The sequence below is a fragment of the Deltaproteobacteria bacterium genome, assembly GCA_016218975.1.
Lineage (GTDB): Bacteria > Desulfobacterota > Deferrimicrobia > Deferrimicrobiales > Deferrimicrobiaceae > JAENIX01.
In genome coordinates, this window is the sequence record JACRCO010000053.1 from 169,941 (window position 1) to 227,611 (window position 57,671).

Below are 57,671 nucleotides of genomic sequence, written 5' to 3' on the forward strand. Positions count from 1 at the left end.
CGGTCCTGGCGATGGCAAAAAAAGACGGCCCTGGAAGCGGCTCCGGCCCGGGGAACGCGGTGGGAACCAGGGGAAAGGCCGGCGACAAGGGAGGGATCGTCGAGGAAGGCGGCGGGGGCGCGAGACTCACCGCCCTGAACGCCCCCGAAATCCAGTACATATCGTACTTCGCCGGCATCAAGCGGAAGATCGAGTTGGTATGGGGCTACCCCGCGGGCGCCAACGGCATCGAAGGAGACGTCATCATCGATTTCGTCATCGCAAGGAACGGCAAGCTGATGTCGGCCACAATGATCCGGAGTTCGGGGAATCGGGCGCTGGACGAAGAGGCCATAGGGGCGATCCGGAAAGGAGCCCCGTATTCACCGATCCCGTCGGATTACAACATATCGAACCTTCAGATCCGCGCCCACTTCGAATACACCGTGACGCACACCCGCATCCTGCGGTGACGGCTCACTCGCCCGCGATATTGTCGTAAGCCTCCGGGGAGAGAAGGGAGTCCGTCCCGGCGGAGTCCGCCGGCCGGACGACAAGCAGCCAACCTCCGCCGTAAGGGTCCGCGGTGATCGTTTCGGGGGATTGCTCCGCAACGGGATTGATTTCGACCACGGAGCCGGAAACGGGGCTCACGACTTCGCACACTGCCGAAGACGATTCGACAAGCCCGATAGGCTCGCCGGAGGCAATCTCCGTTCCGGGCGGGGGAAGCTCGACGTACACCGCATCGCCGAGATAACTACCCGGCACATGCGTCAGGCCCACGCGCACCAGGTCCGCCCCTTCCCGGCGAGCCCAGACGTGGGTCCGCGCATACAGCCGATCCGTCGGAACGCCCTGGTTCAGGTGCGGCTCCGCGCCGCCTGGAGCCGGGCGGCCTCCAGCGTGTTGCAAAGGAGCATGGCGATGGTCATCGGGCCGACACCGCCGGGAACGGGAGTGATCTTCCCCGCTATCTCCCTTGCCTCATCGAACGCCACATCACCGGTCAGCTTTCCGTCGGGAAGCCGGTTGATCCCCACGTCGATCACGACCGCCCCCGGCTTGATCCAGGAGCCGCGGACCATACCGGCCTTCCCCACCGCGGCAACGACGACATCGGCCGAACGCACCACGGACGGCAGATCCTGCGTGCGCGAATGGCACATCGTCACCGTGGCGTGGCGGGCGAGCAGCAGGAACGCTACGGGCTTGCCGACGAGTATGCTGCGACCGACGACGACTGCATGCTTGCCCTTAAGGTCGACCTTCTCGTGATCGAGCATCCTGAGGACTCCGTACGGAGTGCAGGGGATCAACCCCGGTCGCCCGGAGAGAAGGCGCCCCGCGTTCACGGGGTGCAGCCCGTCCACATCCTTGTCGGGGGAGATGGCTTCGATCACCCTGCTCTCCTCGATCCCGTCCGGAAGCGGGAGCTGGACGAGGATCCCGTGGACGGAGCCGTCCGCGTTGAGCCGCGCCACGAGATCCAGCAGCTCCTTCTCCGGCGTGGTCGCGGGCAGGTCGATCTGCCGTGAGAGCATCCCCGCTTCGATGCACGCTTTCCCCTTGTTCCGGACGTAGACGCGCGAGGCCGGATCCTCCCCGACGAGCACCGTTGCCAGGCAGGGGAGGATGCCGGTGCGGGCGGAGAACTCCGCCGCCTTCTCCTTGACCTCGGCGCGGACCGCCGCCGCGATGGCTTTTCCGTCTATCAGTTGAGCGGACATCGATGCCCTCCTCCGCGAAAATACACGGAGGGGTCGGAATCCTCCGCTCAGATTTTTTCAAAGGATTCTAACAGATATTACGCAAAATACGGCCCCGCCGTAGAAGCGGGTCCTCCTCCACTGAAGCTACAGAGGGTACTCCGTAGCTGTAAATCGGGAACGACGCGGAAGATTGCAGCGAAGGAGTATTATTCGGCTTTCGGGCAGCCGGCGCAGGCAGGTGAAGCATCCCCGCCGGAGGCGGGACAGGATGCCGGTTTCTTCGGCGCCTTCCCGTTACCCCCGTCGTGCGACTTGCTGCCGGGGTAGTCGTTGGCGTAAAAACCCGCTCCCTTCAGCACGAACGCGCCCGCGGAAATTTTCTTTTCCAGTTTCCCGCCGCATGACGGGCATCGCTTCAGGGGAGCGTCGTGTATTCCCTGAAGCTTCTCGGTGGTTCCGTTGCACTTGCGGCACTGATACTCGTAGATCGGCACGGTCTTCATCCTCGCATTGCAGGAGCGCGGTTCATGACCCGCTCCCAAAGTTGCGGGACGCCGCTGCCGTCGGCCGGCAGCGGCGTCCCGTGTTCGCCATTATACTTTAAATCAAGGGACGTTCCTTCGGCCAAAATAAGTTCAGGAACGTCCCCGGCTTCAAGTATTTAATACATCCCGCCGCCGCCCGGAGGCATCGGGGGCATCTTCTCCTTATCTTCCGGCTTCTCGGCGATCGCGCACTCGGTGGTGATCATAAGTCCCGCCACCGATGCGGCGTTCTGGAGGGCGACGCGCGTCACCTTCGTGGGATCGAGGATCCCGGCCTTGATCAGGTCTTCGAACTCCTCGGTGGCGGCGTTGTAGCCGAAAGCGCCCTTACCGTTCTTGATCTTGTCCACCACGACGCCGCCGTCCTGCCCGGCGTTGATGGCGATCTGCTTTGCCGGCTCGAACAGCGCCTTGCGGACGATGTCGAGGCCCGCCGCCTGGTCGTGGTCGAGCTTGACGCCGTCGAGGGACGAAGCCGCGCGGATGTAGGCCACGCCTCCGCCCGCCACGATCCCTTCCTCCACCGCCGCGCGGGTCGCGTGCAGGGCGTCCTCCACCCGCGCCTTCTTCTCCTTCATCTCGGTCTCGGTCGCCGCGCCGACGTTGATGACGGCAACGCCGCCGACCAGCTTCGCCAGACGCTCCTGGAGCTTTTCCTTATCGTAGTCGGAGGTGGTCTCCTCGACCTGCGCGCGGATCTGCTTCACCCGGCCCTCGATATCGGCCTTCTTGCCGGCGCCGTCGATGACCGTTGTGTTGTCCTTGTCTATCACGACGCGCTTGGCACGCCCGAGGTCGGAAAGCTGGACCGCCTCGAGCTTGATCCCCATCTCTTCCGCGATGGCCTTGCCGCCGGTGAGGATGGCGATGTCTTCCAGCATGGCCTTGCGCCGGTCGCCGAAGCCGGGGGCCTTCACGGCGCAGGCGTGCAGCGTGCCGCGGAGCTTGTTGACCACCAGGGTTGCAAGCGCCTCGCCCTCGACTTCTTCCGCCACGATGAGGAGCGGCTTGCTGGAGCGAGCGATCTGCTCGAGCAGCGGGAGCAGGTCCTTCATGTTGGAGATCTTCTTCTCGTGGATGAGGATGTACGGATCCTCGAGGATGACTTCCATCCTTTCGGGATCGGTGACGAAGTACGGGGAAAGATAGCCGCGGTCGAACTGCATCCCCTCGACGATCTCGAGGGTGGTCTCCATGCCCTTGGCTTCCTCGACGGTTATGACGCCTTCCTTGCCGACCTTCGACATCGCCTCGGAGATTATGTTGCCGATCGTCTCGTCGTTGTTCGCGGAAATCGTGCCGACCTGGGCGATTTCCTTCGGATCCTTGGTGGGCTTGGACATCCTCTTCAATTCGCCTGCCACCGCCTCGACCGCCTTGTCTACACCGCGCTTGAGGTCCATGGGGTTGTATCCCGCCGCCACCAGCTTGGAGCCTTCCTGGTAGATCTTCTGCGCCAGCACCGTGGCCGTCGTGGTCCCGTCGCCCGCCACGTCGCTCGTCTTGGAGGCGACCTCCTTCACCATCTGCGCGCCCATGTTTTCGAACTTATCGGGGAGCTCGATCTCCTTGGCCACCGTCACGCCGTCCTTGGTGACAAGCGGGGAGCCGAACGACTTCTCGATGATCACGTTGCGGCCGCGGGGCCCCAGCGTCGCCTTCACGGCGTCGGCCAGGATGTCGACGCCGATCTTGATGCCGGCGCGGGCCTCCTCACTGAACTTGAGCTGTTTCGCCATCGTAACGTTCCTCCTTTTTTCGTCCCGTCAATGGGTGATTGTTATTTTTCGAGTACGGCGAGGATGTCGTCCTCGCGAAGGATCAGGTGCTCCTCGCCATCGACCTTGATTTCCGTTCCGGAATACTTTCCGAAAAGGATGCGGTCGCCCTTCTTCACTTCGGGGGTCACCCGGGTTCCGTTGTCGGTCACCTTGCCGGGACCTACGGCGATGACCAGCCCTTCCTGAGGCTTTTCCTTTGCGCTGTCGGGGATGATGATTCCGCCCTTGGTCTTCGTTTCCTCTTCCACACGCTTGATCAGGATTCTGTCCTGCAACGGCTTCACCTTCATGGTGCCTCCTCCTGCGGATGTTTATGGAGTGTCGGCCTTTCGGCTGTTAGCACTCGCCAGGGTTGAGTGCTAACAACGATAATAATCAACGCGGCGAAAGGATGTCAAGGGGGTAATGGAAAAACGGAAAAGACGGCGGACTTGCGCGGAAATGCGGTAAACCCGCATTTTTCACCATTTAAAGCTTCCTGCGGGCGATCTCCTCCTCGAAATACTTCCGGTAAAGGATCTCCCATTCCCGTCCGCCTTCCGGGACCTTCCTGGAAAGGCTTGCGATTTTCCGCCTGACGAAGGTGTCCACGTCGTCCTCCGCCCGGACGTATGCCTGCAGGGCGGCCTTAGCCTCGCGCAGAGCCATCCCCTCGTCGGGGAAATCGGCAAGATCGTCCTTGTACAGCCTGTCGATCACAAGGCGCGAAAGGTGGGATATGCGGTCTTCCGTCAGCCGCAACGCGTATCTCCATGGACGGAAGGAGCGATCAAAGGACGATCCCCCGTTCCTTCGCGAGTCGTTCCTTTATCTTCTGGAACATCAGGTGGGCGCTTGCCTGCGATTGGACCAGCTCCCGGGAATGCTTCTCCAGCAGCGCCTCGACCTCCCTGTCGAGCGCTTCCTCCCGCTGGAAGTCCTTCGTTATCTCACCGATCATTTTCGCCAGCAGGACGTCGTCGGCGGCTTTCGGCCGGAACAGCCGCTTCTCCTTCCAGCGGGAAAGGATCACACGGCAGATGCTCCGAATCTGTTCCTCGCGGACCTTCAACCGCTCCTCCTGCTATAGCCCGCATTTCTTACCGGGCCTGGCGGATACCCACCTTCTGAAATCATCGCCGATGATCCCCCGCCGACGATATCTTTCCATCGAAACGGCGCAGGGGCAATCCCTTTTCCGGCCGGCGAGCGAACATGCCGCCGCCAGCGCCAGCGCCGGGATGGCGTTTTTCGCCCGCTCCACGCGCTCGGCCGCTTTTTCGGGGAGCATCCCCTCGAAAAGTTTCCCGCTGCGGTACGGCAATGATTTTACTCCCTCCGCGTAGTTCGTCAGGTAGCCGAGCGGCGCGTAGCAGATCTCCAACTCCCGCGCGAGGAACGCCTCCGGGCACAGGGTCATCCCCACCATGTCCGCCCCGGCGGTTCCCAGGAAGCGGATCTCGGCAGGCGTCTCGAGACGCGGCCCCTCAGTGCATGCGTATGTTCCCGCGGCATGCAGCCGGATCCCGGCCTTTTCGTTTTTCCACGCTTCCCGAAGCGCACCGCGGAGCGTTTCGCAAAATACCGGGAATTGGCGGATGAACCCGATCCCCAGCCCTTCGAAGAAGGTGGAGGGGCGGTTCCGGGTGAAATCGAGCAGATCGTCGGGAAGGACGAGATCGCCGGGACGATATTTCGCGGAGAGGATTCCCGGTCCCGTCCATGCGAAGATACGCTCGACGCCGAGCGATTTCGCCGCGTAGATATTCGCCCGGTAATTGACGTACGGCGCGGTTTTTTCGTACCCCCGTTCCCCGTGCCGGGAGAGAAAGAGAAAACGGAAGCCGTCTTTTTCGCATTTATGGATTGGGTTGGAGATGCCGAAAGGGGTTCGCACGCTGCGGACGGAAAGACGGCGCCCAAGCGTCCCTTCCGGGAGCGCATAAGCCCCGGATCCCCCCAGAAGGAGGACCCGGGGCGGATCGTGCGGATCGAGGCTTCTCAGAACGATACCCGTACCCCCATACCCAGGGACCATCCGCTCGTATCGACATCTATCCCGCTGAACTTGGGTTCGACGAAGTGATATTTCCCTTCGAAGTTCAATGCGACACGCGGATTTAGCCATGCATCCACGCCCAGCGAGAAATAAGCGCCGACGGTCGTGTCGGAATCGTCGATCCCCGGCTCTTTCAGGTCCGCGAAGTACATGCCGAGCCCCGCGCCGGCGTACGGCTCGAGCACCGGATGGGGCAGGATCAACCGAAGGCCGAACGTCAGCGGAACCACGCTGACCTCATCCGAGCCCCTCTCGGCTTCGAATCTTCCCAAGGCGCCTTCGATCGCAAGGTTCGGCGATACGCGGGACCCGATGCCGAGGTCGAAGCTGCTGCCCGTGTCGTACCCGCCCAGGCCGCCGCCAGTAGTTGTAGGCGCGTCGTCATTGGGCTCGAAGAAGCCCCCGTGCACGAAGAAGTAGGGCTGGCCGTACACGGCGTGCGTGGGAGGAGGAGCGCCCGCTCCCCGCGGCGGCGGGGGGCCCCCGTTCCGATACCGCTCAGGCCGTTCGTACCTGTCCGCCGCCTGCGCCGTGGCCGCAAGCGCCGCAAAAAAGATAACTGCCAGGATCCCTGCCGCGATTTTCTTCATCGCCCTTCTCCTTTTCTGCCGATGATAAATGCGCGGGCACGAGGCAACATTCAGGATAACCCCCGTCCCGATGGAAATAAAGTGTCCGTTTGCCTATAATGGATGCCTTCCCGGGGCTTACAACAATACGTCCATCGAAAGGGAGATATTCATGATCATCGTCATGGAGGCCAGGGCCTCCAAAACGGAAATCCGCTCCGTCCTCGAAAAAATCAAGGAATTGGGGTACACGCCCCACACGATCCACGGGAAAACGCGGAAGGTCATCGGCGCCATCGGCGACGAGCGCGGGAAGATCGTCCTGCAATCCCTCGAATCTCTACCGGGCGTAGAGCGTGTCGTTCCCATCCTCAAGCCGTACAAGCTCGCAAGCCGCGAGGTCAAGCCCGAACGCACCACGATCAAGATAGCGCCCGGAGTTACGGTCGGCGACCGCCAGCTCCTCGTCATCGCGGGCCCCTGCTCCGTGGAGAGCGAACAGCAGATGGTGGACACGGCGCGGGCGGTGAAAGCCGCCGGGGCGCATGTGTTGCGCGGAGGGGCGTTCAAACCCCGCACCTCCCCCTATGCGTTCCAGGGGCTTGCCGAGAAGGGCCTGAAGATCCTCCGCGCCGCGGGGGACAAGGCGGGTATGCCCGTGGTGACCGAGGTCATGAACCCGATCGACGTCGAGCTGGTCGCCGACTATTCCGACATCCTCCAGGTCGGAGCGCGCAACGTCCAGAACTTCGCCCTGCTGAAGCGGATCGGGAAATCGAAGCGGCCTATACTTCTAAAGCGCGGAATGATGACCACGATCACGGAATTCCTGATGAGCGCGGAATACTGCATGTCGGAAGGCAGCCGCCAGGTCATCCTCTGCGAGCGGGGAATCCGGACTTTCGAGGACGCCACCAGGAACACGCTCGACCTCTCGGCGATCCCCGTCCTTCGGGAGCGCACTCACCTGCCCGTAATCGTCGACCCGTCGCACGGGACGGGGCACGCGGCGTACGTCCCGCCGATGTCTTGCGCGGCGGTGGCTGCAGGCGCCGACGGCCTGATGATAGAGGTGCACCCGAAGCCGGAAAAGGCCCTCTCCGACGGGCCGCAATCGCTCACGTTCGAAAAATTCCGGGAGATGATGGAGGCTCTGGCGGGATTCATCTCCGCTGCGGGGCGCACGATCTGACGCAAGCCGCATCATCATGTTGATGCAAGCCGCACTATCATGGGATTGAAGCGTTATTTTCGCGGAGGCATCCTTCTCGCGGCTGTCGCCGTCTTCCTTCTCCTTCGGGCGGGATGGCTGTACTACAAGGTCGGGATCGCCATGTCCGGCGGCGCATGGGAAGTGCCTTCCATCCTGTACGGCCGTCCCACGCGTATCCATCCCGGCGATTCCCTCGCCAACTTGAGGCTTTCGGAGCGGCTTTCCCGTCTTTCATACAGGAAAGTCGCGGGCAAACCGCACGATCCCGGCACATGGTCGGAAGGAGAGGGCCGTATCCGTATCCACATCCGTAATTTCCGCTACGGCGAGCAGGAAGAGCGGAAGTTCCCCGTGGAAATCGAGGTCAAGGACGGCCGGATCGCCGCGATGGCCACTACCGCCGGCGCTCCGCTCGAAGAGGTCGTGATCGATCCGGAGGAGGTCGGAAGGATCCTCGGGCCCGGCAGGGAGTCCCGCAGGCCGGTTTCTCTGGATGCCATCCCGAAGAGGCTGCAGGACGCGGTCCTCGCGGCGGAGGACTCCCGCTTCCATTCCCATGCCGGCATCGACGCGATCGGCGTCGCACGCGCGGTCTTCGCCAACCTGCGCCATATGAGGTACGCGCAGGGGGGCTCGACGATCACGCAGCAGCTCGCGAAGAACTTTTTCCTGACCCCGAAGAAAAGCCTGTGGCGGAAGCTGCGCGAAGCGGAGCTGGCGCTACTGATCGAGCTCCGTTATTCGAAAAAGGAAATACTGGCGGCGTACCTCAACCAGATCTATCTCGGGCAGGAGGGGCCTCAAGGCGTTTACGGCGTCGAAGAGGCGGCGCGGCACTACTTTTCCAAGGGGGTCGACAGGCTCTCCCTCGAAGAAGCGGCGTTGCTGGCGGGGATCATCCGTTCACCCAACCGGTATTCGCCGTTGCGTATGCCGGCCGCGGCGAAGGAGAGGAGGAACTGGGTCCTTTCCCGGATGTCGAAACTGGGGATGATCCGCGAGGAGGAATATCGGGATGCGGCCCGCTCTCCCGTCCGGACGAACGTCAGGCGCGCCCCTGCGCGAGGGGCGGAATACTTCGCCGATTACATCCAGAAATTCGCGGAAGACAGCCTTGGCGACGGAAAGGTTTATCGTGCGGGCTTTCGGATCTATACGACGCTCGACCCGTTCCACCAGGCGGCTGCGGAAGCGGCCGTTTCCCGGGGTCTCGCCGACATAGATCAGCGCAAGGGGAAAGCCGGCGAACCGCTCCAGGCGGCGCTGGTCGCCATAGATCCCGCCACGGGCGAGCTCACGGCGATGGTGGGAGGCCGAGGGTACGGCGATACTCAATTCAATCGGGCAGCCGACGCAATCCGCCAGCCCGGCAGCGCGTTCAAGCCGTTCGTGCTTCTTGCCGCGATGGACCAGGCCGCCAGGGAAAAGGGGAAGATCACCCTCGCCACCTCCGTGTCGGGGGAACCCGTTTCGATTCCCACGCCCGAGGGGGCGTGGACGCCCGCCAATTTCGAGGGGAAACGGTACGGAACGATCACCGTACGCCGGATGATAGAGAATTCCGTGAACACCGCCACCGTCCGGCTGGCGACGCAGATCGGGCTCAAGGAGATCGTCTCCACCGCGCGGGATGCGGGAATCGAAAGCCCGCTATCCCCCGTTCCGTCGCTTGCGCTCGGCAGCTTCGAGGTGACTCCCGTCGAACTGGCGTACGCCTATGCGACCATCGCCTCGGGGGGGATGCGCTACAACCCGTTCCCGCTCGATTCCATCATCGGGGCGAAGGAAGAAACGGTCTACCTGGGAAAATCCGGCGTGAAGCAGGCCGTCGATCAGAGGGCGGCGTATCTTGTCTCGTATGCGCTCGAAGGGGTGATAGACCGGGGGACCGGCAAGCCTGCCCGCTCCGCCGGGATCGGTTTCCCCGCCTCGGGCAAGACCGGGACGACCGACAAGAACCGCGATTCCTGGTTCGTGGGATATACGCCCGAGGTCGTGTGCGCCGTGTGGGTGGGAAGGGACTCAGGCGGGGACACGGGGGTAACCGGGGCGGAGGGTGCGCTCCGCATCTGGAGCCGGTTCATGAAGTCAATATACTCCTCGGCGGGACCGCGGGCGCTTCAACCGCCGCAGGGGATCGTTACCGCCGAAATCGATCCCGCCTCGGGCTTCCTCGCCACTTCCGCATGCCCGGAGCGTTTCACAGAGGCTTTCATCGAGGGGACCGTCCCGAAGGAAACGTGCCCGCTCCACCAGGTGCATCCGCTGGTGGAGTCCGTCAGGAAAGGGCTTCGCGGCATCGGCGACTTCTTCCGCAATCTCTTCAAATAGTGATATAAGTATCGTTTTAAACGGTTAGACGGGGTCACGCCGAAGATGGATTACAAGGACACGCTGAACCTGCCGCAGACCGGATTCCCCATGCGGGCGAATCTCGCGCAACGGGAGCCCGAAACCCTTGCCCGGTGGGAAAAGGACGGCCTTTACCGGGCGATGGCCGAACGCCGCAAGGGAAGCGCGAAATTCGTGCTCCACGACGGCCCGCCTTACGCCAACGGCCATATACACATCGGCCACGCGCTCAACAAGATCCTGAAAGACATAATCGTGAAATTCCGGTGCATGTCCGGCTGCTGGGCCGAATACGTCCCCGGTTGGGACTGCCACGGGCTGCCGATCGAGCACCAGGTGGACAAGAACCTGGGAGGCAGGAAGGAAGCGATCCCCACAGGGGAGAAACGGAAGCTCTGCCGGGAGTACGCCGCGAAATTCATCGACATCCAGCGGAAGGAATTCAGGCGGCTGGGGGTCCTGGGCGACTGGGAGAATCCGTACCGGACGATGACGTTCGACTACGAGGCCGGTATCCTGCGTGAATTCGGCCGCTTCGTCGAATCGGGAGCCGTCTATAAGGGGACCAAGCCCGTCTACTGGTGCGCCACCTGCCGGACCGCGCTTGCCGAGGCCGAGGTCGAATACGCGGACCACACCTCGCCTTCCATATACGTTAAATTCCTTTTCATCGATCCGCCGGAAAAGATCCACCCCGCTCTTGCCGGGAAGAAGGTGTATTTTGTCATCTGGACGACGACACCATGGACGATCCCTTCGAACCTGGGAATCGCGCTCCACCCCGAATACACCTACGTCGCGCTCGACGCCGGCGGCGAGGTTTACGTGGTTGCGGAAGGTCTCGCGGAGCGGTTCGCGGCCGAGGTCGGACTGGGCGATCCCGCGCGCCTTGCATCGTTTCATGCGACGGGCCTCGAACGGCTGCGGTGCCGGCATCCCTTCGCCGGGCGGGATTCCGTCATCGTCCTTGCCGACTACGTCACGCTCGATGCGGGCACCGGGTGCGTCCACACCGCGCCGGGCCACGGGCGCGAGGACTACGAAACGGGGCTCAAATACGGCCTGGACATATACGCCCCGCTGGACGACGCGGGCCGCTTCACGAAGGACGTACCATTCTTCGCGGGGTTGCAGGTATTCGAGGCGAACCCGCGTGTCAACGCGAAGCTGGCAGAGGTCGGCGGGCTGCTGAAAGAAGACAAGGTTTCCCACTCCTACCCGCATTGCTGGCGTTGCAAGCATCCGGTCATCTTCCGCGCGACGAAGCAGTGGTTCATCTCGATGGACAACACGGGCCTTCGGGTGAGAGCGCTGTCGGAGATCCGAAAGGTCAGGTGGATTCCCTCGTGGGGGCAGGAACGGATCGAGGGGATGATCGCGAACCGGCCCGACTGGTGCATCTCGCGGCAGCGGGCGTGGGGCGTCCCGATCGCGATCTTCCAATGCGCCGCCTGCGGGCATTACCTGCTCGACCGCAATCTGATCGACCACGTCGCGGGCCTGTTCGACAGTGAAGGCGCCGACGCCTGGTTCAACCGGGAAGTGAAGGACCTGTTGCCGCCGGGAGTCTCCTGCCCGGAATGCAAGGGGACGGAGTTCCTGAAGGAGACCGATATCCTGGACGTCTGGTTCGATTCGGGCGTCTCGTACGCGTGCGTATGCGAAGGGAAGGAAAACCTGGGCATCCCGGTGGACCTGTACCTGGAAGGGTCCGATCAGCACCGCGGATGGTTCCACTCCACGCTGCTGGCAGCGGTGGGGACGAGGCAGGCGGCGCCATACAGGGCGGTGCTGACCCACGGTTTCGTCGTCGACGGAAAAGGCGAGGCGATGCACAAGTCGAAGGGGAACGTCATCGCCCCCGAAGAAATCATCAAGAAGAACGGGGCGGAGATCCTGCGCCTGTGGGTAGCCGCGGAAGATTACCGGGACGATATCCGCATTTCGAAAGATATTCTCGACCGCCTGACGGAAGCATACCGGAAGATCCGGAACACCATCCGGTTCCTGCTCGGCAACATCGACGGATTCGATCCCGCGCGGGACACCGTGCCGTATGAGCTGATGCAGGAGATGGACAGGTACGCGCTCGTTCTGTTCAACCGCCTTGCGGAGAAGGTCCTGCGCGCGTACAGGAACTACGAGTTCCACCTGATTTTCCACGCGGTGAACAACTTCTGCTCGGTAGACATGTCGAGTTTCTACCTGAACGTGCTGAAGGACCGTCTTTACTGCTCGAAAGCGGACGATCCGGGAAGGCGCTCCGCCCAGACCGCGCTGTTCGAAATCGCGCGAGGCCTGCTTTCATTGCTCGCCCCGGTCCTTTCGTTCACCGCCGAGGAGGCGTGGGGATATCTCCCCGCTTACCCGGGAAAACCGGAGAGCGTATTCCTGACCGACCTGCCGGAACCCGTGGAGCTCCTGGAGGCCGAGGAGATCGCGACGCGTTGGGACAGAATTCTCGTGCTGCGCGCGGAGATCGCCCAACCGCTGGAAGCGGCGCGCAAGGCCAAGCTGATCGGGAGCGACCAGGATGCGCTTGTGCGCGTTTCGCCGGGGCCGTTCGCCGGCATTTTCTCGACCCGCCTACAGGCCATCAAGGAGGTCCTGATCGTCTCCGGGATTTCCGTCGAAGACGTCTCGGGCCCCGGGACATACGAGAGCGCGGCGTTCCCCGGCCTGAAAGCGACGGTGGAAAAAGCTCCGTGGCCCAAGTGCGAACGCTGCTGGAACCATACTCCCGCAGTCGGCACGATCGCTTCCGCGCCCGAGCTGTGCGAGCGGTGCGCCGATGCGGCGGGAAGCAGGTAGGCCTCCTCCTTGAGCGTCCTTCGAAAGTTCGCCCACCCCGTGATTGCCGCGGCCGTCCTTACAGTCGCCGACCAGTACAGCAAGGTGTGGATCGTCCGCAATTTCCCGCTCTTCGAGTCACGGACCGTTTACGAAAGCTTCTTCAACATCGTCCACGTGCGGAACACGGGAGTCGCCTTCGGGATGCTGTCCAATCTGAATCCCCACTGGGTCAATCCCCTGCTGATCGTGACAACTGTGCTGGCGGTCGTCGCGGTCCTGGCGTATATCCACATCCTTCCGGGGCACGGACCTGCGCCGTGCGGACTGGGGCTGGTTCTCGGAGGGGCGATCGGGAACCTGATAGACAGGGCGCGGCTCGGCTACGTGGTGGATTTCCTCGACCTGCACTGGCGGCACCATCATTGGCCCGCCTTCAACATCGCCGACATCGGGATCACCGCAGGAATCATCCTCCTCATAATCGACATGCTATTCTGGTCGAAGGAGGTCGAGGGTGCACCCCGTACTCATTAAGATCGGAAGCCTCAAGATCTACTCCTACGGGGTGTTCGTGGCGATCGGATTTCTCGCGGCGCTCTGGGTCGCCGGGAAGGAGATCGACCGGAAAGGGCTCGACCGGGAGAAATTCTACGACCTCGGCTTCTGGGTCGTGCTTGCGGCCATCGCCGGCGCGCGCGTCTTCCACGTACTGGTCTACTGGGAGCATTACCGGTTCGATCCGGTGGAGATCCTCCGGCTGTGGAACGGCGGGCTGGTCTTCTACGGCGGCTTCATCGCGGCGCTTGCGGCGTCCTTCTGGTTCCTGCGCAAGAACAGCATGCCGTTCCTGCAGGTTGCCGACGCATCTTCCCTGGGCATCCCTTTAGGTTTGGCGTTCGGGCGCATCGGATGCACGGCCGCAGGCTGCTGCTACGGAAAATTGACCACCGTTCCCTGGGCCATCGTTTTCACCGACCCGGCATCGCTCGCCCCGCTGCATGTGCATCTCCATCCGACCCAGATCTACGAATCGCTCGCCGCCTTCGCCATAGCCGGCGGGCTGTATGTCACCCGCGACCGGTTCGAAACTCCCGGCATGAGGTTCTGGGCGTTGCTGATCGTCTACGGAATCGTCCGGTCCTTCCTTGAAATTTTCCGCGACGACCCGAGGGGCTTCCTGGGCCCCTTCTCGGAATCGCAGATCGTCTCCGCCGTGTTGATCTCTTACGCGGTCGTCTCGATCGTCCTCGCGCGCACCCGTTCGGCGAACGCACTGAAATAACGACCCTAAGTGCTTCATTTCATAAATACGGTAGCATTCGAGCGCCGCTCCGCTTTCGGTGGAAACTTTATCCTCCGCCTCCGGGTTCAAAGGGATAGGCGGTTATTCAACCGCCATTTTCTCGAGGAGGAGACAAGGCAATGAAGAAAGAATGGTTCTCGACGAAATTATTCCTGTTCGCGGGGCTTGCCCTTCTGTTCGCGTTTGCGGCGCACGCCGCGGAGAAGGATTGCAGGGAATTCGGCGGACGGAAGCACCACAGGATGAAGTACGACCTGAAGACCGTCGAGACGGTTTCGGGAGAGGTTCTCAAGGTTAGGGAGTTTACTCATCGCAGGGGCGCCGGGACAGGCATAAGCCTGGTCCTGAAAACGGAGAAGGAAGAAATCCCCGTTCAAATCGGCCCGTCGTCCTTCCTGGAAAAAGAGGGCTTCAAGTTCAGCGAGAAGGACAAACTGGAGGTGACCGGCTCGCGGGTCACCGGAAAGCGCGGGAAAACGTTCCTGCTCGCCGCGCAGGTGAAGAAGGGCGACTCGCTGCTCAAACTTCGCGACGAGAAGGGCTTCCCCATCTGGGCCCCGATGAAAGGGGAGAAAATGAGGAAAGGCGGGCCGGCGCCGGAGACGGAACCGAAACCGGAAATGAAGGAAGGAAAGTGACCCGGTTGATAAGGAAGAGCAGGCTTGTGAGGTAGCGCCACCATGAACCTTTAGCGCATCGACCACCCAGCTACGGCATTCGAACGGTGTCCCTTCTCCTCACGTGGCGAGGCGGAGGGACACCGTTTTTCAATCCGTTGATCGCGTTTCAGCTCCGCGTGCGGTGAGCATCGATCAGCGGGTACGTGTCGCCGAAAACGTATTTCCTCGCTCCCACGAGAAAATCGTGCGGGAACCCGAGCTCGATCCTGCTCGCTTCGTCCAGGCGGGACAACTGGGCGTCCGTCAGCACCAGGTCAAGGCACCCCATGTTGTCGTAGACCTGCGCCACCGTCCTGGCCCCGATTATCGGCACGATCACTCCCCACGATTGCTGCCGCAGCCACGCCAGTGAAACCTGGGAGGCGGAACGGCCCGTTTCCGCCGCGACCTCCGAGACGACGTCCGCTATCCGGAAGTTGCGTTCCGTCAGGAAGACGCTGCCCCATTCGGCGGCGACATCGTACCTCGCTCCGTGAGGCTTCCCTTTCCCTGATTTGTATTTCCCGGACAGCATGCCTCCTCCCAGCGCGCCCCACGGCGTTATCGCGATGTCCATCGCCTTCGCCATCGGCAGGAGGTCACGTTCGGGAGTCCTTTCTATCAGGCTGTACTGTATCTGGAGGCCCGCGAAGGATGTCCATCCCTTCAGTTCCGCCAGCGTGTTCGCACGGGAGACGATCCACGCCGGAGCATCCGATACGCCGATGTAGATCACCTTCCCCGCCCGCACGGCGTCATCCAGCGCACGCATGACCTCGTCGGAAGGCGTCATGAAATCCCACGCATGCACCCAAAGCAGGTCGATGTAATCCGTGTTGAGGCGATTCAGGCTCGCGTCGAGCGACTGGACCAGGTTCTTCCTGTGGTTCCCGCCCGCATTCGGGTCTTCAGGGCGAAGCGTCAGGGTGTACTTCGTTGCAAGGACGATATGCCCTCTATCGGAAGCTATGAACTCCCCCACGTACCGCTCGCTCGTTCCGTTTGTATAAAGGTTCGCGGTGTCGATGAAGTTCCCCCCCGCCTCCACGAAGCGATCGTAGACTTTTCGGCTATCCTCCTTCGACGACCCCCACCCCCATTCCTCGCCGAACGTCATCGCGCCGAGGCACAGCTCCGATACCCTCAAGCCGGTGTTACCGAATAGCTTGTATCTCATCGGCAAACCCCCTTTTCATTTCGTGCCGGAAATTTCGTTCCGGCGCCGGAAACTTCGATGCGCACCGCCGGCGCGTCGTTCCTATCGTCTCACATAATTCCCAAAATAAAACCCTTTCCATTCAATCCTTTACCTTTTTCCGGAAACTTTTTCGGCGTTATTCGGGTTATACGCGGCGAAATCGATTTTCCTATCCCGCCTTGGAGGAGGATACTCCGATGAGATGCAATCCATTCCTCTTGATTCCGGCAGCGCTGCTGATGTTCGTTCTCGCGACCTGCGGAGGAGGCGGGGACGGCGGCCCGACAGGCACCGGGCAGATCAGCTTGACCGATGCCCCGGGCAATGAAATCGAATTCGATAACGTTCTCGTCACGGTCAAGTCGGTCTGGTTCCATACGAGCGACGCGGCAGGAGCCGGAGACGACGGGTGGCTCAAGTACCCGCTTCCTTCGCCCAAAACGGTCGACCTCGCCCGCCTGACCGACGGCGCGGTTTCGCAAATCCTCGACAGGAAACTTCCGGTGGGGCACTACCGGCAGATACGTATCGTCCTCGCGCCGACCGAGGACTCGAGCTACCTTTCTCCGTACAACAACGAGGTAATCGTGGGCGGCGCCGTTGCTCCGCTTCGCGTCCCCGCCGCAGACCATGGCATCAAGCTCGACGGATCGTTCCAGGTGACTGAGGGCGGGACGCTCAATCTCGCCATCGACATCGATATCGGCCACGATGTCGTTCCGTTCGGGAACGCCGGAAACGGAAACCGTGAGTACATTCTCAAGCCGAGGCTGCGGTATTTCGACTGCGACAACGTAGGGTCGATTACCGGCAGGATCGATGCCGCGACACGCGCCGCCGGGTATTACTTCGTGTTCAAGGCCGAGCAACTGGAGGCCGGTCCGGGCACCGACAATCTTTACCATGTGAGGCGGTTTACGGCCGTCGGCTTCCAGGGCGACAACACCGCGTTCCGCCTGTCGTTCCTGAGGCCCGGGACCTATGACGTCGTCATGCGGGGGAGGAACGTGGACACTGTGATAGTGCGGGGGGTGACCGTCAACGCGGGAGCGAACACCGATCTGGGACCCGCGATCGACATGCCCTCGGGAAGCGGCGAGTTCCCGGCGAACACGAGCGTGAGCCCGACCGGCTCGTGGGTCAACTTCTACCAGACGCTCGACAACACCGCCGCCGGCACACCCGTCGAGTATCCGTACGAGATTCGTTTCCGTCATATCTCGCCGTTCACAGGCATATTCTTCGACAACATCGCGCTGTCCAACGGGAAGCTTCACCTTCGCGCCTACGCAAACGGGACAACCACGCTCGTCGCCGGTTACGTGACGCCGCAAGAGTGGAACGGCGGAGGCGGCATCGCACGGTTCGGGGCGGTGGCGGATGCGCACCTGTTCGCCCCCAGCGCCTACGTCGTATTCGACAACACGGCTCCCGGCCCTGTATCGGGAGTCCCCGGCCCGACGTTCGGCTCGAGATTGCCGGTATCGGCTCCGGCTTCGCCTGCGGTCGCATCCGGCGCGATCTTCTCGTTACTGAACAAGCCCATGACCCTGGACAAGGTCTACCTGCTGGCGGTTCACGGCGGCAGGGTCGTCGACTCCTTCCTGCCGACGCAGGCGTCAGGCCCGATGACATGGACGATGGTGAGTGGACGGATGCAGGCCCCTTACGAGTTTCCGTATCTGCCGGGGAACATTCCCGGAGCCTTCTACGGTATCGACGGGTTCGGATGGTCGCCGCCGGGATCTCCAAACGGCCCGGCGTTCGCGGTGGGGATGGCCCCGGCGATCGCCGACCTTAGGGCGGGCGACGACACGGCCGCGAACTTCACCATGGCAAGGATAATTCCTTGACCGGGCGCGCGGCGTTGCTATTGCCCACCTTGAAAATATTTCATATGCTCAAGCGGTCGGATTCGCCGTCCTTATGAACCATGTGGGGGTGCAGCGATGAGAAAGGCCGCATATCTTTTCGTCCTGGCGAGCGTGCTAATTTCCGGTACCGCATTTTCGGCGGACGACAAAGGGAAAAGGGGCGGACCTCCCCGTCCCGCCGAGAAACCGCCCGAGTACAGTTGCGTCCTGCTCGACCTCGAAACCGAACCAGGCGTGGTGCGAACAGGGGAACGCATTCACTCATTCCTGCTCAAGTACCGCTGCCGGGAAAAAACCAGGCCCGTGGATATCGAAGTCTGGCACGAGGGGGGCGCCGTCGGAAAGCAGATCGTCAAGGTCGCGACGGACGTCGTGCTCGAAAAGGGTGAGCATACCATACGGCTCACGGGCGGCGACCCGGCAAGCGGCGGTAGATACGTCACCCAGTTGAAGGCGGATGCGCCCGCCGGGAAAAAGGATATCGTCAGGCGAGTTGACGACGTCGTTTGCACAGGATGGTCCCTGGCATCCACGCACGGGAAGCAAAACGTCGCCGGAGGATGCGAGATCGGTCTGGATACCGAACCCCATGTATTCAAGACGGGCGAGCGGATCCGCAAATTCATACTCAAGACCAAGTGCGACGAACTGCGGACCAACAAGGACATCAAGGTTTATTTCGATCCGAAGGGCAGGGGGAAGAAGGAGTTGGTGACGGTCCATCCCGACACGGCCCTCCGCAAGGGAGAACAAACAACCACGCTGGAAGGAGGCGGAGTCGGAGGCGAAGGCTATTACGTGCTGGAAATCCCGGGCGTAACGACGGGATTCTCCTTCGAAACCGTCTGCTCCGGTTGGACGCTATCGAAGAAAAAGTGACCGTCCCGAACAGGCGCCACGGGTCCAGGCAAGGCGGATCAATCCTTCCGCGACGTCGGAAAAATGACTCCGTTTAAAAGATGAACTTCACGTATTTTCTCGAAATGCCGGTCCGTAGTCAAAAGAAACGCATTATTCTCGATGCATAATTGTGCGACCAGCACATCCGGAAGCGGAAGGATCAGTCCCTTCTTTTTGTAACGATTGGACAGCTTTCCCGCGGCGTTCCAGGTATCGAGACCGATATCGAGGAGAGGAAGCGCATCGAACATATCCTCGATTTTCCTCATCGACCGTTCATCCCTTGCCCCCTGAAGCAATTCCATAAGGACGACACCCGCGCCTGTGGCGCGCCCTTCGTCAAGCGCCGTATCGAGCTGCCTGCCAAGCTCATGCGCCGGACCGCGGAAATACTCCACCCAAGCGGATGTGTCGACAAAGATATTATCGCCGGGTAATATCCAGCTCCCGTGCTTTCCGCCAGCTGTCGTCAACGTTTACCTTCCCTTTCAGCGATTTCAGCTTCTTCATCCTTGCTCGCATAAGGAACGAGTCGATAGCGGTCTCCACCGCCTGCCGTTTGCTCACGGCTCCCGTCACCCGCACGAGCTCATCGATTTTGTCCGGCGCAATGGAAAGAGTGGTGCGCATAATGATGTTCCTGGGTGGTGCCATCACCTGCACCATATTATGTCATATTGCGTGGTATTTATCAGCCGATCTCGCGGCCGATCTTGTATGCTTTCCCGACGAAACGGCCGACGCCATGATAAGTGTTGACCTCCGGCTCGAACAAGATAGGCTTCACCTTCTCGATGTCGGGGAGTCCCGTCTCGCCGATCACCGATTCCTCCGCTTTTACGTCGAGGATCTCGCCTATGAATTGTGTGTGCAGCCCGATCTCGACTGAATGGAGCAGCCGGCATTCGAGGACAAGGGGAAATTCGCCGACGTACGGCGCGTCGACAAGCGTGCCGCGGACGGGAGTAAGCCCGGTTGTTGCGAACTTGTCTGCGTTCTTCCCGGACACGATGCCGATGTAATCGGCTTCCCTGGAATGCGCCTCGGACGGGACGCTGATCGTGAACGCCTTCCGCTCGACTATGCACGCGTATGAGTAGGTGGCTTTCCTGAGTGAAACGCCCACGCAGGGAGGCCTGGAGCAGCAGATCCCGCCCCAGGCCGCTGCCATCGCGTTCGGTTTCCCTTCCTTGTCGTACGTCCCCACTATCCAGACCGGGGTGGGGAATACAAGCGTCTTGGGCCCGAACGATTTCTTCATAGGATGTCCTTTCGCATGAATTTATGACCCGCCTGGAACAAATATTCGCGCCGCTATCCGTGGACGGCGCGTCCGAACTCTCTCATGAATGACATTTCTTCCGGGGATAACGGCCCCTTGTCGATCGCAGCCAGGTCTTCGCGCAATTCTGCCGCGTTGCGAGGCCCGAGAAGCACAATGTCCACGTGCGGGCTCGTGAGGCAGAACCGGTAACAGTCGCCCGCCGTGGGCACCCTCCCCTTCCAATTCCGCGGTGCGCTCAGAAGTTTCTTCCAGGCAGTTGCGGTATATGCGACCACCGCGGGACGGCGGCTCGCAAGGTGCGGGAAGATATCCTGCTCCGCCCCCGTGTGGGCGGCGTTATATCGGATCATGAGAAGGTCGAGAATCGAGTTCTCGGCAAGTTTTCCGGCCCGGGGGCGGTCGTGCATCGACGCTCCCAAAGCGCGTGCCTTCCCTTCATCGCGCAGTTTCGCCATTTCCTCCTGTACCGCGCCGGTCAAGGCGGACATCTTTCCTAACCAGTAGAGTTGGAATACATCGAGGTAGTCTATGTTCAATGTCCGGAGCGTCGATTCGACGGCCCGGCGTACTGCGCCCGGAAAGTAGCCGAGCATCGGACCCGCTGAAACCACGTACCGCTCCCGGTCGCGGGCAAGTGCCACGCGGAGCGCGGCGGAAAGCCCCTTCATCCGCGGGCTCCAGAAAACGTACTGGATGCGTTCCAGCGCTTCCCGGCACCCTGCCTCGTCCAGGTTGAAGGTGCCGGAAATCCCCATCCGGAAGAGCCGCCGCCCGAGCCTCGGCACATCACGGAAGGCGAAATCGTTTTCCTGTCCCGATTCAGTCATCCGCTCACTCTCTCTATTCGGCCCGCGTGATAATTAACAGCCCATGCTCGGCGCGATCGGCGCTTTCTCTCCACGGGTATCGCCGCTTTTCCAGTATAGATATAGCCGCCGGCACACTCCAGCATGTAGACCCAGTTCGGCTTTTTCACCTTAAGGCAGGGCGCCGCCGATGACCATCCGAAGGGCGTGGTTGCCGGAGTCGGCGATGTAGACGTTGCCGCGGGAGTCGACGGCCACGGCGGAAGGATTGTTTAGGTTGGCGGATGTGGCGACAAGACCGTCGCCAGAGTATCCGGACGTTCCGGTCCCAGCAAGCAGATATATTCTGTTGGTTGCACGAATAATTAAAATCCTGTGCGCATATCTTTCTCGAATATATTGATTCGAATAGATGCGATCCAGCTCACACATCACGGGCCATGCAAGATTCACAACAAGAGGATCGATTTCATCTGAAAAAGTTATTCCGGGGTCTGTACCTGCAATCGTATAAATTCTACCAACTCCCATGGATACGGATTTAACGCGTTTCCGGTCGCGCTCAGCGAAATAAAGGTATGGACCACTCGGGTTGTAGGTAATGCTTGCAGGATACATTGATGGGTATTTATCTTTTTCGGCGCCTTCTCCAGTCTGCCATGGGGTGTTGTTGTCAACGTAAGCAGAACGGATCCCGTTCTGGACGAGGTAGACCTTCGGGTCGAGGCCGTTGGTGTAGTAGATCTCGTTGTCGTTCGCCACGGCGAGGTCGGGCTTCATCGAGGTATTGAAGTTCCCCTTCTGCGCGTCGTATTTGATCGAGATCAGGCCGGTCGTCCTGTCGATCTTGACGATTTGCTGGTCCAGGGTGATCAGGAAAAGGTCGCCGTTGGGACCGATATCCATGTCGATCGTTTCCCCGATCGGCGCGGTCGCTGCCGCCATGCCGTCTGCAAGAAGCCCGATCGTTCCGTCGCCTGCGTAGTGCGAGATATAGCCGTACCGGTCGATCTTCCTGATCCGGTTGTAGGCGGACGAGGAAACGAAGACCTCGTCTCCGGGTCCGACCTTCACCGCGAGCGGGCTGTCGAGCCGTGCGGCCGTCGCGAGGCCGCCGTCGCCGGAGTCGCCCGAGGTGCCGGCGCCGCTGACGGGCGCGGCTCCGCAGATCCTGACGATCGTCCCCCGGTCGTACATCGCGACCGGGACCTCGCGATATTCTCCGGCGGAAAGCGTTATCCCCTGGTACCAGCCGCGTCCCAGCAGGGTCGTCGCGGAATTGTCGTACTCGTCCACCTCAACAGCGATGCGCGTCCCCGGCGGGATCCCCGATATCTCTCCTCTGCCCGCCGAACGGTCGAACCACGCCTCCATCGGGGCGGCGATGTGCGGCGCAAGAACACGTATCAGGATGCGGTTGCCGGGCAGCTTCGTATAGCGCGGGCGGGGCGATCCGTCGTTCGGAGCGGCACCCGCAGGGCCGGTCGGCGCTGCGGCGAGCCCATCCTGCGGGTATTCGAGCCGGACTCCGATGGATCCGTTATTGGTGGATGAACACGCGGACAGAATAAAGACGAGGATCGACGCGAAAAGAAGTATCCGGGAATGGCGGGACAACGCCTTACCGTCCGGCGCCTGTCAGCGGAATCAGGAACTCCAAAAGCTCGCCGCGGGCGGCGAGCAGGCGGTAACGCGATTCGTGAAGATCGTAGGCAGCGTTCCGAAGATCCACCTTTGCGCGCGTCAATAGCGTCTGCGCGTCCAGCGCCTCGGTTGAGATCGCCAGCCCTTCCTTGTACCGGTCGTTCTGGATGCGAAGGTTCTCCTCCGCTCGGGCGACGGCCGCCTCCGCCACCGCCTTCCGCTTGGCGGCTTCGGTCACCGAAAGATGCGCCGCCTTCACTTCGAGGGAGATTTCATCCCGCAGTTTCAAGAGCCCTTCCTTCCGCCGCCCTATCGACAGCAGCGCCTGTCTTTTTGCCGCTTCGTCGGAAAAACCGGAAAACAGGTTCACCTTCCCCCCGACGACCAGCGAAAAAACGCTTTTGTGCGGATTGAAATCGTTATCTTCGTACTGGTAGCCGCCCTGCCCGAAGAAGGTGGGGGCGAACTCGGCCCGTGCGCCCGCAAGCGCCGCCTCTCCTTCACGCACCGAGGCGTCCTGGACGCGCAGTTCGCTGCGCTTTACCAACGCAGCCCGCAGGCTCTCCTCCAGCGAAGGAAGCGTTTCCGGAGGAGCGGGGAAAGGCCCGGAGGCGGGCGTCACCGACCGCTCCCCCGAATATCCCATCCTAAGCGCAAGCCGGGAGCGGGAAAGTTCCACCTGGTTCTCGGCGACGATCACAACCGATTCGGCGTTGGCCACCTGCACTTCTGCGGCGAGGACGTCGTTCTTCGCAACGACCCCGAAATCGTACTGGTTCCCCGCCACGCGCCGGTGATCCTTGGCGGCGGTGAGCGACTCGTCGGCGACCTGCCGCAGCTCTTCGGCCCGCCGAGCGGATAGAAATGCCGAGATGACCTCCATCGCCTGCCGCTCGCGTGTGAGGCCCTCCACGTTCTCCGCGGTTTCGACACGCGCCTGCGCCTGGTCGACGAGGGACCGCGTCCTCCCGAAATCGTAAATCGTCTGCGTTGCGTTGGCCCGGCCGCGCCAGACGTTTCGTTCCGATGTCTGCACGGTCATATTCTGGATGATTGCGCCGGGCGGCTCGGAGAGCATGGTGTAGTCGGTGCTTGCGTCCAGGCGGGGAAGCCGTCCTGCCTCGGCGCGGGTCTTTCCTTCCGCGGAGATGCGGACGTCCTGGACGGCGAGCTTGACCTCCCGGGCGTTCGACAGCGCCGTGCGCACCGCTTCCTCGAAAGAAACCGTAGAGGGAACGACGGCGGCGTCCTGCACACCGGCGGAAGCGATCACAGGACAAAGAAACGCAAGAAAAAGAAGAACGGTTACGGATTGAACGCCTTCTCGAAAATGCATGCCGAATAGGATATTCAGAACGGGCAACTAAGGAAAGAACGTTTTACGGGATGAGAACTCGGCAGACGGACCGGAGTTTTTAAGAACGTCCCTGTTTTTAAGTAGGTGAAACGGCGGGGGCCCCCGAAGGGGCCCCCGCATGCCGTTGTGTTGACGAGGGACGGGCCTTTAGCAGTCGAAGTAGAGGAAGAACTCGTGCGGGGTCGGCCGCATCTTGATCGGGTTGACTTCGGCGTCCATCTTGTATTCGATCCACTTCTCGATTACGTCCATCGTGAAGACGTCGCCCTTGAGAAGGAAGTCGTGGTCGTTCTCCAGCGCCTTGAGCGACTCTTCCAGCGCGCCCGGCGTGGTGGGGACGCTCGCCAGCTCCTCCGGCGAAAGGGCGTAGATGTCCTTGTCCAGCGGCTCGCCGGGGTTCAGCTTGTTCTGGATGCCGTCCAGCCCCGCCATGAGCTGCGCCGCGAAGGCGATGTAGCCGTTGCAGGACGGGTCGGGGGTGCGGAATTCCAGCCGCTTGGTCTTCGGGTTCGCCGAATACATCGGGATGCGGACCGCCGCGGAGCGGTTCCGGCTCGAGTACGCCAGGTTCACCGGCGCTTCGAAGCCGGGGACAAGCCGCTTGTAGGAGTTCATCGTCGGGTTTGAGAAGGCGCAGATGGCCGGGGCGTGCTTGAGGATCCCGCCGATGTAGTGGAGCGCCATCTTGGAAAGCCCGCCGTACTCCTCTCCCGCGAAGAGCGGCTTGCCGCCCTTCCACAGGGACTGGTGGGTGTGCATCCCGCTGCCGTTGTCCGCGAAGAGCGGCTTCGGCATGAAGGTGACGGTCTTGCCGAACTTCCGCGCGACGTTCTTGCAGATGTACTTGTACCACTGTAGCGCGTCGGCGATCTTCACGAGCGTGTCGAACCGAAGGTCGATTTCCGCCTGCCCCGCCGTGGCGACCTCGTGGTGCTGCGCCTCGATCTTCAGCCCGATCGACTCCATGACGCGGACCATCTCGTCACGCAGGTCATGCTGGGAGTCGGTGGGCGGAACGGGGAAGTACCCTTCCTTGTGGCGCGGCTTGTAGCCCAGGTTCGGCTTCTCCTCGCGCCCGGAGTTCCATACGCCCTCGCTCGAATCTATGTAGTGAAAACCGAAGTTCGACCCCGTCCCGAAACGGATGTCGTCGAATATGAAGAACTCCGCCTCCGGCCCGAAGTAGGCCTGGTCGGCGATGCCGGTGGATTTAAGGTACGCTTCGGCCTTCCGCGCGATGTTCCGCGGGTCGCGGGTGTAGTTCTCCTTGGTGATCGGGTCGACGATGTTGCAGATGAGGGACAAGGTCGGCCGGGTTATGAAGGGATCGACCACCGCGGTAGCGGCCTCGGGGATGACGAGCATATCCGACGCGTGGATCGGCTGCCAGCCCCGGATGCTCGAGCCGTCGAACCCGAAGCCCTCCTCGAAGCTGTCGTCCTTCAGCTCGTAGACCGGCACGGCGAAATGCTGCCAGGTGCCGATGAAATCCATGAATTTCAGGTCGACCATTTCGATCTGCTTGCTCTTGATGAACTCCAGCACTTCCTTCGGGGTCATGTTTCCCTCCTTGTTTATGGTCCTGCGTCTTCGATTCGCGTCAGATAGCGTCGTGCCCGCGCTCGCCCGTGCGGATCCGCACCACTTCCTCCACGTTCGTCACGAATATCTTCCCGTCGCCGATACGGCCGGTCCGCGCGGATTTTTCGACCGTCTCCACCACCTGGGCGATAAGGTCGTCGGGCAGGATGATTTCCAGCTTGATCTTGGGGAGGAAATCCACGACGTACTCGGCGCCGCGGTAGAGTTCGGTATGCCCCTTCTGGCGGCCGAACCCCTTGACCTCGGAAACGGTCATCCCGTGGATGCCGATGTCGTTCAAGGCCTCCTTGACCTCGTCCAGCTTGAACGGCTTGATGATGGCCTCGATTTTCTTCATGATGGGTCACCTCCTCTTATGGACGGATACCAGCAATGGCCGTACCAAACGGCGGGATATCAGGCTATTCCGGCGCGTCAAGTTAAAAAAGCGTTTCGTTTCGAGGCGATTTGCAGGCGGGATGCATCCCGGCGATGGCGCCCTCCCGGTGCAGGTGCTATTATTATTGCCTAATCGCCATTCATTGCGTGCCTTATTTTTAGGCAAAGGAGGGGATAGTGGTATCCGGCCTGCTCGAGGAATTCCGCGCGGACGTGGAGAGGATATTCGGCCAGGAACTGGTCTCCCTTACCCTGTACGGGACCCACGCGACGGAGGAGCCGAAAAGCGAAGGGAGCGAGATCTCGGTCCTGATCGTCGTCGGGACGCTCCGCAGGGAGGCCCTCTCCGCCTTTCGCGGCATCGCACATCGATACGCCCGGCGGGGAATCCCGGCTCCGCCCATCTTCACCGAATGTTTCCTGCGGGAATCGGCCGACGTGTTCCCACTGGAATTCCTCGGCATGGCGGAACGCAGGCGCGTCCTTTCGGGGAAGGACATCATCGCGGAACTCGATATCACGACCGGAAACTTGAGGCATCAGGTGGAATTCGAGCTTAAAGGCAAGCTGGTTTCCCTCCGAAGGATGTACCTCAAGGCGTACGGCAACAAGGAAATGCTCGCCCTCCTCCGGGACACCGCGGGCTCTATCGTTTCCGTGGCCCGGGGGCTGTTGCTGCTGAATGACCGCGAGACGCCCCACGGGAAAACGGAAATCCTGGATGCGATCGAAAAGCGTTTCAACGTCTCCCTGCCGGCCATCCGGGAGGCGCTTGCCGCGCGACGTGGAGAGAAGATCGCATCGGGCGACGTCGAAAGCGTCGTGTTCCGCTACCTGGAGGAAGTGGACCGGCTCTGCACCCTGGCTGACGGATACTACACGGAGCCGGGCAAGTAGATGCATTTGCGCGGTTGCCGTCTGCATCGCCTCACGGCCAAACCCGGCGGAAAAACTTTTCTTGCGGTGGTCCTTGCCGCGACTCTTATTCTTGCAGCGGTATTTCATTGCGCAGCCGCGGAGCCGACCGTCCCGAAGGCGGCGGGTTACGTCACCGACACGGCAGGCGTCATGGGCGAGTGGGCATCCCGGACAGAAAACCTCTGCCGCGACATAGAACGGCAGACTACGGCCGAGGTCGCCGTCCTGACCGTCGACAGCACCGCCCCCCTCGAAACTCAGCAGTACGCCCAGAAGGTATTCGACGAATGGAAGATCGGAAAGAAGGGAAGGGACAACGGAATCCTATTCCTCGTGGCGGTCGGCGACCGGAAAATGTGGATCGCCACGGGATACGGCGTCGAAGGACAGCTTCCCGACGGCAAGGTCGGGGAGATTCGCGACCGTATCCTTCGTCCCCTGTTCCGCCAGAACCGGTACGGCGAGGGGATCTACATGGGCGTCAAGGCCGCGGGCAGCGTGCTGACCGGCGGAAAGATCGAGCCGCCCAAGGGAACCGCGCGGAAGAAGACCGGCTTCCCGGTAGGTCTCCTGCTCCTCCTGCTGGTTTTCGGAGTCCCCTACCTGCTCTTCCGGTCGCTGTTGCCGGGTTCCCGCGGCAGGGGCGGCGGATTCTGGTTCCCCGGCGGAGGATTCGGGGGCGGAGGGTTCGGCGGTGGCGGCTTCGGAGGGTTCGGCGGCGGATTTTCGGGTGGCGGAGGCGCAGGCGGAAGCTGGTAGAATGTCCATCGGCCGGATGCAGGGATCGAACGAAAACGGAGGATACAGATGAGCAAAAAGATTCTGATCGCAGCGGTGGTCGTAGTCCTTCTGCTGGGGTTCAAGGGGGTCGGCGCCTATAACGGCATCGTGCGGAACGACGTAACGGTGAACGAGAAGTGGGGGCAGGTGCAGAACGTGCTCCAGAGGCGCGCGGACCTGATCCCCAACCTCGTGCAGTCCGTAAAGGGTTACGCCAGCCACGAGAAGGAAATATTCGAGAACGTCGCGGCAGCGCGCGCGAAGCTGGCAGGCGCGAGAACCCCGGCGGAGACGATGAAGGCGAACGCAGATGTATCCTCCGCACTCTCCCGCTTGCTGGTGGTCGTCGAAAATTATCCGCAGCTCAAGGCGGACCAGACCTTCATCCGCCTGATGGACGAGCTGGCCGGGGCTGAAAACCGGATTTCCGTCGAGCGGATGCGGTACAACGAAGCGGTCGGAACGTTCAACACGTCGATCCGGGTCTTCCCAAACAACGTCGTCGCGGGAATGTCGGGGTTCAGCGCGAAGCCGTTCTTCGAGGCGGAAGCCGCGGCCAAGGGAGTCCCCAAGGTCGACTTCGGCAAATAACCCGAACTTCAAAACGGGGACGTTCCTGAACTTTTACCTAAAAACAGGGACGTTCCTGAACTTTTTTTGAATTTGAAAACCGGTACGTTTAAGGGCTGGGGCATCTTGTTATGGGCGGGCACTTGATAGTTGACGGGTACAACCTGGCGCGGTCGGGCGAACTCCCCCTCGAATCGGACCCGACCGCCCCCGAAGGGCGCGACGAGCTCTGCGCCCTTCTTTCCGCATACTCGCGTGAAAAGCGGCTTCGCCTCACGGTCGTCTTCGACGGGCGGGGGTCCGGAAATCCCGACCGGACTCGGACGGCGTTCAAGGGCGGCACGGCCGTCTTCTCCTCCCGCTCCGAAACAGCCGACGATGTAATCCGGGACCTCGCCCGCAATGCCGCCGCGGGAACGATCGTCGTCACTTCCGATCGCGGACTCGCCGGAACCCTGCCTTCCCGAAACATCCCGGTCGTCTCCTGCGCAGAGTTCGCCGGACGCCTCTTCGATCACTGGCTGGAAGTCCTCAAGGGAGCTCCGTGCGAAGCCCCCCGCCCGGACCGCGGCACAGGCAAGAAGGGCGAGGGCCACCGGGCCAGTAAACAGGACCGCAAACGTAACCAGATCCTTCGTAAACTCTGACCCGCCCGATCGCAGGGTACCTATCCGCAGAACGCCCGGGAAAAAAACTCAGGAACGTCCCTGTTTTTAAGTAAAAGTTCAGGAACGTCCCCGTTTTTAGTCCCCGTTTTCAGGGTGGCGAACCTGTTTTCAGGGGGGCGGGGGGCCGAACTTGTTCTCCTGGCCGGTGAGGAGCCGGTGAATGTTTTCCCGGTGCTTGTAAACGATTACGGCCGAGATGAGAAGACAGAGCCAGACGCTGTTTCGGGAGGGGGGGCCGAGCATCGCCATCAGGATGGGAAGCGCAAGGGCCGCGCAGAGCGAGCCGAGCGAGACGTACCTCGTGAAATAGACGATCAGCCCGAACAGCACGACGAGTAGGAAAGTTGTGACCGGCGACAGGGAAAGAACGACGCCAAGCGCCGTCGCCACACCTTTCCCCCCCTTGAAATTAAGGTAAACAGGAAACACGTGCCCCAGGAAGGCCGCCCCTCCCACGAGCGATAACCAGAGGTAGTTCTCCCCTACCAGCATGTAACCCAGCACCATCGGTAGGATCCCTTTCCCGGTATCAAGCAGGAGAGTGAGTACCCCGGCGGTCTTCCCGGCGGCGCGGGCCACGTTGGTCGCCCCGATGTTTCCCGAGCCCGTGTCCCGGAGGCTCACGTTCCGGTCGAACGCGCGGGCAACAAGGATCCCGAAGGGGACGGACCCGAGGAAGTACGCGAAAAGCACGAGCGAGCCGCCGCGAATCCAGGTACCGTCCATCAGGCCTCCGTAGTGTATTCCCCCCCGACCTTCCCGATTCTACATGATAAAATAAACGTCGTGAAACGGTTATCCCCCGCCGTGATCCTCCTGTTAATCGCCGCATTCTTCTTCCGCCCGCCGCATGCAGCGGCAGCGAAGGAAAAGGTTCCGCCGCAATCACGCGAACCGGCCGCCTACAGGCCGGCGACCGCCTGCGCCAGGTGCCATCCCGAGATTTACAAGACGTGGAAGGCCTCCCGTCACGCCTCCTCCTTCACGGACCCCGCGTTTCAGCTCGCCTACGACCGGATCCGCAGGAGCGGTTCCGGAAAATTTCCCATCTGCGAGCGATGCCACAACCCGGGCAGGTTCATTCTCCCCGCGAACGCGCCCCTCGCCGCCGTCTTCGCGCAGGAGGGGGTCACCTGCGATTTCTGCCACACCGTCGAGTCCGTGAACATCGAAGGTCCTTTCCCGCAGTTCGAGACGACCCCCGGGGTCATGCACGGACCCCGCGGCGGAGAGCCCGGGAAGACGGTTCACACGACGAAGTTCTCCGGGCTGCACGTCACCTCCGAGTTCTGCGCCGGCTGCCACGAGTACAAGAACGAGTTCGGCGTGACGATACTCGGAACTTACAGCGAGTGGGCCGAAAGTTTCTACCGCGGAACGAAGATCCACTGCCAGTTTTGCCACCTCCCGCAGATCTTCGACGCGAAATTCATCGCCGCCAGGGACAGAAGGAGTCCTCTCGACCACGGGATGACGGCAGGAAGCACCCGGGAGAGCCTCGCGCGCGCGATCGGCATGCGGGCCTCCCTCAAGGTATCTGGGAAGAAGGCAAGGCTTGCCGTCTCCCTGAAAAACGAGACGGTCGGGCACAAGACGCCGTCCGGCATACCGACTTCCAGGCTCCGCCTCGTCTCCACGCTGTACGACGCATCGGGGAAAGTCCTGGGACGGATGGAAGAGGTTTTCGAAAAGGTCGTCGGCGACGGCAGAGGGAACCCGATAGAAAAACCCGAACTGATATTCACCGCCGCGCGGGAAGTGCTGAAGGACAACCGCCTTGGGCCGAAAGAGACACGCGAGATCTCCCAGGTCTTCCCGCTGGAGGGATCGAAGCCCGCCACGGCGGACGTAGTGCTCCTCTACGAAGAACCGGTGCTTGACATCACGCCGAGACTTCGCATGATCGACATTCCCGTGGCGCGCGTCATCGTGCCTGCGAAAGCCGGGATCTCCGCGCCGCTCGTGGCGCTGATAGCGTTGGCCGCCGTGCTCATCCTGCTCGCGGTGGTTGTTTACGTGCGAAGGAAGGGATAGCTAACCCGCGGGTTAAGTTTCCTCGAGCTCTTCCCCGCGGGTGCGCGCGACGCCCGACTCGAACGCCGCCCGCTCCACGGCATCGGCCACTTTCCTGTGCATCTGGAGGTCGAGAATCGACGGGACAAGTTCGCCCGCTTCCGCACAGGCGCTTATCGCCTTGGCGGCCGCGATCTTCATCCGGTTGTTGATCTTCCGGGCCCGGGCGTTCAGCGCGCCACGGAAGAGACCGGGGAAAGCGAGCGCGTTATTGGCTCCCCGGCCGTCCGCGGCGAACGACGCCCCTGCGGCGCGCGCCTCATCCGGGGAAATTTCGGGATTGGGATTGGAAAGCGCCAGGATCACCTGCCCCTTGCGGATCGTTTCCTTCTTGATCAGGCCGGGGACGCCGGTCGTGCAGATCACGATATCGGACTGTTCCATGATTTCGGAAAGAGACACCGGTTTCCCGCCCTGCTTCCCGAATATTTCCTTCGCGGTCGGGTTGATGTCGGCGCCAAGCATCTTTCGGACGCCATAGGCCATCAGCAGCTTCGAAATCCCCATGCCGGCGGCGCCCAGCCCCACCATCCCCACGGTGTCGTTCTTCACCTGCATGCCGACGTACTTGCTGGCGTTGAGGAGCGCGGCGAGAACGACCGTCGCCGTCCCGTGCTGGTCGTCGTGCATCACGGGGATATCGAGCATCGCGTCCAGCCGGTCCTCGATTTCGAAGCACTCCGGCGCCTTGATGTCCTCGAGTTTTATGGCCCCGAAAGTGGGAGCGATCGCGGCGACCGTCCGCACGATTTCATCACTGTCCTTCGATTGAATGAGGATCGGGACCCCGTTGATACCGACCAGGGCGTCGAACAGCGCCGCCTTCCCCTCCATCACCGGCATGCCGGGGACGGCACCGATGTCGCCAAGCCCCAGGATGGCCGTACCGTTGGTGACGATCGCCACCGTGTTGCAGATGGCCGTGTAGTCGTAGGCAAGTTCCGGTTTGGCCTGGATCAGCTTGCAGACCTTGGCAACGCCCGGAGTGTAGATCTTGCGCATCACCGAGATGCTGTCGATGGGCATGCGGGCCTTGGTGGAGATCTTGCCGCCACGGTGCAGTTCCAGGACGGGATCGATGATGTCGGATATTATGACGCCCTCGACCTTGCCAACTTCCTCGAGCACGGTCTGGAGGTGGGCGTCGTCGTTCACGAAGACGGTTACGTCGCGGGTGTTGTACTCGAGGCCGTAGCCGACCAGCCGGATGTCCCCTATGTTGCCCCCCGCCGCGCCTATCGCGGAGGCGACCTTTCCGAGGAAGCCGGGCTGATCGAGGATCATCATCCGTATCGTCTTGACGATCTTGTCGATGCCCTTCTCTATCTGCATCCGGCCATCTTATCTTCGGGGAATCTTCTTTGTCAAACCGCCGCCGGAAAAGGTAAAATGTCGCCGATGATCCTCCATTGCGCCGCATGCTCGTCGCAGAATTTCGTCTCCGCGGAGCGGCTGGCCGTCGCGGAAATTCCGCCCCGTTGCTGGAAATGCGGGGAGCCGCTGCCGGAATGCGAAACCCCGCACGGAGCGGGAGAATCATACGTCACTGATCGGAAAACCGGGCCGGCAGGGGAAACGCATAATGCCTGAGATACGGGTTGCCGTGGCGGGCGTGGGAAATTGCGCCAGCGCGCTGCTTCAGGGGATCGAATTCTATCGGAACGCACCCGCGCACGCCGCGGAGGATTTCATACCAGGCCTGACTAACCGGGACCTGGGAGGATATCTTCCCGGAGACATCCGTATCGTGGCGGCGTTCGACATCGACCGGCGCAAGGTGGGCCGTCCCGTCGGGGAAGCCATTTTCGCGCCGCCTAATTGCACGAAACGGTTCGTGGCCGACATGCCGGCGGGAGGTCCTGTCGTCCTCATGGGACCCGTTCTCGACGGCGTGGCGCCGCACATGAAGGATTACCCGGAAGACCAGACATTCCTTCCGTCCGACGAGCATCCCTGCGACGTCGAGGCCGTTCTGCGCGAGTCGGGAGCGGAGATACTGGTCAACTACCTGCCTGTCGGATCGGAAGCGGCGTCCCGGTATTACGCGGAGGCATGCCTGGCCGCGGGCGTTTCTCTCGTGAACTGCATCCCCGTGTTCCTTGCCTCGGACCCGGCATGGGCGGAACGATTCCGCCTGCGGGGTATACCGATCGTCGGGGACGACATCAAGTCGCAGCTCGGCGCGACGATCGTGCACCGTGCGCTTGCGCGCCTTTTCTCGGAACGCGGCATACGCATCCGCAGGACGTACCAGTTGAACACCGGAGGGAACACCGATTTCCTGAACATGCTCTCCCGGCAGCGGCTCCAGTCGAAGAAGATTTCCAAGACGGAGGCCGTCACCTCGGTGCTCACCCATTCAATCCCGGACGAGGACATACACATCGGGCCGTCTGACTATGTACCCTGGCAGAAGGACAACAAGCTCTGCTTTCTGAGGATCGAGGGGGAAGGGTTCGGCGGGCTGCCGATAGAGGTGGAGCTGCGGCTTTCGGTGACCGACTCTCCGAACAGCGCCGGGGTTGGCATCGAGGCGATCCGCCTCTGCCGCCTCGGCAGGGACATGGGGCTCGCGGGGCCGCTGCTCGCCCCTTCCGCCTACTTCATGAAGCACCCGCCGGTCCAGCTCCCCGACGACGAGGCGAGGCGCGAGCTGGAGGAGTTCATCGCCGATTACCGGGCCTGGCGCATTTCGAAAGGAGCCGCACCCACGACGCGGTGCACCTCTCCCACGTAAATTCCGCCGCGGCCTTCCTGCCTTCTTCGGCGAGGCGTTTTCTCAAGGCGCCGTCCCGGCTTAGAAGGCGAATCGCTCCCGTCAGCCCGTCGCCCCGCCCCGGAGCATAAGCCAGCCCGCCTCCGCGCGAACGGATCCTTTTTCCCCAATACCCTCCAAGGGGCACGACCGGCGGCGCCCCCGCGGCCATGGCCTCCAGCGGGACGAGCCCGAAGGACTCGTATTCCGACGGGCACAGGACCGCGTCGGCAGCGGCGTACAGCGACGGCATCCCCGCATGGGGGACAGCCCCCGCGAAGGCGATCCCTTCCGATATTTCCCGCCCGGAAGCTTCCTGTCCGGCGACGAGAAGCAGGAGGCGATTCGCCTCATCCTTCCGCAAAGCACGAAACGCCCGGACGGCGGCTTCGACGTTTTTGCCCGGATCCGGCCTGGCGGCGAGAAGGAACAGGATGGCGTTTCCCGGGACTCCGAGCGTTCGCCGGGCCTCGCGCCTCGACGGCGGACAGCGGAATGAATCCTCCACGCCCGGTGGGACGATCGAGCCCTTGCCCGCTACGGCAGGGAGGATCTTCCGCGTCCGCTCGAAGTCGTGCCGCGAAAGGAAGACCACACGGCCCGCTTCGCGGGAGAGCTTTTCTTCCTCCCGCTTCCTCGCGATGGAAAATCTCCGCGGAGCCGGTCCCGCCGAGGCGGTCTTTCGCGCCTCCAGCGTGTGGTACATCAACAGGAGACGGTTCATGCCGAGACTGGAGACGCCGAACGGCGCCGGCCTGCGGAAGATCTCCCGCGCCGCGACGCCGGACATCCAGTAATGCGCAGATACCGCGTCATACGATGCGGGACAACCGGATAACAGGTCCCTGGCCTCCCGCACGAACCGCGGGAGGGAGCGATATGCCGACTCGCGCGTGGGAGGTTCGGTCCACCCGCACGGGAGATGGAAGATGCGGACGCCCGGAAAGGGAGTCGCGGTCCCGCATGTCCTCCTTTTCCCTCTCGTCAGCACGTCCGTGAAGATCCCGTGCGCGGCAAGCCCCGCGAGCAGCCCCCGCAGGAAAACGTTCATCCCCCCCGCGAGACCGACGCCCGGCTCCTCCATGGGGCATGTATGGTAGGAAACGAGAAGGTGGTTCACGGCGTGTCCAGGACGGCCCGGTACACGATACGGTCCCGCGCGCCGAGATCGTACTTGTACCTTTCCCTCCCCCGGAGGAAGTCGTATTCCCCAAGCCCCCTGCTTATCGCGTCCTCGATGCACCGGGCGAGGAGGACCAGCCCGGGGCTTGCGCCCGCCGCGGAGGGGTCGAATCCCGAATTGTAGAGAAAGAGGGTCCCGTCTGATTCGATCTGGAACGCCGCGGCGACGTCCCCTTTCGCGCCGCGCAGGAACGCCAGTCGCAGTTTTCCCGCGGAGAAGAACTCCTCCGCCACATCCCTGAAAAAACGTTCCATCCGCGAGTCCATGAACCTGCGCTTTTCCGGATGGCTCATGCGATGCAGGGCCACGAAGGAGGGGAAATCCCGCGCAAGCTCTTCCCTGGAGCCGCTCACCCGGAACGCAAGGGAAGGATCGCTTTCGTAAGCACGGCGAAGCTTGCGCCTCAGCTCGTGGCGCTCCTTCTTCCCGAGTCCCGCGACATACGTCTCGAAGCTGTTCGGAAGGGGGATGAAAGGGGACCTGTCGGTTTCCACGAGGCGGAACCCGTTCCCCGTTTCCTTGCAGATCGCAGGCAGGATGGAAAGGGAACGGGATCCCTCCACCAGGTTAGGCATGCTCAGAAACCCGCCGGGGATCGCTTCGCGCGCGCTCGCGAGGAATTCCCGCCAGAACCTCTCTTCCTCCCCCGCCGCCACCACCGCATCCAGCGAATCGGACACGTCTTCCCCTCCGAGCAGCTCCCATCCCTCGCCGTCCGGACTCCGGCAGAGAAAGAGGAACCCTTCGGCCTTGCCGTCCCTTTCCCACCGCAGGATGCGCAATTGGAGGCCGGCTGCGAAAGCGCCCGCCCACGGAACGAGAAACCGGGGAGAGAAAAACGGGGATGGACGGTACGTGCGTGCGATGACTGATTCCCACTCCTGCCGGGACACGTCCTCGATCCGCTCGATGAAACGCAGCAAATCCAGCCGCCCGGCCGGCTCAGCCCTGCGGATGCAAGGGGATAACGACGAGAAACGTCGATCCCTTGCCCGGATCGCTGGAGACCCGGATCTCCCCGCCGTGATGCTTGACGATGCCGTAGCTGACGGAAAGCCCCAGGCCCGTCCCTTTCCCTACGGGCTTCGTCGTGAAAAACGGCTCGAAGATGCGGTGAACGAGTTTCGGATCGATCCCCATCCCGTGATCGACGAACTCCGCCTCCACGGCATCGCCGTTCCTGCGCGTGCGGACATCCAGCGTCCCGCCGCCGGGCATCGCCTGCACGGCGTTCAGGATCAGGTTGGTGAAGACCTGCTGCAGCTGCATGCCGTTACCCCGAATGAAGGGCAGGTCACCCGCAAGTTCGGTGTTCACCTTCACGTTGGCATGGGAAAGCTGCTTGTCGAGGAAGAGCAGCGTCTCCCGGACCACCTCGCTGAGGTTGATGTCCCGGAACTCCTCCGTGTGCTGCCGCGCGAACTTGAGCATGTCGAGGATTATGGTCCTGCACCGCTGGGACAGCGCGTCGATCTGGGAAAAATAGGAGATCATCTTGGCGATTTCCTGCGGCGTGACCTGTTCGGGCGGCCGGTTCCTGTACAACTCCAGGGCGATCTCGGAATATCCCATGATGCCGCTCAAGGGGTTGTTCAGCTCATGAGCGACGCCCGCGGCAAGCTGGCCCATCGCGGCCAGTTTCTCGACTTCCACCATCCGCCGGTGTATTTTCTCCAGTTCCTCGGTCTTCTCCTCCACGCGGTTCTCCAGCATCCGGTTCCATTCCGAGATCTCGCCCATCGCGTCCTTGAGCGATACGCTCATGCGGTTGAAGGCCTGCGCAAGGTCGGCCACCTCCCCCTTCCCCTGCACCGGGACCGTTTCCCCGTAACGGCCTTCCATGATTCCTCCGGCGATCCGGGTCAGTTCGGTCAGGGGACGAAGGGCGCGCGAAGTCAGGAGGAAAAACGCCGTCCCCATGGCGAGCGAGAACGCCAGCGTGCCGCCGGTGATGCCGAGCGTAGCGTGGTAAAGGGCGCGTCGCTCGCCCTCGCGGGAACGGAAAATGACGATGGCGGCCGTTTTCCCGTCGAAGGTCCGGATCGGCGTCGCCACCGCGGCCTGGGGGGATGGCTTGCAATCGAAGGTCATATAGATCGATTTCCCGGACTCCAGGGCGGACCACTGCGCGGGGTCGTCGAGGATCTTTATCAGGCACTCGAGGCATTCGAGGCAGGCGGAGGAGGAGGCGACGATCTCCCCTTTGGAGACAAGCGAAACTTCCCCGCCGACGCTCGCCCTTTTCTGGCGAAGGAATTCCCTTCCCAGCGAAATAGATGCGCTCGATACCCGCCGGTCCTCGCCGAAGAAGCCGGAGGGGGCGGCGGCAATGATATGCATGCGGCCGGGACCGTCACCGTAGAACGCGTAGTCTACGGTTGAAATTCCCGAAAACGCCCTGTCCAGGATGCCGGTCGAAGGGACGTTTTTTCCTCCCCAAACATACGAGTCGATCTCGATTCCCCGGTCCCGGGACCGTTCCACGAGGTTGACCTGTACGGAAGCGCCTTCCATTTCCTGCGCCTGCCCTTGCAGGATGGTGGAACGGGCGGAGAGCTCGGCGAACAGCGAAAGCTCGTTGCGGAGCTGGTAAAGCTCGGACTCGAGCCGACCCATGGCGCCGACCAGGCTGTCGCGCGTCGATTCCTCAAGGTCGTGCTGCACGTAGTACCGCACGGTGAGGACAACACCGACGGTCGACACGAGTAGCAGCGCGAGGAACACTCCCGTGATCCGGAACGCGATGCTGTGGCGGAATCGTTCTATGAAACGTTTCATTTTTTCCCGAAGGAGTAGCCTGCCTCCTTCGCCATCTCATACAGTGTCCCGTAGTCGGCGTGCGAGGTTGGAATGAAGCGGTCCGCGCCGAGCACCCGCAACGCGGTCTTCCCCTCCTGCTTCGCGTCCAGGGAAAGCAGGATGTCGCGCAGCTTCGTTCTCTGCTTCGGATCGATCGACGCGCTGACCACGAAGGCATTCTCGGGGAAGAAGGGTGAGGACTCGATCACACGTATGCGCTCCTTCAGTCCCGGAAACGCGCTCTTCCCGCGCTCCTCGATCAGCCGTCTCAGGACCAGGTCCTTCACGGCCGCGCCGTCCACCTTGCCCTCCACCACCATCTGGATCGCGTCGGAATGGGTTGATACTTTCACGACCCGGGAAAAATAATCCCGTTCCCCCGGCGCTCCTCTCCGGTTCAGTAACCAGCGGCAGAAAAGCTCTCCCGCCGAAGTGTCGGGGACATACGCGAAGGATTTGCCCCGGAGGCCATGGAAGTTCTGTATCCCGCCGTTCGCGCGGACGATTACGACGCCCTGGTAGCGGGACACCTTGCCCGATTCGGGACGCGCCTGAGGTATCACCCCCATCCGCTCACGCAACCGGCCGTAGATGAGGCTTCCGACGATGGCGGCGTCGATCCTTCCGTCCTCGAACTCGCGGATCACGCGTTCGTACGTCTCCAGGTGTTTCAGTTGCGTCCTTACCCCCAATTCCTCCGCGACGATCCGGGAGATCCCCGCGTAACGGTTCTCCTGCTGGATCGCCCCGAGCTCGGGGACGACCGCGATGGTAAACGTGCCGGATAGCGAGGAACCGCGGGACGGGCTGAACGTCCCCTCCGTCGCCCGGCAATGGCAGGAGGAAAGGGAGAGCTTCCCTGCGGCCGGGACGAGCGCGAAGGAAGCAAGCAGGTGGACGGCCTCGACCGATTGCATGTACGCGGCGAATTCGGTCACCTCCGGAGGGGCATCCTTCGGAAGGATAAGGCTGTATTCGATCTTCGCGGGGTACTTCGAGACGGGGACGTTGTTGATCAGCGGCGGCATCCCGTCGACGGTCAACGGAACGGAAGGGAAATGCTCTACGGTGATCCGGGAAATGGGGGCGAAAGCGATGTACGCGGAAAACGTCCTCATGGCGTGATAGGCGTTCTCGCTGGTCTCCATGACGACGGTCGATTTTGAATCCTGGAACTCGCCACCGAACAGGGCGTCGTCGACGGACATGCGAACCGCAGAGTATCGGGGACGATCGATGATTCGGATCTCGCGGTTCGCCCCGCCGACCTCTTTCCAATTCGTTATCTTCCCCTTCAGGATCTGACGCACCTGCGAGAGGGTAAGCGACCGCACCTTGGCATCCGGAGCGGCAACGAAGACCGCTCCGTCGTACGCATAGGGGATGTAACTCAAGTTCGGACCCAGCGCCTCCGGGGTGAAGCGGCGGGCGGCGACGCCGATATCAACGGTCTTCTTCCCGATCAGCCCCGGGATGTTCTTCCCCTGGGTCATGGAAACGTCGAACCGGACCTCGTTTTTCCGGGAATAGGCCTCGGCCACCTTCATGAAATTGACGTACGCTTCGTCCGAAGCCGCCACGCGGATCAGTTTCTTGCCGGGCGCGGACCCGGAAAGGACTTCGACTTTCGGCGGACCGCCGCTCCCGCACCCCGTAAAAAACACGAGAAGGGCGACAACGACCGGTATGGCGGCGGCGCTGCCCGCGGATATCATTTAACCTCTTCGACCTCGATCTTTTCATTCGCCGGGCCGGGACCCGGCGTTTCCTCCGCGGGGGCCGCTCCGTTCGTTATCGCCGCAGGCGACTCGTGTACGGCGACAAGCCCGGACTTCATCAGTTGGCGGACCGCTTCCTCGGCGACGTCGTTGGACGCCCGGTTGACGGCGTGCAGGATATCGCCTGTCATGATGAACAACGGCTCGGGATAGCGATACGAAGAACTCACGGTCGTGCTCCACCCGGCAGGCGCGCCCGGGCCCGATCCCTCGATTCTCAACGCGGTGTTCGCCTCGATCTCCACGGCGGTGCCGAGAGCGATCCGCCGCGCGTTGACGCGGAATTCCTCAACGCGGCCCCGTATCTTCACGGGAACGCCGGCCGGGATTTCCCCATCCCCGGCCGCACGGACGGTGGACACTCCTTTTTCCGCGAGGACTCCCGCCACAAGGTCGGCCAACGCCTTTCCGGGGTCCCCCTTCCACACGATCGCGCGGACGTTGTCGTAATCGCGGCCGATTTCGGAATCGGGGTGCGCTTTCCATGTAAAATCGACCACTGCCACGGCAGGACTTCCTTCTGCCTTCGGAACCTCTTTTGCCGCCGGGCGCGACGGTCCGTCGGGGAGGGAAATCACATTCCCCGAGGCGCATCCGTACGAGCCGATCCAGAGGAGAAGGACGGCGAGAAAAGAAACATTACGGCATGTGTTTTTCAAGGTAACCCTCCACTTTCCCCCGCCGCATACCTTATCGGCAGGACTACCGGTAATCTTCCTAAATTTAGGCCATGCGCATCGAGGTTTCAATGGAATATACGCCCATTTCGCCTTGATATTCGGCTTACCCATGACGTATCGTGAAAACCATCGATCGACAAAGGAGAAACCATGCCGGCATCCCCGGAAATACGCGAGGCGATTCTGCGGGGTTCCTTTATCCGGAAGATGTTCGAGGAAGGCGCCGTTCTGAAGGCGAAAAAGGGGCCGGAAAACGTCTTCGATTTCACGCTCGGCAACCCTTACGGCGACCCTCCCGCCCAGGTGGCCAGGGAAATCGCGAGACTGGCCGCGTATCCGCCTCCCGATCTCCACAAGTACATGCCGAACGCCGGGTTTGCGGACGTCCGCGGCAAGGTGGCGGAAGGGATGCGGAAGGGAACGGGTCTCCCCTTCACGCCGGGCCTTGTCGTGATGACGGTCGGCGCCGCCGGGGCCATCAACGTGGCGCTCCGCGCGATCCTGTCCCCAGGGGACGAGGTCGTGGTGATCGCGCCGTATTTCGTCGAGTATTTCTTCTATGTCAGGAACGCGGGCGGCGTTCCCGTCGTGGCGGAATCCACGGAAGAATTCCAGCTCGACGTGGAGGCGATCCGCCGGGCGATCACTCCCCGCACGAAAGCGTTGATCGTCAACACGCCCAATAATCCGACTGGCGCGGTCTACCCGAAGGAGGCGCTGCTGGCCCTTTCACATGTTCTCGCGGAAGGAGAAGCGCTGACACGCGGGCCGATCTACGTCATCTCCGACGAACCGTACCGGAAGATCGTGTTTCCCGGCGCGGAGTTTTCGCCTCCCGCATCGACGATCCGGAACACCCTCGTCGCCTATTCGCATTCCAAGGACATGAACCTCCCCGGGGAGCGGATCGGCTACCTCGCCGTCAGTCCCCGCGCCGCCGACGCGGCGGAGCTGGCCGACGCCTGCGTGTTCTGCAACCGCGTTCTCGGATTCGTCAATGCGCCGTCCCTCATGCAGCGCGCGGTCGCGGATTTCCAGGACGTGAACGCGGACATCTCCGTGTACCTTCGGAACCGGAACATGCTCGTCTCAGCCCTCCGGGAGGCGGGTTTTTCGCTGGTCGACCCCGGCGGTGCGTTCTATCTTTTTCCCAGGTCTCCTTCCGGAGACGAGATGGAATTAGTCGCGGCGGCGCGCGAGGAATTAGTGCTGGTCGTTCCAGGAAGCGGATTCGGCCGGAAGGGTCACTTCCGCATCGCGTACTGCACCCCTACGGATACGGTTGAACGCTCTATTCCGGCCTGGCGAAAGCTGGGGGAAAGGTTCTTCGGAAAGAAGGGAGGAAAGCCGTGAGGCTGCCGTTCCGCGGCAATATCGCCCGCATGAAGGGGTACGAGCCCGGCGAGCAGCCGCAGGAGGGGGGCTACATAAAGCTCAACACGAACGAGAACCCCTACCCCCCGTCGCAGCAGGTGCGACGCGCGATCCGGGCGGAGCCGAACGATTCGTTGCGCCTCTATCCCGACCCGGACTCGATGCGCCTCAGGCGGCAGGCGGCGCTTAACTACGGATTCGATCCGTCCCAGGTGATCGCGGGGAACGGGTCGGACGATCTCCTGGCGATGATCGCCCGGGCTTTCATCGGGGAGGGGGACGCGGTCTGCTGTCCCGTTCCCACATATTCGCTCTACGACACCCTGGTGCGGATCCAGGGGGGGAGGATCCTGGGAATCCCTTACCCGGAAGACTATTCGCTTCCGGAGCGCCTCTTTCGGAACAGGGAGAAGGTCACTATCGTGGCCAGTCCCAATTCCCCGTCGGGAACCGCGGTCCCCTGCGAGGTCCTCTCGCGCCTCGCCGACAGCGTGAAAGGACTCCTTGTCGTGGACGAGGCGTACGCCGACTTCGCGGAGGAAAACGCCCTGTCGCTGGCCAGGGAACGGACGAACGTGATCGTCCTGCGAACGATGTCCAAGTCGTTCTCCCTTGCGGGTATGCGGATAGGACTCGGATTCGGGCACACCGGCATAATCGGGGGACTGAACAAGGTGAAGGATTCATACAATATGAATCGGCTGAGCATAGCGGCCGGTGAGGCCGCGCTCAGGGACCTCCGCTGGATGGAGCGGAACGCGGGAAGGATCCAAAAAACCCGCAAGCGACTTTCCGACGGGCTCCCGCGGACCGGATTCGAGCCGTATCCGTCGCAGGCGAACTTCGTTCTCGCAAGGCGCGCAGGCGGGAAATCGGCGCGGCCGGTTTACGAGGAACTTAAAAAAAGGAAGATCCTCGTGCGGTACTTCGACACTCCGAGGCTGTCCGGCTGCCTGCGCATCACCGTCGGCACGGACGCCGAGATCGACGCCCTGCTCCGGGCTCTCGAGAAGATCGCTTAAGCCGCCGGCTTATAACGTCACTGTCCAGTTCCCGCCGTCGCGGTTCCGCCATACGGCGGCCACGGAGCCGTCGGCCTTTCGCACCAGCACCTGGAAACAGTATTCGACGACGCTCCCCTCGGGGCCGTAAACGTACCCCTCGAACGTCCTGGGAAGCGGGAACCCGGCGATCGTGTATGACCGGAGGCGCAGGAATTCCTCCCTGTCGGCGGCGAAATAGTTGTCCGACGCCTTACCGCCCGCGGACGCGAAATTCTTGAGCTCCATCACCGTCAAGTTATGCGCCGTCCAGGCGGCATCGCCCCACAGCAGGCGGGAGCAAAGCACTTCTCCCGTTTCGTCGCGCAATGTTATCCGCGCGCAGTTGATCTTGTCGGCGGCGAGCGAGCCCCCGTCGCCGGTCGTATGGTAGTGATACAGGAAGTACGGCATCGGCCGGTTCTTCAGCACGGAGAGCGCGGAGGGGACTTCCACTACGGGCACACTCCCCGACATGAGATACCCGGCGCGGCAAAGATCCGGCGCCGGTTTTTTGCGCATGGCGCCGAACCCGAAGCGAACAAGTCCCGTCCTCGGCGATTCCTCCCGAAGCGGAAGTCGAAGCCTGAACATGCCCGTGCCGGCCGCGGGAAGCAGGTTTCCCGGAGATTTCTCCTCCAGCGCGATCATGTCGGGCAGGATGTCATCTCCCGGAACGGCAGTCTCGTAAACCTGCGAGAACCACTCCGCCCCCTTGCTCACGGTGGAGAAGAAGTAGCGGACGAGGATCCGGCCCCCCGGCGCAGGAGACGGGAGAAAGATCCAACTCTCCCGTTTGCCCGGCTCCGCGGACGGCGGCAGAACCAGCGTGGAGCGGGCAAGCACCCGGTCCGGGAATTCTTCCGCCACGGCGGCGTAGTGCAGCAGCACCAGCTCGGGGCATTCGGCTCCATCGATAAAAACCCGGCGCAGAGCAATCATCGCCCTACCCCCTTTCATCCGGAACGGCAGTTTGCTTATCGTATACTGTATCCCCGAAACCGGGGGTGCAGGTGAAAATTATCGCACTACCGGTAGCCGAGCCGGTCGAGCTCCGCCTCATCCATCCCGAAATAGTGCCCGATTTCGTGCAGGAGCGTCAGCCGGATCTGAAGACGGAGCTCCGTCCTGTCGGGGAAATCCTCTTCGAGGGGCCCCCGGTAGACGGAGATCTTGTCCGGGAGGTTCCCGTAAGAGGACACCGAGCGCTCCGGCAGAGGGACGCCGTGATAGAACCCGTACAGGGTGTCGTCATCGGGGATGCCGAGCTCGTCCAGCAGCCATTCGGGCGGCCAATCCTCGACGACGACCGCCACGTTGTCCAGCGCCTTCCTGAACATCTCGGGAAGATCGTCCAACGCCTCCCTCATCACCATCTGGAACTCTTCACGGCGCAAGGCGGCCCCCGTCATTTCCGGCGGACCGGCATGCCGGGCCGCACCCGCGCGATCGACTCGGCCGGCAGTTCCCCGGTGAGGCTGTAGCCGCCATCGGGAACGGAGGCTTGAAGGACCGCCGGAATCACCTCCTTACCCTCCGGATCGAGCGCGATCAGAAGGACTTCTCCCGTTTTCGCGAAGGGCGGCGCGAAGGTGACGGCAACCCGGTTGCCGTGGACCCCGACGACCTTTCCCTCGTTGACGAACCGGTCGACGGCGCTCCGGTCCTTGATGAACGGATCGCGGAATTCCTTGACCCGGACCAGTTCCTTCAGCTCGCTTTCGAAATCCTGCCGCTGCAGGTAAAGGGCGCAGTAGATCGCAGCGCCCTCCACCGTCACGCCGGGATGGAATTCGGACATATTCTCCAGTTTCGAAGGGTCGATAGGTATGAACTCCCTTATGGTGGAAGGGGCGTCGAACACAAAGTCGACCATGCTTTCATCGACGCCGTATTGCAGGGTCAGCACCCGGTGGACTTCCCAATAGATGATATCCCGCACGTCGTGCAGGGACCCAAGCGGCGACCCGGATGGGTTCGCCGCGAACGTGTTGTACCCGATCCTTAAGCTGAGAGGAGCGAGAAACGCACCCAGTTCGTCCCTTTCGCGTGCGAGCTTCAGCGCTTCCTCGGCGATCGCGGCCGCTATCCTGTGGAACTTCTCTATTTTATTCAAGGTGAGCCGTGAACTGACCTTGCCGCTCCCACCCCCTTCCTCCAGTACTGCATTGCCGAGTTCCAGCCGCAGCCGGTTCTGATACGCGTAGATGTCGGTCAACCGTGCCCTTAGGGCTTCCGGATCGTCATGTGTGGCCCATATCACGTACGGAAACCAGTCGCCGGATCCGGCGGCGCGCAAGATATCTTCGGAAAGGTGTTCGGTATAGCAGATGTCGGGGTAGATCGAGGAAAGAGTGACGGTTTTCTTTTCGCCCGTTTTCCGGTTTTCGAGCATCACTTCGCGCATTCCGGACAACTCGAAAGAGGAAAGGGAAAGCACCAGTTTCCCGGAGGCCGTGCGAAGGACCTTGCCGTCCACGCGTACCTTGAAATCTTCCCCCGGCGCGGCTTCCGAAACGCCCAGGAGTAGCAGCAGGACGCAAATCGACGCGACGATACCGTAGCGCAAGGTCGTCCGCTCCATGTGTTTCTACGGTAATTTTATCGCAATTCGGGTAATCGGGGGGTGAAACGATTACTTGAGGCGGCCGCGGATCTCACGCACGGCGTCCCTTACGATCTTCTCGGCCACCTTGTCCGATTCCACACGATACTTGCCGTTGGACACGGCGGTTCGAATTTCCTGAATTTTCCGGGAATCGCTGCCCTTCCCGGGTTCGTTGCCTTTCCTTCCAGACGGTTTCAAGCGGTGCCGGTCTCCGGATCTGAATTCTCCCTCTGCAAATGCCTATCGACCGATTCACTGTAAAACTTTATGAAAAGCGATGTATTATTATCCAGATGCCGAAATCGCTACTGATAGCTGACGACGAAGAATTGACGCTTTCCCTCCTTAAGGAGGTGTTTTCGTCGACGGAAATCCGTCTCCATCTCGCCAAATCGGGCAAGGAGGCGATTTCGATCCTCAATCAATCCGACATCGACGTTGTGCTGACCGACTTCATGATGCCGGGGGTGGACGGTCTCGGCGTTCTCACACACGCGAAAAAGGTGCATCCGAAGTGCGAGGTCATTATGATGACCGCCTTCGGGACCGTCGAGAACGCGGTGCAGGCGATGAAAATGGGCGCCTTCCACTACATCACGAAGCCGTTCAAGGTCATGGATGTGACCAGCCTCGTCGGCCGCGCGCTCGAGCTTACGAGCATCCGGAAGGAAAACATTCATCTCAAGACGCAGGCCATACACCACCACTCCTTCGACAACATCATAGGCGTCAGCGGGCAGATACGGCAGGTGCTCGATCTCGTGCGTAAAGTGGCCGATTCGGACTCCACGGTTCTCGTCCTGGGGGAAAGCGGGACGGGGAAGGAGCTGATCGCGCGCGCGATCCACTACAACAGCAAGCGGGCGGACCGGATGCTGGTGGCGGTCAATTGCTCCGCGATACCTGCCGAACTTCTGGAGAGCGAACTTTTCGGTCACGTGAAGGGCGCATACACGGGAGCCCACGTAGAGAGAAGCGGAAGGTTCGAGATGGCCCACCGCGGGACGATTTTCCTCGACGAGATCGGCGAGATGAGCCCTCCGCTCCAGGCCAAGCTATTGCGCGTTCTTCAGGAGCAGTCGTTCATCCCCGTGGGCGGGACCAAGACCGTGAACGTGGACGTCCGCGTCATCGCCGCGACGAATCGCGAACTCGAGCGCGAAATCATCGCGGGCCGCTTCCGGCAGGACCTCTTCTTCCGGCTAAACGTGATCCCCATCCACATCCCTCCCCTGCGCGAGCGCATCGACGACATACCCGTTCTCGTCGGCCATTTTCTCGAAAAATGGAACCGCAAGATGGGCCGCCAGGCGAAAGGGTTCCGCCCCGATGCGACGGAGCGGCTGATGCGCTATCCCTGGCCGGGGAACGTCCGGGAGCTCGAGAACATCGTGGAACGGCTCGTGGTCCTGAAATACGACGGTTGGTTCGAAACGGCGGACCTTCCTCCGGCGATGCAGGCGCGGGGACGCGAGCCGGCTTCAGTTTTCGACGGGTTCGATCTCGGGTGCGGGAGTATAAACCTAAGGGAGGCGACGGGCACGTTCCAGCACCGCCTGATCGAGAACGCGTTGACGATCACCAAGGGGAACAAGAACAAGGCTGCGGCCCTCCTGGGGCTCAAGCGGACCACTCTCCTCGAAATGCTCAAACGGAGGAAGCAGGACTGTCAAGAATTGTCAGATGCCTGACTATATGTCAATTATTTGACCCCTTCGCTAGGCACTCCTTCCAGTCGTAAAAAATATATTCCTTTATATTTTAATCAGTTACCCACCCCCGATTCATTGGCATGCCTGTTGCTGCATCCTTTCTCCAGCAATCCCACGACGCAAGGAGAAAGGGAGAAGGCAACATGGCCCCCAGAGAAGCAGCGATGGCCTGCGAAACATACGATGCCCCTCCCCCCGTGGCGCCGGATCGGAATGCGCTCGTTGATGAATTCATGACCACGATCAAATACCACGCCGCGCGCATAAAGATGCGCGTCCCTCCGAATATCGACGTGGATGATCTCGTCAGTTCTGGGGTCGTCGGATTGCTGGACGCCGTCGACAGGTTCGATCCTTCACGCGGAATCAAGTTCAAGACCTATGCGGAATTCCGGATCCGCGGGACCATGCTCGACTATCTCCGGGAAATGGATTGGTTCCCGCGCTCCATCCGGCAGTCGTCCACGAAGATGCGCAACGCCTACGCGCGACTGGAAGGCATGCTGGGCCGGCCTCCCGAAGAAGCGGAGGTCGCAGAAGAACTGGAAATCCCTCTGGATGAGTTCCGTAAACGCCTGGCGATGCTCTCGGGCCTGTCCGTCCTTTCGCATGACGAAGGCATGGAAGATGGCGAAGGCTCCGGCATACAGCGCTTCCTGTGGGAAGCCGCCAAGGACGAGGCGCGAGAGGAAGAGCTGTTGCGGGACCTCAAGGAAGTACTGGCGAAGTCGATCGACACCCTCCCGGAAAGGGAGAAACAGCTTATCGCCCTCTACTATTACGAAGACCTCACGATGCGCGAGATAGGCGAAATCTTCAATCTCGGGGAGCCGAGGATCTGCCAGTTGCACGCACAGGCGGTTTTGAGGCTCCGCGGAAGGCTCCACTCCCAGCTGGAGCGCTAAGCGATCCGGAGGGGTACACCCCTCACCCCTCCGGAAGCTCCCCTTCCCCGCTTTTCAGCGATCCTATCCGGGCGCGGAACCGTTCAACGTCCCTGACCGATTCCATGTACTTGGCCTGCGCGTTGTCAAGGTGCCTGCCGAAAATGCGGAAATTGTCGGCAAACCGTTCGAAGTCTTTCCCCACGCGCTCGAGGAGGCCCTGGATCTCCCTCGTCTTCTGCTCTATCCGGAACCCGCGGAACGCGAACGCCAGCGCCTGCAGGTAGGCGTAGAAGCTGTTCGGGGAGGTCGGGATCACCTGGATCTTCAGGAGCTGCTCGTGCAGGGCGCGGTTGCGCAGCAGGAGATAATAGACGGATTCGGCGGGGACGAACAGGAAGGCGAAATCGAGCGTCTTCGGCGGGCGGATGTACTTCGACCGGATCGATTCTGCCTGGACCAGGACGTCCCGCGCGAACGCCTTCTCGAATTCCTTCCGCTGGTTTTCGTCCAGCTCGCCTTCCAGCAACGGCTGCGCATTGGCCATCGGGAACTTGGAATCGACGCAGACGAACTGGCTTCTGTCGGGCCGGACGAATATCGCGGCGTCCGCCTTCTCGCCCCCGTCCATCAGGAACTGGAGCTCGAACATTTCCGCGTGGTCCCCGAACAGGTCCGCGAGCATCTGCGTCAGGGTCAGTTCGCCGAAGACCCCGCGCGCCCTGGGCTGGGTGAGCAGTACATTTAGCTGGTTGATGTCGCGCGACAGGAGGACCACCTGGCCGGTGGCCGCGGAGAGTTCCTTCAGGTGTCCCGCCACCTGGTCGAAGCCCTTCAGGTTGCGGTCGGCCGTCTCCGACAGCTCCCGCGCAACTTCTCCGCGTATCTCCGAAAGCCGCTCGTCCATCCGCCGGGAGATGCCGTCGAGACCCTTCAAGAGGTTTTCCGACACCTCCTGCCGGATGCGCGCCGCTGCGTCGGCCTGGGCGCGGGCGAGTTCGGCCGCGCTGCCGCGCAGGGCGTCGGAAAAATTCCTTTCGAGGATATCGATCCGCTCGCTCACCGGCGGAGGACGGCGCAGCAGCACCACAATGAGCGTGGCGGCGGCCACGCACAGCGTCAGGATCGACAGGAGTTCCATGTTAGGATGATTCTACATTAAAACCGGAAGGGGGGATGCATGCGGGTCCCCAAGCCGTTTGCGATCTTCGGGTTCCATTTCTGCACCACGATCTTCATCGGCCTGTCCCTGTACGGCGTCGTCCGGTACATGAACGAAGGGCTCGCCGTATCCGATTCCTTCCCGGCGTCCGCCGCGTACGCCTCCGTCGTATTCGTGTCCGTCGCCGGCATCTGTTTCTTCGGCCGGGAAGCCGACCGCCGCAAAAGGGAAGAGGTCGCAGCAACCCCCGCCGCGCCGCCCAAACACGCGCCGAAGAAAAAGAAAAAGCGCTGAACCGAATTTTATCGAAGGGATAAGCATCCCGCGCGGGGTACCCATGAAAAGATCTGTTCCGTCGGAAGTTGCGACGCCTTCGGGAGCTCCCCCGTCGCGTGCGCCTCGGCTCCCCTGCCTGACTTGGCACGTGCAGCGCGATAGTCTCCCAGTTGTCTTCCACCCTTCTCGGTTTGCCGAGACAGCCGATCAATTCGCTTATTACGCCTGATACAGATGGTTCCGCCATCGACTCCACGAGGGGGACCGCCTGCGGCGTAACGCAACATCCGCCGGAACACGATAACGCAACGCACGCGATCCTGCGCGCATGAGGGACGGGCAGCCGGAGTTCGGATGTCTCCACGCGGCGGCGTACGAAGCGCAGCGGAGCCAGGGAGGGCGAGAGCAAGCTGAGTCGCAGGCGAGGAGTCCATGGACGGACGACGAGCCGTAGCCGCGGGGAGAGCATCCAACTCCGGCCGGGACCCGGCCTCAGTGTGCGCCGAAAATATGCCGTAGTATTTTCGAATCGGGCACTACGTGAGCGTGCGCTTGCGGAGCATCTCGCGGATCGCCTCGGGCGGCGTATCGCGCGCATAAAGCGGCGGTCCGGGAATCGCGGGATGCAGCTCCTCGAACGTCGGGCGCTCCTTGCTGTACAAAACGCCGATCGGGATGCGCTCCTCCCACTCCAGCGAAAGCGCGAACGCCTTCACCCGGTCCGACGTGTCATGTTCGGGCGGAATCTTGTAGATCATCCTTCCGTACCACTGGTATGTATTTTTCTTGTTGAAGGTGATGCACGGCTGCAGGATATCCACGAGAGCGAAACCCTTGAACCGGATCGCCTGCAGCATCAGGTCCGACGTGAACCCGATATCCGCGGCGTATCCCCTCGCCACGAAGCCGCACCCGAGGGAGAGCGCGACCGCCAGCGGAGGGAAAGGCCCGGAGATGACGCCCGTCCGGTTCAGCGATCCCGTCCATCCCGGGTCGCTCGTGGGCGACGGCTGTCCCTTGGTCAGCCCGTAGACCTGGTTGTCGTGGACGAAGAGCGCAAGGTCGATGTTCCGCCGGATGTTGTGCAGGAAGTGGTTCCCCCCTTCGCCGTAGATGTCGCCGTCGCCGCTTGTCACGACGACCGTCAGCGCGGGGTTCGCCATCCTGATCGCAGCGGCGGCGGGGAGCGCCCTGCCGTGCAGGCCGTCGAAGACATTCACGTCCACGTAATGGGGCAGTTTGCCTGCCTGCCCGATGCCGGATACGAGCACGATCTCGTGCTTCTCCCTGCCGAGCCTCTCAAGCGTCTTCTTGACCGCGTTCAGGATCCCGAAGTTTCCGCATCCCGTGCACCACGCGTTTTCGACGCCCGTGTCGAACGCGCTTCCCATATCTTCTTCCTCGCTTCCGCCGCCAGCTTTTCCGGGGTGAAGGGGAGGCCGTCGTACCGGGCGATCGTCCCCGGCATCTCCGCCCCCGCCTCACGCCGGATCAGGCGGGCCAGTTGTCCGGTGATGTTGTTTTCCACGGTGAACGCCGCATCGTAGCGCGGCAGGATTTCCGCCATCTCTTTCGCAGGGAACGGCCAGACCTGCCGCAGGTGGACCGCGGCGGCGGAAATACCCTCGAGGGAAAGAATCCCGCGCGCTTCCTCGACGGGTTCCTTCGTCGAGCCGAATCCGACGAGGACTACTTCCCCGTTCGGCGGCCCGGACACCAACGGGGGAAGAGCCCGCAGCGCCAGCGCCTCCCCTTTCCGCTTCCGCTTCTCCACCATTCGAATCCGCGCGTCGTGATCCTCCGTCAGGTGGCCGTCTTCCGTGTGCTCGTCGCTCCCCGCAACGACGGTGATCCCCGGTTCGCCAGGCAACGCCATCGGCGATACTCCTTCCGCGGTGACCGCATACCGGAGATACTTTCCATCCTGCGTGCGGGGAACATCCGCGCCGCTGACGGTGTGCCGCCGCATGGGACGGATCTCGAGCGCCGCGGGGTCGATGTCCGCTATAGTATCGGCCAGGTACTGGTCGGTCAGGATGATCGCCGGAACCTGGAATTCTTCTGCAAGGTCCATCGCGTGTTGGGCAAGTTGAAACGCTTCTTCGGGCGATCCGGGAGAGAGGACAAGGCGCGGGAATTCCCCGTGCCCGGCCGATAGAACGAAGTCGATGTCTCCCTGCTCCGTCCGCGTAGGCATCCCCGTGGCAGGGCCGGGCCGCATCCCGACGGCGATCACCACCGGGGTCTCCAGCTCCCCGGCAAGTGACAGCGCTTCCACCATCAATGCGAATCCTCCGCCTGCCGTGGCCACCATGGAGCGGGCGCCGGCGTAGGAAGCGCCAATCGCCATGTTGAGCGCCGCGATCTCGTCCTCCGCCTGTTCGAATACGAGGCCCACGGCGGGGCCGTTATCCGCAAGCGCGGACAGTATCCCCGTTCCCGGGGTCATCGGGTATCCCGCGGCGAACTTGCAGCCTCCGGCGATCGCCCCCAAGGCGAGCGCCTCGTTTCCGGACAGGACGGTTCGGGGAGAAAACGGCGCGCGGGGCAGGCGGAAGGATTCACCGACGCGTTCCCGCCCCCATCCCCATCCGAGCGAAAGCGCCTTTCGGTTCTTGTCGAGAAATTCGCCCTTGAAGTCCGCCGCGATCAGCGGATCGACAACATCGAGGGAGACCCCCAATGCCGATGCCACGATGCCCGCCCCCGCCATGTTAGCAAGGATCGGGCTGCCCGCGGAAACGGCCATTTCCTTGAGCGGCGCCGCAATTACAGGGAGTTGCGCGGAAGGAACATCTGCAAGCGCCAGCCCCCCGGCGGCCATCTTCGGGAGGTAATAAGAAAGGTGCTCGGGATTGAGACAGACAAGTATTTCGGCCGCTTCCCTCCCGGCGCGAACCGGTTCCGACCCGATGCGGACGGTGTAGGAATTACGCCCCCCCCGGATACGGCTCATGTAGTCCTGCGTGGCGTGGAAGTGATACCCCCACAGGACGGCCATCCGGGAAACGATCGACCCGATGGTGTGAATCCCCTGCCCCGCGCCGCCGGTTATCCGGATGTTCAAATCGAACTTCATGGCCGCTCCCGGTATTTATCCATACTTTCATTAATATGGATGACCGGGCGGGCATCCGGGTTCCGTCCCGAAAATACCTTTATCTATCGGTTAGTTATTCGCGACGTCCTCCCTGCCCAGCCGGGGCTGGAGCCTGATGACCTCGAGGACCATGCCCGGGATGTTTTCCGCCGGACGCCACAGCTTATCCTCCGGACCGGGGGCTGCCTCCTCGTCCAGCGTTCCTTTCGCGTGCTCGAGCCGGACGCGGGCGACCAGGTAGTCCCTGCGGGCGCGGGCCAGGTTTCCCCTGGCCTGCGTAAGGTTCAATTCCGCATCCTCCACTTCGAGCCTCGTCTTGACGCCGAATTCGAATCCCTTCTCCGCCATCGCAAGAAGGCGCTCCGCCTGCTTAACGGTGCCCGAAAGGGAATTAACGATCTCGCCCGCCTCGCGCACGGCGTTCACCGCGTCCCGGGTCTCCAGCGCGATCGAATCCAGCAGTTTCGCCTCTTCGATCCGCAGCGACGCCACTTCGCTTTTCGCCTGCGCCACCTTGCCGCGCGTGCGGAAGCCGTCGAAGATCGGGTAGTTGAAAAACAGGCCCGCCGACCAGGCCTTGCCGTTGGCGTCCGAGCTTCCCACGTCGATTTCCCTCCAGCCGAAACCGCCTTTCAGATCCAGGCGCGGCTTGTCGCCTGCGCCGGCCACGGTCACAAGCTCCCTCGAAATGCCGATCCGGTGCCGAAGCTCCGAAAGCTCGGGGCGTTTTTTCACGGCGATCCCGAGCGTTTCCTCGTAACCGGGATACGGCTCCACGGCCGACAGGAGGGTGCCGCTCGCGTCGACATCCCGCCCTTCGACCGCGAGAAGGAAGCGAAGCCTCTCCATGGAAGTCCTGATGAGATTTTCCGTGCGGACGATCTCCGGCCGGGCGTTCTGCGCCGCCACTTCGGCAGCGAGGACGTCGTAATCGGTCGCCGTGCCGGCGGCATTCCTTTTCCGCGCTTCGTCGAGGTGCCGGATCTTCTGTTCCATATTCTGCACGGTGATGGCATGAAGTTCGCGTGCAAGCAGGATGTCGTAGAAGGCGGCCGAAATGTCGCGGGCCGCCGCCTGGCGGAAGAAACGGAGCTGATCATCGGCGGTGGCGAACCCGATCTTCGCCGCGCGGATCCCGGCGCCGATCTGCCCCCACGTGAACAGAGGCTGGGCCACGGACGCCTCGGCCGTGCGGGTTTCCTGTTGCAGGGGAAGAAAGCCGCCGCCGAACACCGCCTGGCTGTCGTCCCGGAATCTGGTCGCGTTCGAGGATATCGTGACCTGCGGAAGCGCGGCGGCGCGTTCCTCGACGTAGCGGCCCTCGACCTGCCGCCGGAACTCCATCGCTTTCCGTATGTCCCGGTTCCTTTCCGCGGCGATCCTCTTCGCTTCCTCCAGCGTAAGCGTCATCACGGCGTTGTCCGCCCCCTGCGACGCCGCCGGAAGAAAAATCAACGCTGCGATAAACAGGGAAAGGATGAGGGGACGCGCTCCGGCGGCTTCCGGCTCGCCCGCCCATCGGCGGCGTAACCACATGCCGAAATCGTCGAGGTACGTGTATACGACCGGCACGACGAGGAGCGTCAGGAAGGTCGAAGTGATCAATCCGCCGATGACCGCGCGCGCCATCGGCGCCCGCATTTCGGCCCCCGCCCCCAGCGCCAGCGCCAGCGGCAGCATGCCGAAGATCATGGCGAGCGTCGTCATCATTATCGGACGCAGCCTGGTGCGCCCGGCCTCGATGACCGCCTCGGCGCGGTCCATCCCCCGGGACCGGAGGACCTTCGTGTAGTCGACGAGGAGGATCGCGTTCTTGGTGACCAGTCCCATCAGCATGATCAGGCCGATCAGGGACATGATGTTGATGGTATCCCCCGTCAGGAAAAGCATCCCCGCCATCCCCACGACCGAGAGCGGCAGCGACAGCATGATGGCAAGGGGGTCGATGAACGACTCGAACTGCGCCGCAAGTATGAGGTAGACGAAGATGACGGCGAGGAGCAGCGCCTCCGCCATGTATCCGAAGGACTCGACCATGTCCTCCCCTTCGCCGGAAAAGACCACGCGATATCCGGGGGGAAGCTTCATGCGGGAGGCGGCTTCCTGCACCTTGCTCATGGCTTCGCCAAGGGGGAGGCCGTCGAGGTTGGCGGAAATCACCACCTGCCTCGTGAGGTCCTGCCGGTCGATTTCCGACGGCGTGTTGCTCATGGCGTAGCTCACCACGCTGCCGAGCGGCGCAAGGCTCGCTCCTCCCGTCCCGTTGTTCACGGCCAGCCGGAGCCGTCCCACCTGCGAAGGGTCCTGCCGGAGCGCCAGCGGAAGGCGGACGCGCACGTCCACGGCGTCGCCGTCCTCGTCCTCGTAAGTGGACACGGCCTGCCCGCCGACCAGCGCCCCAACGGACCGGACGACGTCGTTCGTCGTCACTCCCATGTCCGCCGCGCGCTCCCTGTCCACACGGAGGCGGAACTCGGGAATGTCCTGTTCCAGGGTCGCTTCCAGGTCGACGATCCCCGGGACCTTGTACATCTCGTCCTTCAATTTCGCCGCATACAGCTTGAGCAGCGATATGTCCTGCCCGCGGATATTGACCATCAGCGGTTTCTCGCCGTTCATCCGCCCCACGTCGGCGATGGAGGGGATGATGCCCGGAATGCGGTTGAGCCGTTCCCTCAGGTCCCTCTGAATCCGGTCCTGTGGCGCCTTGCGGTCCTTCTTCTCCTCCAGTTTCACGTAGACCGCCCCGTCCCTCACGGTGCCCGCGTCGCCCGCGCCGATCGTCGCATAGGTATGCTTCACGCCCGCCACCTTGCGCAATTCGGCGAGAACCGCGTCGATCCGGTTCCGCGTCTCGTCGAGGGAGGCATCGGGGGACGTGCGGAAATTCACCTGGAATTCCGCCCGGTCGTATTCGCTGAAGAACTCCTTCTTAAGGAAGGAAAAGGCCGCCAGCCCGGCGACGAAGGCCACGAAGGCGAGCGCAACGATCGTCCCGCGGTGTTCCAGCGCCCAGCCGATCGCATCGCGGTACCGGTCGGCGGTCCGGTCGAACCCGGCGTTGAACCGGTCGAGTATACGGGCGATGAAGTGCCGCCTGCCCGTCCGGTCGATGTCGGGGTCGCGCCACCTGGAGGAAAGCATCGGGTCGAGGGTGAAGGAAACGAAGAGGGACACGAGGACCGCGAAGGTCACCGTGATCCCGAACTGGAAGAAGAACCTGCCGACGATTCCCTTCATGAACGCCACGGGAACGAAGACCGCAACGATGGAAAAGGTCGTCGCCAGTACGGCCAGTCCGATCTCGCTCGTCCCCACCCGCGCCGCCTCGAAATGATCCTTTCCGTGCTCCAGGTGCCGCACGATGTTCTCACGGACGACGATAGCGTCGTCGATGAGAAGCCCGATGGCCAGCGAGAGCGCCATCAGGGTCATGACGTTCAGAGTCATCCCGAGGAAGTTCATCACGATGAAGGAGGAAACCACCGATATGGGAAGGGTCAGTCCCGTGATCACCGTGGAGCGCCAGGAGTTGAGGAAGCAGAACACTATGAAGACGGTCAGAATCCCGCCCAGGACCAGCGTCTCCTGCACGTCCCGGACGGATTCCCGGATCATGATGGAAGCGTCACGCACCATTTCGACCGCCGTGCCGGGGGGCAGTTCCGGCTGGAGCCGGGAGATCTCCTTCTTCACCGACTCCGCCACCGCCACCGTGTTGGCGCCGGACTGTTTCTGGATGTCGAGCGCCACCGCGGGTACGCCGTTTACGAGCGCGAGGGACCGTTGCTCCTCAGTGCCGTCCGCGATCCTCGCTACCTCGGAAAGGGTGACGGGACGCCCCGCGCGGCGCGCGACCGTCATCGTGCGGAACCGTTCCACGGCGTCCGGCTTGCCGGATACGCGGAGCGGGAACTCGGACCCGTTGCGGTTCAGCCGACCCAGGGGAGTGTTGACGTTCTCCGACCGGATTCCCGCGATCACTTCGTCGATCCCCATCCCCAGGGACTCGAGCCGCAGCGGGTCGATGTCTACGTTCACCTCCCTCTTCGACGCCCCGACTAGGTCCACCCTCCCGACCCCGGAGATGTTCTCGAACCGGCGGCGGATCTTCTTTTCGACAAGGGTCGTCAGCTCCCGTGGAGAAAGGGAGTCGGACCGCACCGCAAGGGAGACGACCGGCATCGCGGAGAAGTCGAGTTTCTGGATGATCGGTTCCTCGATCCCCTGCGGCAGTTCTCCGCGGATGGCGGCGATCTTCGCGCGCGCCTCCTGTGCGGCCTCGTTGATCCTGACCTCGAGCTGGAACTGCACGACGACCGTCGAGACGCTCTCCCGCGACGTCGACATCACGTGCTTTACGCCGGCGATCGGGTTGACGGCCTCCTCGATCCGTTTGCTCACCTCCCGTTCAACGCTTTCCGGGGAGGCGCCGGGGAACTTCGTGACGACGGTGATCACGGGGATCTCCACGTCCGGGAACATGTCCACCGCGAGCCGCCGGTAGGAAAAAGCCCCCAGCGTCACGAGCGCCAGCATCATCACCGAAGCGAATATGGGACGTCGTATGGACAGGTCCGACAGGAACATCTATTTCCCCCCGGCGGCCATGGTGACGCTCACCCTGTCGCCATCCCGCACGTTGAACCCTCCGCGGGTAACGACGTCTTCACCCTTCGAGAGGCCGGAAGCGATTTCCACCAGGTCTCCCTCCGTGCTCCCGGTTCTCACGGCACGCCTCCGCGCAACGTTGTCGCCGACCACGAGCAGATCGCCTTTTTTCCCCGGGACGTCCCAGGAAAGGAGCGACGTACGCGGCACCTGCAGCACGCCCTGCCGTTTCCCCGTGACGATGCGGCCCTTGACATAGAGGCCGCTTTTCAGTTCCCCGTTCCCGTTCCGGACTTCGGCGACGACCTTCACCGAACGGTCCGCGTCTCCGACCGTGGGATTGATGTGCTTGATCTTCCCTGCAAACGTTTTCCCCGGGACAGCGTCCGTCGAGAAGGTCAGCGGCTGCCCGACACGGAGCGAACAGGATTCTCCGGAGGGAACGCTCACGGTCAGGTCGAGAAGGCTGACGTCGACGATCCTGAAAACGACTTTCTGCATTTCGCCGACCACCTCGCCGGGACTGACGCTCCGTTCCGCGATGATGCCGTCGAAGGGGGCCCGAATGACGGCCTTCGAGATGCGCGTCGCAGCCTGGCGGACATCCTCCTCCGCGGCCCGTACCTGCGCTGCGGCTGCCGCAACCCGTGCGGCCGACGCCTCCTTCTGCGTCAGGGCGTCATCAAGGCCTTGCTGCGTGACGAGCCCGGCT

Annotated in this window: 55 protein-coding genes (2 of these 55 cut by a window edge); 21 read left to right on the forward strand and 34 right to left on the reverse strand. The window is 62.2% G+C overall.

The features are described 5' to 3' along the window. Positions 1-452, forward strand: partial view of a TonB family protein gene (locus HY896_07385; protein ID MBI5576172.1) — the end only. The gene continues 472 nt to the left of window position 1, outside the view; 452 of the gene's 924 nt are visible here — the last part of the coding sequence; its start codon lies off the left edge, out of view; it ends in the stop codon at positions 450-452. A 4-nt stretch (positions 453-456) separates the two neighbouring features. Here HY896_07385 and gcvH read toward each other — a convergent pair whose 3' ends face one another. From gcvH to HY896_07430, 9 genes are all read right to left on the reverse strand, one after another. Next, on the reverse strand, positions 457-846 hold the full coding sequence (gene gcvH / locus HY896_07390) for a glycine cleavage system protein GcvH (GenBank protein MBI5576173.1): 390 nt from the start codon (positions 844-846) through the stop codon (positions 457-459). Then, positions 843-1,709 carry a bifunctional methylenetetrahydrofolate dehydrogenase/methenyltetrahydrofolate cyclohydrolase FolD gene (folD, locus tag HY896_07395; GenBank protein MBI5576174.1) on the reverse strand — a complete coding sequence of 289 codons (867 nt, stop codon included), beginning with the start codon at positions 1,707-1,709 and terminating at the stop codon, positions 843-845. The genes gcvH and folD overlap by 4 nt, the downstream gene beginning before the upstream one ends. A 188-nt stretch (positions 1,710-1,897) precedes the next feature. After that, a complete protein-coding gene (locus tag HY896_07400) occupies positions 1,898-2,185 on the reverse strand; it encodes a zinc ribbon domain-containing protein (GenBank protein MBI5576175.1) in 288 nt (95 codons plus the stop codon). 167 nt (positions 2,186-2,352) lie between these two features. After that, on the reverse strand, positions 2,353-3,975 hold the full coding sequence (groL, locus tag HY896_07405; GenBank protein ID MBI5576176.1) for a chaperonin GroEL: 1,623 nt from the start codon (positions 3,973-3,975) through the stop codon (positions 2,353-2,355). Positions 3,976-4,016: 41 nt separating this feature from the next. Next, positions 4,017-4,307: a co-chaperone GroES gene (groES, locus tag HY896_07410; protein ID MBI5576177.1), complete on the reverse strand. Its 291-nt coding sequence runs from the start codon at positions 4,305-4,307 to the stop codon at positions 4,017-4,019. A gap of 178 nt (positions 4,308-4,485) precedes the next feature. Next, positions 4,486-4,758 carry a DUF507 family protein gene (locus tag HY896_07415; protein ID MBI5576178.1) on the reverse strand — a complete coding sequence of 91 codons (273 nt, stop codon included), beginning with the start codon at positions 4,756-4,758 and terminating at the stop codon, positions 4,486-4,488. 28 nt (positions 4,759-4,786) lie between these two features. Then, entirely contained in the window at positions 4,787-5,068 is a 282-nt protein-coding gene (locus tag HY896_07420; GenBank protein ID MBI5576179.1) for a DUF507 family protein, read from the reverse strand. Positions 5,069-5,080: 12 nt separating this feature from the next. Beyond that, positions 5,081-6,034, reverse strand: a complete 954-nt coding sequence (locus HY896_07425; GenBank protein ID MBI5576180.1) for an MTAP family purine nucleoside phosphorylase — start codon at positions 6,032-6,034, stop codon at positions 5,081-5,083. Next, complete coding sequence (locus HY896_07430; protein MBI5576181.1) at positions 5,998-6,645, reverse strand: porin family protein; 648 nt, start codon at positions 6,643-6,645, stop codon at positions 5,998-6,000. The genes HY896_07425 and HY896_07430 overlap by 37 nt, the downstream gene beginning before the upstream one ends. A gap of 151 nt (positions 6,646-6,796) precedes the next feature. Here HY896_07430 and aroF point away from each other — a divergent pair, with 151 nt between their 5' ends. The 6 genes from aroF to HY896_07460 all read left to right on the forward strand — a co-directional run bounded on the left by aroF (position 6,797) and on the right by HY896_07460 (position 14,923). Continuing rightward, complete coding sequence (gene aroF / locus HY896_07435) at positions 6,797-7,816, forward strand: 3-deoxy-7-phosphoheptulonate synthase (GenBank protein MBI5576182.1); 1,020 nt, start codon at positions 6,797-6,799, stop codon at positions 7,814-7,816. Between the two features lie 39 nt (positions 7,817-7,855). Next, positions 7,856-10,168, forward strand: a complete 2,313-nt coding sequence (locus HY896_07440) for a PBP1A family penicillin-binding protein (protein ID MBI5576183.1) — start codon at positions 7,856-7,858, stop codon at positions 10,166-10,168. A 45-nt stretch (positions 10,169-10,213) separates the two neighbouring features. Further along, entirely contained in the window at positions 10,214-13,000 is a 2,787-nt protein-coding gene (gene ileS, locus HY896_07445; protein ID MBI5576184.1) for an isoleucine--tRNA ligase, read from the forward strand. Between the two features lie 39 nt (positions 13,001-13,039). Continuing rightward, positions 13,040-13,516, forward strand: coding sequence for a signal peptidase II (gene lspA / locus HY896_07450; GenBank protein ID MBI5576185.1), 477 nt, complete (start codon positions 13,040-13,042; stop codon positions 13,514-13,516). Further along, on the forward strand, positions 13,497-14,264 hold the full coding sequence (lgt, locus tag HY896_07455; GenBank protein ID MBI5576186.1) for a prolipoprotein diacylglyceryl transferase: 768 nt from the start codon (positions 13,497-13,499) through the stop codon (positions 14,262-14,264). Before lspA ends, lgt begins: the two co-directional genes overlap by 20 nt. Positions 14,265-14,404: 140 nt before the next feature. Then, positions 14,405-14,923 carry a hypothetical protein gene (locus HY896_07460; GenBank protein ID MBI5576187.1) on the forward strand — a complete coding sequence of 173 codons (519 nt, stop codon included), beginning with the start codon at positions 14,405-14,407 and terminating at the stop codon, positions 14,921-14,923. A 148-nt stretch (positions 14,924-15,071) separates the two neighbouring features. Here HY896_07460 and HY896_07465 read toward each other — a convergent pair whose 3' ends face one another. After that, the gene (locus tag HY896_07465; protein ID MBI5576188.1) at positions 15,072-16,121 is read right to left on the reverse strand and encodes an aldo/keto reductase; all 1,050 of its coding nucleotides are present in this window, start codon (positions 16,119-16,121) and stop codon (positions 15,072-15,074) included. A 218-nt stretch (positions 16,122-16,339) separates the two neighbouring features. Between HY896_07465 and HY896_07470 the strand changes: the two genes are divergently transcribed. Both HY896_07470 and HY896_07475 read left to right on the forward strand, forming a co-directional pair. Next, on the forward strand, positions 16,340-17,995 hold the full coding sequence (locus tag HY896_07470) for a DUF4382 domain-containing protein (GenBank protein ID MBI5576189.1): 1,656 nt from the start codon (positions 16,340-16,342) through the stop codon (positions 17,993-17,995). Positions 17,996-18,091: 96 nt separating this feature from the next. After that, positions 18,092-18,895, forward strand: coding sequence for a hypothetical protein (locus tag HY896_07475; protein MBI5576190.1), 804 nt, complete (start codon positions 18,092-18,094; stop codon positions 18,893-18,895). 38 nt (positions 18,896-18,933) lie between these two features. Here HY896_07475 and HY896_07480 read toward each other — a convergent pair whose 3' ends face one another. The 8 genes from HY896_07480 to HY896_07515 form a co-directional block, all read right to left on the reverse strand. After that, a complete protein-coding gene (locus HY896_07480) occupies positions 18,934-19,389 on the reverse strand; it encodes a PIN domain-containing protein (protein MBI5576191.1) in 456 nt (151 codons plus the stop codon). Next, a complete protein-coding gene (locus HY896_07485; protein MBI5576192.1) occupies positions 19,340-19,546 on the reverse strand; it encodes a type II toxin-antitoxin system VapB family antitoxin in 207 nt (68 codons plus the stop codon). The genes HY896_07480 and HY896_07485 overlap by 50 nt, the downstream gene beginning before the upstream one ends. A 61-nt stretch (positions 19,547-19,607) precedes the next feature. Beyond that, positions 19,608-20,177, reverse strand: coding sequence for a flavin reductase family protein (locus HY896_07490; protein MBI5576193.1), 570 nt, complete (start codon positions 20,175-20,177; stop codon positions 19,608-19,610). 53 nt (positions 20,178-20,230) lie between these two features. Next, entirely contained in the window at positions 20,231-21,028 is a 798-nt protein-coding gene (locus tag HY896_07495; protein ID MBI5576194.1) for an aldo/keto reductase, read from the reverse strand. A gap of 150 nt (positions 21,029-21,178) precedes the next feature. Further along, entirely contained in the window at positions 21,179-21,625 is a 447-nt protein-coding gene (locus HY896_07500) for a hypothetical protein (GenBank protein MBI5576195.1), read from the reverse strand. Between the two features lie 1,003 nt (positions 21,626-22,628). Then, positions 22,629-23,987, reverse strand: coding sequence for a TolC family protein (locus HY896_07505; protein MBI5576196.1), 1,359 nt, complete (start codon positions 23,985-23,987; stop codon positions 22,629-22,631). A gap of 168 nt (positions 23,988-24,155) precedes the next feature. Further along, the gene (gene glnA / locus HY896_07510; GenBank protein MBI5576197.1) at positions 24,156-25,568 is read right to left on the reverse strand and encodes a type I glutamate--ammonia ligase; all 1,413 of its coding nucleotides are present in this window, start codon (positions 25,566-25,568) and stop codon (positions 24,156-24,158) included. Between the two features lie 40 nt (positions 25,569-25,608). After that, complete coding sequence (locus HY896_07515; protein ID MBI5576198.1) at positions 25,609-25,947, reverse strand: P-II family nitrogen regulator; 339 nt, start codon at positions 25,945-25,947, stop codon at positions 25,609-25,611. 218 nt (positions 25,948-26,165) lie between these two features. On the opposite strand from HY896_07515, the gene HY896_07520 reads away from it, so the two are divergent. From HY896_07520 to HY896_07535, 4 genes are all read left to right on the forward strand, one after another. Continuing rightward, positions 26,166-26,885 carry a hypothetical protein gene (locus HY896_07520; GenBank protein ID MBI5576199.1) on the forward strand — a complete coding sequence of 240 codons (720 nt, stop codon included), beginning with the start codon at positions 26,166-26,168 and terminating at the stop codon, positions 26,883-26,885. Continuing rightward, complete coding sequence (locus HY896_07525; protein ID MBI5576200.1) at positions 26,886-27,665, forward strand: TPM domain-containing protein; 780 nt, start codon at positions 26,886-26,888, stop codon at positions 27,663-27,665. Between the two features lie 42 nt (positions 27,666-27,707). Next, positions 27,708-28,277: a LemA family protein gene (locus tag HY896_07530; GenBank protein MBI5576201.1), complete on the forward strand. Its 570-nt coding sequence runs from the start codon at positions 27,708-27,710 to the stop codon at positions 28,275-28,277. A 122-nt stretch (positions 28,278-28,399) separates the two neighbouring features. Next, entirely contained in the window at positions 28,400-28,903 is a 504-nt protein-coding gene (locus HY896_07535) for an NYN domain-containing protein (GenBank protein ID MBI5576202.1), read from the forward strand. A gap of 129 nt (positions 28,904-29,032) precedes the next feature. Here HY896_07535 and plsY read toward each other — a convergent pair whose 3' ends face one another. Then, entirely contained in the window at positions 29,033-29,650 is a 618-nt protein-coding gene (gene plsY, locus HY896_07540; protein MBI5576203.1) for a glycerol-3-phosphate 1-O-acyltransferase PlsY, read from the reverse strand. A 60-nt stretch (positions 29,651-29,710) separates the two neighbouring features. Here plsY and HY896_07545 point away from each other — a divergent pair, with 60 nt between their 5' ends. Next, the gene (locus HY896_07545) at positions 29,711-30,958 is read left to right on the forward strand and encodes a hypothetical protein (GenBank protein MBI5576204.1); all 1,248 of its coding nucleotides are present in this window, start codon (positions 29,711-29,713) and stop codon (positions 30,956-30,958) included. Between the two features lie 12 nt (positions 30,959-30,970). On the opposite strand, the gene HY896_07550 is transcribed toward HY896_07545, so the two are convergent. After that, positions 30,971-32,329 carry an NAD-dependent malic enzyme gene (locus tag HY896_07550; GenBank protein MBI5576205.1) on the reverse strand — a complete coding sequence of 453 codons (1,359 nt, stop codon included), beginning with the start codon at positions 32,327-32,329 and terminating at the stop codon, positions 30,971-30,973. 57 nt (positions 32,330-32,386) lie between these two features. Here HY896_07550 and HY896_07555 point away from each other — a divergent pair, with 57 nt between their 5' ends. Next, positions 32,387-32,587 carry a hypothetical protein gene (locus HY896_07555; protein MBI5576206.1) on the forward strand — a complete coding sequence of 67 codons (201 nt, stop codon included), beginning with the start codon at positions 32,387-32,389 and terminating at the stop codon, positions 32,585-32,587. Continuing rightward, a complete protein-coding gene (locus HY896_07560; protein MBI5576207.1) occupies positions 32,580-33,734 on the forward strand; it encodes an inositol-3-phosphate synthase in 1,155 nt (384 codons plus the stop codon). Before HY896_07555 ends, HY896_07560 begins: the two co-directional genes overlap by 8 nt. Here HY896_07560 and HY896_07565 read toward each other — a convergent pair. From HY896_07565 to HY896_07585, 5 genes are read right to left on the reverse strand one after another with little or no spacing between them, the layout of a single operon-like run. Further along, entirely contained in the window at positions 33,661-34,872 is a 1,212-nt protein-coding gene (locus HY896_07565; protein MBI5576208.1) for a glycosyltransferase, read from the reverse strand. The genes HY896_07560 and HY896_07565 overlap by 74 nt on opposite strands. Further along, positions 34,869-35,858: a GNAT family N-acetyltransferase gene (locus HY896_07570; GenBank protein ID MBI5576209.1), complete on the reverse strand. Its 990-nt coding sequence runs from the start codon at positions 35,856-35,858 to the stop codon at positions 34,869-34,871. The genes HY896_07565 and HY896_07570 overlap by 4 nt, the downstream gene beginning before the upstream one ends. Positions 35,859-35,877: 19 nt before the next feature. Beyond that, the gene (locus HY896_07575; protein MBI5576210.1) at positions 35,878-37,713 is read right to left on the reverse strand and encodes a HAMP domain-containing protein; all 1,836 of its coding nucleotides are present in this window, start codon (positions 37,711-37,713) and stop codon (positions 35,878-35,880) included. After that, a complete protein-coding gene (locus tag HY896_07580; protein ID MBI5576211.1) occupies positions 37,710-39,449 on the reverse strand; it encodes a PhnD/SsuA/transferrin family substrate-binding protein in 1,740 nt (579 codons plus the stop codon). The genes HY896_07575 and HY896_07580 overlap by 4 nt, the downstream gene beginning before the upstream one ends. Next, positions 39,446-40,171, reverse strand: coding sequence for a hypothetical protein (locus tag HY896_07585; protein ID MBI5576212.1), 726 nt, complete (start codon positions 40,169-40,171; stop codon positions 39,446-39,448). The genes HY896_07580 and HY896_07585 overlap by 4 nt, the downstream gene beginning before the upstream one ends. Positions 40,172-40,342: 171 nt before the next feature. Here HY896_07585 and HY896_07590 point away from each other — a divergent pair, with 171 nt between their 5' ends. Continuing rightward, entirely contained in the window at positions 40,343-41,545 is a 1,203-nt protein-coding gene (locus tag HY896_07590) for a pyridoxal phosphate-dependent aminotransferase (protein ID MBI5576213.1), read from the forward strand. Positions 41,546-41,574: 29 nt separating this feature from the next. Next, complete coding sequence (gene hisC / locus HY896_07595) at positions 41,575-42,588, forward strand: histidinol-phosphate transaminase (GenBank protein ID MBI5576214.1); 1,014 nt, start codon at positions 41,575-41,577, stop codon at positions 42,586-42,588. A gap of 9 nt (positions 42,589-42,597) precedes the next feature. Here hisC and HY896_07600 read toward each other — a convergent pair whose 3' ends face one another. From HY896_07600 to HY896_07615, 4 genes are all read right to left on the reverse strand, one after another. Beyond that, entirely contained in the window at positions 42,598-43,548 is a 951-nt protein-coding gene (locus HY896_07600; protein MBI5576215.1) for a hypothetical protein, read from the reverse strand. Between the two features lie 86 nt (positions 43,549-43,634). Continuing rightward, entirely contained in the window at positions 43,635-44,003 is a 369-nt protein-coding gene (locus HY896_07605; GenBank protein MBI5576216.1) for a metallopeptidase family protein, read from the reverse strand. An 11-nt stretch (positions 44,004-44,014) separates the two neighbouring features. Beyond that, positions 44,015-45,190 (reverse strand): hypothetical protein, encoded by a 1,176-nt coding sequence (locus HY896_07610; GenBank protein MBI5576217.1) that lies wholly within the window; start codon positions 45,188-45,190, stop codon positions 44,015-44,017. A 51-nt stretch (positions 45,191-45,241) separates the two neighbouring features. Beyond that, on the reverse strand, positions 45,242-45,412 hold the full coding sequence (locus HY896_07615) for a flagellar biosynthesis anti-sigma factor FlgM (protein MBI5576218.1): 171 nt from the start codon (positions 45,410-45,412) through the stop codon (positions 45,242-45,244). Positions 45,413-45,507: 95 nt separating this feature from the next. Between HY896_07615 and HY896_07620 the strand changes: the two genes are divergently transcribed. Both HY896_07620 and HY896_07625 read left to right on the forward strand, forming a co-directional pair. Further along, the gene (locus HY896_07620; GenBank protein ID MBI5576219.1) at positions 45,508-46,905 is read left to right on the forward strand and encodes a sigma-54-dependent Fis family transcriptional regulator; all 1,398 of its coding nucleotides are present in this window, start codon (positions 45,508-45,510) and stop codon (positions 46,903-46,905) included. A gap of 164 nt (positions 46,906-47,069) precedes the next feature. Then, positions 47,070-47,831, forward strand: a complete 762-nt coding sequence (locus HY896_07625; protein ID MBI5576220.1) for a FliA/WhiG family RNA polymerase sigma factor — start codon at positions 47,070-47,072, stop codon at positions 47,829-47,831. A gap of 22 nt (positions 47,832-47,853) precedes the next feature. Here the strand turns inward: HY896_07625 and HY896_07630 are convergent, their stop codons facing one another. Next, positions 47,854-48,951 (reverse strand): DNA recombination protein RmuC, encoded by a 1,098-nt coding sequence (locus tag HY896_07630; protein MBI5576221.1) that lies wholly within the window; start codon positions 48,949-48,951, stop codon positions 47,854-47,856. Positions 48,952-48,990: 39 nt separating this feature from the next. Between HY896_07630 and HY896_07635 the strand changes: the two genes are divergently transcribed. Beyond that, positions 48,991-49,266: a hypothetical protein gene (locus HY896_07635; protein ID MBI5576222.1), complete on the forward strand. Its 276-nt coding sequence runs from the start codon at positions 48,991-48,993 to the stop codon at positions 49,264-49,266. 518 nt (positions 49,267-49,784) lie between these two features. Here HY896_07635 and HY896_07640 read toward each other — a convergent pair. The 4 genes from HY896_07640 to HY896_07655 all read right to left on the reverse strand — a co-directional run. Continuing rightward, positions 49,785-50,639: a 2-oxoacid ferredoxin oxidoreductase gene (locus HY896_07640; GenBank protein MBI5576223.1), complete on the reverse strand. Its 855-nt coding sequence runs from the start codon at positions 50,637-50,639 to the stop codon at positions 49,785-49,787. Continuing rightward, entirely contained in the window at positions 50,570-52,327 is a 1,758-nt protein-coding gene (locus tag HY896_07645) for a 2-oxoacid:acceptor oxidoreductase subunit alpha (GenBank protein MBI5576224.1), read from the reverse strand. The genes HY896_07640 and HY896_07645 overlap by 70 nt, the downstream gene beginning before the upstream one ends. 90 nt (positions 52,328-52,417) lie before the next feature. Beyond that, positions 52,418-56,938 carry an efflux RND transporter permease subunit gene (locus tag HY896_07650; protein ID MBI5576225.1) on the reverse strand — a complete coding sequence of 1,507 codons (4,521 nt, stop codon included), beginning with the start codon at positions 56,936-56,938 and terminating at the stop codon, positions 52,418-52,420. Then, positions 56,939-57,671, reverse strand: partial view of an efflux RND transporter periplasmic adaptor subunit gene (locus HY896_07655; GenBank protein ID MBI5576226.1) — the 3' portion only. The gene runs 437 nt beyond the window's last position; 733 of the gene's 1,170 nt are visible here — the last part of the coding sequence; its start codon lies off the right edge, out of view; it ends in the stop codon at positions 56,939-56,941.

Excerpts from the sequence above, each read along its gene's own strand:
- folD (MBI5576174.1), bottom strand. The coding sequence starts at position 1,709 with ATGTCCGCTCAACTGATAGACGGAAAAGCCATCGCGGCGGCGGTCCGC.
- groL (MBI5576176.1), bottom strand. The coding sequence starts at position 3,975 with ATGGCGAAACAGCTCAAGTTCAGTGAGGAGGCCCGCGCCGGCATCAAG.
- groES (MBI5576177.1), bottom strand. The coding sequence starts at position 4,307 with ATGAAGGTGAAGCCGTTGCAGGACAGAATCCTGATCAAGCGTGTGGAA.
- HY896_07425 (MBI5576180.1), bottom strand. The coding sequence starts at position 6,034 with ATGGTCCCTGGGTATGGGGGTACGGGTATCGTTCTGAGAAGCCTCGAT.
- HY896_07430 (MBI5576181.1), bottom strand. The coding sequence starts at position 6,645 with ATGAAGAAAATCGCGGCAGGGATCCTGGCAGTTATCTTTTTTGCGGCG.
- aroF (MBI5576182.1), top strand. The coding sequence starts at position 6,797 with ATGATCATCGTCATGGAGGCCAGGGCCTCCAAAACGGAAATCCGCTCC.
- HY896_07440 (MBI5576183.1), top strand. The coding sequence starts at position 7,856 with ATGGGATTGAAGCGTTATTTTCGCGGAGGCATCCTTCTCGCGGCTGTC.
- ileS (MBI5576184.1), top strand. The coding sequence starts at position 10,214 with ATGGATTACAAGGACACGCTGAACCTGCCGCAGACCGGATTCCCCATG.
- HY896_07460 (MBI5576187.1), top strand. The coding sequence starts at position 14,405 with ATGAAGAAAGAATGGTTCTCGACGAAATTATTCCTGTTCGCGGGGCTT.
- HY896_07465 (MBI5576188.1), bottom strand. The coding sequence starts at position 16,121 with ATGAGATACAAGCTATTCGGTAACACCGGCTTGAGGGTATCGGAGCTG.
- HY896_07470 (MBI5576189.1), top strand. The coding sequence starts at position 16,340 with ATGAGATGCAATCCATTCCTCTTGATTCCGGCAGCGCTGCTGATGTTC.
- HY896_07475 (MBI5576190.1), top strand. The coding sequence starts at position 18,092 with ATGAGAAAGGCCGCATATCTTTTCGTCCTGGCGAGCGTGCTAATTTCC.
- HY896_07485 (MBI5576192.1), bottom strand. The coding sequence starts at position 19,546 with ATGCGCACCACTCTTTCCATTGCGCCGGACAAAATCGATGAGCTCGTG.
- HY896_07490 (MBI5576193.1), bottom strand. The coding sequence starts at position 20,177 with ATGAAGAAATCGTTCGGGCCCAAGACGCTTGTATTCCCCACCCCGGTC.
- HY896_07495 (MBI5576194.1), bottom strand. The coding sequence starts at position 21,028 with ATGACTGAATCGGGACAGGAAAACGATTTCGCCTTCCGTGATGTGCCG.
- HY896_07500 (MBI5576195.1), bottom strand. The coding sequence starts at position 21,625 with ATGTATCCTGCAAGCATTACCTACAACCCGAGTGGTCCATACCTTTAT.
- HY896_07505 (MBI5576196.1), bottom strand. The coding sequence starts at position 23,987 with ATGCATTTTCGAGAAGGCGTTCAATCCGTAACCGTTCTTCTTTTTCTT.
- glnA (MBI5576197.1), bottom strand. The coding sequence starts at position 25,568 with ATGACCCCGAAGGAAGTGCTGGAGTTCATCAAGAGCAAGCAGATCGAA.
- HY896_07515 (MBI5576198.1), bottom strand. The coding sequence starts at position 25,947 with ATGAAGAAAATCGAGGCCATCATCAAGCCGTTCAAGCTGGACGAGGTC.
- HY896_07525 (MBI5576200.1), top strand. The coding sequence starts at position 26,886 with ATGCATTTGCGCGGTTGCCGTCTGCATCGCCTCACGGCCAAACCCGGC.
- plsY (MBI5576203.1), bottom strand. The coding sequence starts at position 29,650 with ATGGACGGTACCTGGATTCGCGGCGGCTCGCTCGTGCTTTTCGCGTAC.
- HY896_07550 (MBI5576205.1), bottom strand. The coding sequence starts at position 32,329 with ATGCAGATAGAGAAGGGCATCGACAAGATCGTCAAGACGATACGGATG.
- HY896_07555 (MBI5576206.1), top strand. The coding sequence starts at position 32,387 with ATGTCGCCGATGATCCTCCATTGCGCCGCATGCTCGTCGCAGAATTTC.
- HY896_07560 (MBI5576207.1), top strand. The coding sequence starts at position 32,580 with ATGCCTGAGATACGGGTTGCCGTGGCGGGCGTGGGAAATTGCGCCAGC.
- HY896_07575 (MBI5576210.1), bottom strand. The coding sequence starts at position 37,713 with ATGAAACGTTTCATAGAACGATTCCGCCACAGCATCGCGTTCCGGATC.
- HY896_07580 (MBI5576211.1), bottom strand. The coding sequence starts at position 39,449 with ATGATATCCGCGGGCAGCGCCGCCGCCATACCGGTCGTTGTCGCCCTT.
- HY896_07590 (MBI5576213.1), top strand. The coding sequence starts at position 40,343 with ATGCCGGCATCCCCGGAAATACGCGAGGCGATTCTGCGGGGTTCCTTT.
- hisC (MBI5576214.1), top strand. The coding sequence starts at position 41,575 with ATGAAGGGGTACGAGCCCGGCGAGCAGCCGCAGGAGGGGGGCTACATA.
- HY896_07600 (MBI5576215.1), bottom strand. The coding sequence starts at position 43,548 with ATGATTGCTCTGCGCCGGGTTTTTATCGATGGAGCCGAATGCCCCGAG.
- HY896_07610 (MBI5576217.1), bottom strand. The coding sequence starts at position 45,190 with ATGGAGCGGACGACCTTGCGCTACGGTATCGTCGCGTCGATTTGCGTC.
- HY896_07620 (MBI5576219.1), top strand. The coding sequence starts at position 45,508 with ATGCCGAAATCGCTACTGATAGCTGACGACGAAGAATTGACGCTTTCC.
- HY896_07625 (MBI5576220.1), top strand. The coding sequence starts at position 47,070 with ATGGCCCCCAGAGAAGCAGCGATGGCCTGCGAAACATACGATGCCCCT.
- HY896_07630 (MBI5576221.1), bottom strand. The coding sequence starts at position 48,951 with ATGGAACTCCTGTCGATCCTGACGCTGTGCGTGGCCGCCGCCACGCTC.
- HY896_07635 (MBI5576222.1), top strand. The coding sequence starts at position 48,991 with ATGCGGGTCCCCAAGCCGTTTGCGATCTTCGGGTTCCATTTCTGCACC.
- HY896_07640 (MBI5576223.1), bottom strand. The coding sequence starts at position 50,639 with ATGGGAAGCGCGTTCGACACGGGCGTCGAAAACGCGTGGTGCACGGGA.
- HY896_07645 (MBI5576224.1), bottom strand. The coding sequence starts at position 52,327 with ATGAAGTTCGATTTGAACATCCGGATAACCGGCGGCGCGGGGCAGGGG.
- HY896_07650 (MBI5576225.1), bottom strand. The coding sequence starts at position 56,938 with ATGTTCCTGTCGGACCTGTCCATACGACGTCCCATATTCGCTTCGGTG.